Source organism: Marinomonas sp. AWM4_232, assembly GCF_056158325.1.
The window spans coordinates 1,055,001-1,112,671 of the sequence record NZ_JBSWTA010000001.1; the positions used below are offsets into that span (position 1 = coordinate 1,055,001).

At 46.3% G+C, this 57,671-nt stretch carries 55 protein-coding genes, 2 tRNA genes and 1 pseudogene (2 of these 58 cut by a window edge); 22 read left to right on the forward strand and 36 right to left on the reverse strand.

From position 1 onward, the window contains the following. The 7 genes from ACXAC1_RS04950 to radC form a co-directional block, all read right to left on the reverse strand. Nucleotides 1-422: the start of an ABC transporter permease gene (locus tag ACXAC1_RS04950; protein WP_475059461.1), read on the reverse strand. Its footprint begins 676 nt before the window's first position; 422 of the gene's 1,098 nt are visible here — the first part of the coding sequence; the start codon lies at nucleotides 420-422; the stop codon falls past the left edge of the window. Beyond that, nucleotides 419-1,972 carry an ABC transporter ATP-binding protein gene (locus ACXAC1_RS04955; protein ID WP_475059463.1) on the reverse strand — a complete coding sequence of 518 codons (1,554 nt, stop codon included), beginning with the start codon at nucleotides 1,970-1,972 and terminating at the stop codon, nucleotides 419-421. The genes ACXAC1_RS04950 and ACXAC1_RS04955 overlap by 4 nt, the downstream gene beginning before the upstream one ends. A gap of 80 nt (nucleotides 1,973-2,052) precedes the next feature. Then, entirely contained in the window at nucleotides 2,053-3,048 is a 996-nt protein-coding gene (locus tag ACXAC1_RS04960) for a BMP family lipoprotein (protein ID WP_475059465.1), read from the reverse strand. A 236-nt stretch (nucleotides 3,049-3,284) separates the two neighbouring features. Continuing rightward, nucleotides 3,285-4,103 carry a bifunctional DNA-formamidopyrimidine glycosylase/DNA-(apurinic or apyrimidinic site) lyase gene (gene mutM / locus ACXAC1_RS04965; protein WP_475059467.1) on the reverse strand — a complete coding sequence of 273 codons (819 nt, stop codon included), beginning with the start codon at nucleotides 4,101-4,103 and terminating at the stop codon, nucleotides 3,285-3,287. Nucleotides 4,104-4,323: 220 nt separating this feature from the next. Next, a complete protein-coding gene (gene rpmG, locus ACXAC1_RS04970; protein ID WP_011978459.1) occupies nucleotides 4,324-4,494 on the reverse strand; it encodes a 50S ribosomal protein L33 in 171 nt (56 codons plus the stop codon). 12 nt (nucleotides 4,495-4,506) lie between these two features. Then, nucleotides 4,507-4,743 (reverse strand): 50S ribosomal protein L28, encoded by a 237-nt coding sequence (gene rpmB / locus ACXAC1_RS04975; RefSeq protein ID WP_055463997.1) that lies wholly within the window; start codon nucleotides 4,741-4,743, stop codon nucleotides 4,507-4,509. 280 nt (nucleotides 4,744-5,023) lie between these two features. Continuing rightward, on the reverse strand, nucleotides 5,024-5,698 hold the full coding sequence (gene radC, locus ACXAC1_RS04980) for a RadC family protein (protein WP_475059470.1): 675 nt from the start codon (nucleotides 5,696-5,698) through the stop codon (nucleotides 5,024-5,026). A gap of 113 nt (nucleotides 5,699-5,811) precedes the next feature. On the opposite strand from radC, the gene coaBC reads away from it, so the two are divergent. The 4 genes from coaBC (at nucleotide 5,812) to slmA (ending at nucleotide 9,346) form a co-directional block, all read left to right on the forward strand. Continuing rightward, the gene (gene coaBC / locus ACXAC1_RS04985) at nucleotides 5,812-7,029 is read left to right on the forward strand and encodes a bifunctional phosphopantothenoylcysteine decarboxylase/phosphopantothenate--cysteine ligase CoaBC (RefSeq protein ID WP_475059472.1); all 1,218 of its coding nucleotides are present in this window, start codon (nucleotides 5,812-5,814) and stop codon (nucleotides 7,027-7,029) included. An 8-nt stretch (nucleotides 7,030-7,037) separates the two neighbouring features. Beyond that, nucleotides 7,038-7,496, forward strand: a complete 459-nt coding sequence (gene dut / locus ACXAC1_RS04990; protein ID WP_475059475.1) for a dUTP diphosphatase — start codon at nucleotides 7,038-7,040, stop codon at nucleotides 7,494-7,496. Nucleotides 7,497-7,808: 312 nt separating this feature from the next. Further along, nucleotides 7,809-8,717 (forward strand): acetylglutamate kinase, encoded by a 909-nt coding sequence (gene argB, locus ACXAC1_RS04995; protein ID WP_475059477.1) that lies wholly within the window; start codon nucleotides 7,809-7,811, stop codon nucleotides 8,715-8,717. A 32-nt stretch (nucleotides 8,718-8,749) separates the two neighbouring features. Beyond that, complete coding sequence (gene slmA / locus ACXAC1_RS05000; RefSeq protein ID WP_475059479.1) at nucleotides 8,750-9,346, forward strand: nucleoid occlusion factor SlmA; 597 nt, start codon at nucleotides 8,750-8,752, stop codon at nucleotides 9,344-9,346. A gap of 18 nt (nucleotides 9,347-9,364) precedes the next feature. On the opposite strand, the gene pyrE is transcribed toward slmA, so the two are convergent. Then, nucleotides 9,365-10,012 (reverse strand): orotate phosphoribosyltransferase, encoded by a 648-nt coding sequence (gene pyrE, locus ACXAC1_RS05005; RefSeq protein ID WP_199462039.1) that lies wholly within the window; start codon nucleotides 10,010-10,012, stop codon nucleotides 9,365-9,367. A 118-nt stretch (nucleotides 10,013-10,130) separates the two neighbouring features. Here pyrE and ACXAC1_RS05010 point away from each other — a divergent pair, with 118 nt between their 5' ends. After that, nucleotides 10,131-10,907 carry an exodeoxyribonuclease III gene (locus tag ACXAC1_RS05010; protein ID WP_133560862.1) on the forward strand — a complete coding sequence of 259 codons (777 nt, stop codon included), beginning with the start codon at nucleotides 10,131-10,133 and terminating at the stop codon, nucleotides 10,905-10,907. A gap of 89 nt (nucleotides 10,908-10,996) precedes the next feature. On the opposite strand, the gene ACXAC1_RS05015 is transcribed toward ACXAC1_RS05010, so the two are convergent. After that, nucleotides 10,997-11,917 (reverse strand): D-hexose-6-phosphate mutarotase, encoded by a 921-nt coding sequence (locus ACXAC1_RS05015; protein ID WP_475059481.1) that lies wholly within the window; start codon nucleotides 11,915-11,917, stop codon nucleotides 10,997-10,999. A gap of 252 nt (nucleotides 11,918-12,169) precedes the next feature. Between ACXAC1_RS05015 and ACXAC1_RS05020 the strand changes: the two are divergent. Both ACXAC1_RS05020 and rimK read left to right on the forward strand, forming a co-directional pair. After that, a pseudogene (locus ACXAC1_RS05020) lies at nucleotides 12,170-12,580 on the forward strand (ATP-dependent zinc protease family protein); the annotation flags it as partial. 69 nt (nucleotides 12,581-12,649) lie between these two features. Beyond that, nucleotides 12,650-13,561, forward strand: coding sequence for a 30S ribosomal protein S6--L-glutamate ligase (gene rimK, locus ACXAC1_RS05025; RefSeq protein WP_475063778.1), 912 nt, complete (start codon nucleotides 12,650-12,652; stop codon nucleotides 13,559-13,561). A gap of 63 nt (nucleotides 13,562-13,624) precedes the next feature. On the opposite strand, the gene ACXAC1_RS05030 is transcribed toward rimK, so the two are convergent. From ACXAC1_RS05030 to ACXAC1_RS05055, 6 genes are all read right to left on the reverse strand, one after another. After that, nucleotides 13,625-14,581, reverse strand: coding sequence for a GGDEF domain-containing protein (locus tag ACXAC1_RS05030; RefSeq protein WP_475059483.1), 957 nt, complete (start codon nucleotides 14,579-14,581; stop codon nucleotides 13,625-13,627). Nucleotide 14,582: 1 nt separating this feature from the next. Next, a complete protein-coding gene (locus ACXAC1_RS05035) occupies nucleotides 14,583-15,593 on the reverse strand; it encodes a response regulator (RefSeq protein WP_475059486.1) in 1,011 nt (336 codons plus the stop codon). Nucleotides 15,594-15,710: 117 nt separating this feature from the next. Beyond that, nucleotides 15,711-16,886: a GAK system CofD-like protein gene (locus tag ACXAC1_RS05040; protein WP_475059489.1), complete on the reverse strand. Its 1,176-nt coding sequence runs from the start codon at nucleotides 16,884-16,886 to the stop codon at nucleotides 15,711-15,713. Nucleotides 16,887-16,955: 69 nt separating this feature from the next. Further along, nucleotides 16,956-20,102, reverse strand: coding sequence for an ATP-binding protein (locus ACXAC1_RS05045; protein WP_475059491.1), 3,147 nt, complete (start codon nucleotides 20,100-20,102; stop codon nucleotides 16,956-16,958). A 215-nt stretch (nucleotides 20,103-20,317) separates the two neighbouring features. Next, a tRNA-Phe gene (locus ACXAC1_RS05050) sits at nucleotides 20,318-20,393 on the reverse strand. 66 nt (nucleotides 20,394-20,459) lie between these two features. After that, nucleotides 20,460-20,535: transfer RNA gene (locus tag ACXAC1_RS05055), tRNA-Phe, on the reverse strand. 117 nt (nucleotides 20,536-20,652) lie between these two features. On the opposite strand from ACXAC1_RS05055, the gene trmL reads away from it, so the two are divergent. Both trmL and ACXAC1_RS05065 read left to right on the forward strand, forming a co-directional pair. Further along, a complete protein-coding gene (gene trmL / locus ACXAC1_RS05060; RefSeq protein WP_475059493.1) occupies nucleotides 20,653-21,129 on the forward strand; it encodes a tRNA (uridine(34)/cytosine(34)/5-carboxymethylaminomethyluridine(34)-2'-O)-methyltransferase TrmL in 477 nt (158 codons plus the stop codon). A 116-nt stretch (nucleotides 21,130-21,245) separates the two neighbouring features. Then, a complete protein-coding gene (locus ACXAC1_RS05065; RefSeq protein WP_475059495.1) occupies nucleotides 21,246-22,262 on the forward strand; it encodes an ion channel in 1,017 nt (338 codons plus the stop codon). Between the two features lie 43 nt (nucleotides 22,263-22,305). Here ACXAC1_RS05065 and ACXAC1_RS05070 read toward each other — a convergent pair whose 3' ends face one another. The 11 genes from ACXAC1_RS05070 to ACXAC1_RS05120 form a co-directional block, all read right to left on the reverse strand. Further along, nucleotides 22,306-22,557, reverse strand: a complete 252-nt coding sequence (locus ACXAC1_RS05070) for a YfhL family 4Fe-4S dicluster ferredoxin (protein WP_133560887.1) — start codon at nucleotides 22,555-22,557, stop codon at nucleotides 22,306-22,308. A gap of 41 nt (nucleotides 22,558-22,598) precedes the next feature. Next, nucleotides 22,599-23,102, reverse strand: a complete 504-nt coding sequence (gene coaD / locus ACXAC1_RS05075) for a pantetheine-phosphate adenylyltransferase (protein WP_133560889.1) — start codon at nucleotides 23,100-23,102, stop codon at nucleotides 22,599-22,601. Nucleotides 23,103-23,229: 127 nt separating this feature from the next. Then, nucleotides 23,230-23,772, reverse strand: coding sequence for a YggT family protein (locus ACXAC1_RS05080; protein ID WP_475059497.1), 543 nt, complete (start codon nucleotides 23,770-23,772; stop codon nucleotides 23,230-23,232). An 18-nt stretch (nucleotides 23,773-23,790) separates the two neighbouring features. After that, entirely contained in the window at nucleotides 23,791-24,612 is an 822-nt protein-coding gene (proC, locus tag ACXAC1_RS05085; RefSeq protein ID WP_475059500.1) for a pyrroline-5-carboxylate reductase, read from the reverse strand. 46 nt (nucleotides 24,613-24,658) lie between these two features. Continuing rightward, nucleotides 24,659-25,348 (reverse strand): YggS family pyridoxal phosphate-dependent enzyme, encoded by a 690-nt coding sequence (locus tag ACXAC1_RS05090; RefSeq protein WP_475059502.1) that lies wholly within the window; start codon nucleotides 25,346-25,348, stop codon nucleotides 24,659-24,661. A 26-nt stretch (nucleotides 25,349-25,374) separates the two neighbouring features. Further along, the gene (locus ACXAC1_RS05095; RefSeq protein WP_475059504.1) at nucleotides 25,375-26,523 is read right to left on the reverse strand and encodes a GGDEF domain-containing protein; all 1,149 of its coding nucleotides are present in this window, start codon (nucleotides 26,521-26,523) and stop codon (nucleotides 25,375-25,377) included. Between the two features lie 66 nt (nucleotides 26,524-26,589). Then, complete coding sequence (locus ACXAC1_RS05100) at nucleotides 26,590-27,867, reverse strand: dihydroorotase (RefSeq protein WP_475059507.1); 1,278 nt, start codon at nucleotides 27,865-27,867, stop codon at nucleotides 26,590-26,592. A 1-nt stretch (nucleotide 27,868) separates the two neighbouring features. Beyond that, entirely contained in the window at nucleotides 27,869-28,867 is a 999-nt protein-coding gene (locus tag ACXAC1_RS05105; RefSeq protein ID WP_475059509.1) for an aspartate carbamoyltransferase catalytic subunit, read from the reverse strand. A 191-nt stretch (nucleotides 28,868-29,058) separates the two neighbouring features. After that, nucleotides 29,059-29,556, reverse strand: coding sequence for a bifunctional pyr operon transcriptional regulator/uracil phosphoribosyltransferase PyrR (gene pyrR / locus ACXAC1_RS05110; protein WP_228190006.1), 498 nt, complete (start codon nucleotides 29,554-29,556; stop codon nucleotides 29,059-29,061). 23 nt (nucleotides 29,557-29,579) lie between these two features. Further along, nucleotides 29,580-30,050: a Holliday junction resolvase RuvX gene (gene ruvX, locus ACXAC1_RS05115; RefSeq protein WP_228190007.1), complete on the reverse strand. Its 471-nt coding sequence runs from the start codon at nucleotides 30,048-30,050 to the stop codon at nucleotides 29,580-29,582. After that, the gene (locus ACXAC1_RS05120; RefSeq protein ID WP_475059511.1) at nucleotides 30,050-30,616 is read right to left on the reverse strand and encodes a YqgE/AlgH family protein; all 567 of its coding nucleotides are present in this window, start codon (nucleotides 30,614-30,616) and stop codon (nucleotides 30,050-30,052) included. The genes ruvX and ACXAC1_RS05120 overlap by 1 nt, the downstream gene beginning before the upstream one ends. Nucleotides 30,617-31,064: 448 nt before the next feature. Between ACXAC1_RS05120 and ACXAC1_RS05125 the strand changes: the two genes are divergently transcribed. Continuing rightward, nucleotides 31,065-31,904 carry an isopenicillin N synthase family dioxygenase gene (locus tag ACXAC1_RS05125; RefSeq protein ID WP_475059513.1) on the forward strand — a complete coding sequence of 280 codons (840 nt, stop codon included), beginning with the start codon at nucleotides 31,065-31,067 and terminating at the stop codon, nucleotides 31,902-31,904. 47 nt (nucleotides 31,905-31,951) lie between these two features. On the opposite strand, the gene ACXAC1_RS05130 is transcribed toward ACXAC1_RS05125, so the two are convergent. Continuing rightward, nucleotides 31,952-32,704: a TSUP family transporter gene (locus tag ACXAC1_RS05130; protein WP_475059515.1), complete on the reverse strand. Its 753-nt coding sequence runs from the start codon at nucleotides 32,702-32,704 to the stop codon at nucleotides 31,952-31,954. Nucleotides 32,705-32,867: 163 nt separating this feature from the next. On the opposite strand from ACXAC1_RS05130, the gene adhP reads away from it, so the two are divergent. Together adhP and ACXAC1_RS05140 are read left to right on the forward strand one after the other, a co-directional pair. Continuing rightward, nucleotides 32,868-33,881, forward strand: coding sequence for an alcohol dehydrogenase AdhP (gene adhP / locus ACXAC1_RS05135; RefSeq protein WP_475059518.1), 1,014 nt, complete (start codon nucleotides 32,868-32,870; stop codon nucleotides 33,879-33,881). Nucleotides 33,882-34,091: 210 nt separating this feature from the next. Next, entirely contained in the window at nucleotides 34,092-34,838 is a 747-nt protein-coding gene (locus ACXAC1_RS05140) for a transporter substrate-binding domain-containing protein (protein ID WP_475059520.1), read from the forward strand. Between the two features lie 9 nt (nucleotides 34,839-34,847). Here the strand turns inward: ACXAC1_RS05140 and ACXAC1_RS05145 are convergent, their stop codons facing one another. Together ACXAC1_RS05145 and ACXAC1_RS05150 are read right to left on the reverse strand one after the other, a co-directional pair. Beyond that, on the reverse strand, nucleotides 34,848-37,322 hold the full coding sequence (locus tag ACXAC1_RS05145) for a glycogen/starch/alpha-glucan phosphorylase (RefSeq protein ID WP_475059522.1): 2,475 nt from the start codon (nucleotides 37,320-37,322) through the stop codon (nucleotides 34,848-34,850). 187 nt (nucleotides 37,323-37,509) lie between these two features. Next, complete coding sequence (locus ACXAC1_RS05150; protein WP_475059524.1) at nucleotides 37,510-38,292, reverse strand: DODA-type extradiol aromatic ring-opening family dioxygenase; 783 nt, start codon at nucleotides 38,290-38,292, stop codon at nucleotides 37,510-37,512. Nucleotides 38,293-38,689: 397 nt separating this feature from the next. Between ACXAC1_RS05150 and ACXAC1_RS05155 the strand changes: the two genes are divergently transcribed. After that, nucleotides 38,690-40,192, forward strand: coding sequence for an alanine/glycine:cation symporter family protein (locus ACXAC1_RS05155; RefSeq protein WP_133560921.1), 1,503 nt, complete (start codon nucleotides 38,690-38,692; stop codon nucleotides 40,190-40,192). Between the two features lie 133 nt (nucleotides 40,193-40,325). Here ACXAC1_RS05155 and ACXAC1_RS05160 read toward each other — a convergent pair whose 3' ends face one another. Then, the gene (locus ACXAC1_RS05160) at nucleotides 40,326-41,300 is read right to left on the reverse strand and encodes a helix-turn-helix domain-containing protein (protein ID WP_475059526.1); all 975 of its coding nucleotides are present in this window, start codon (nucleotides 41,298-41,300) and stop codon (nucleotides 40,326-40,328) included. Between the two features lie 219 nt (nucleotides 41,301-41,519). Between ACXAC1_RS05160 and ACXAC1_RS05165 the strand changes: the two genes are divergently transcribed. Genes ACXAC1_RS05165 through eat form a run of 3 tightly spaced genes read left to right on the forward strand, consistent with a single transcriptional unit; the run spans nucleotide 41,520 to nucleotide 45,210 of the window. Further along, complete coding sequence (locus ACXAC1_RS05165) at nucleotides 41,520-42,935, forward strand: ethanolamine ammonia-lyase subunit EutB (protein WP_475059529.1); 1,416 nt, start codon at nucleotides 41,520-41,522, stop codon at nucleotides 42,933-42,935. Nucleotide 42,936: 1 nt separating this feature from the next. Beyond that, entirely contained in the window at nucleotides 42,937-43,788 is an 852-nt protein-coding gene (gene eutC, locus ACXAC1_RS05170) for an ethanolamine ammonia-lyase subunit EutC (protein ID WP_475059531.1), read from the forward strand. 27 nt (nucleotides 43,789-43,815) lie between these two features. Further along, complete coding sequence (gene eat, locus ACXAC1_RS05175) at nucleotides 43,816-45,210, forward strand: ethanolamine permease (protein ID WP_133560931.1); 1,395 nt, start codon at nucleotides 43,816-43,818, stop codon at nucleotides 45,208-45,210. Nucleotides 45,211-45,262: 52 nt separating this feature from the next. Here the strand turns inward: eat and ACXAC1_RS05180 are convergent, their stop codons facing one another. Beyond that, the gene (locus ACXAC1_RS05180) at nucleotides 45,263-46,264 is read right to left on the reverse strand and encodes a sterol desaturase family protein (protein ID WP_475059533.1); all 1,002 of its coding nucleotides are present in this window, start codon (nucleotides 46,262-46,264) and stop codon (nucleotides 45,263-45,265) included. Between the two features lie 8 nt (nucleotides 46,265-46,272). Then, on the reverse strand, nucleotides 46,273-47,643 hold the full coding sequence (locus tag ACXAC1_RS05185; RefSeq protein ID WP_475059535.1) for a DUF4856 domain-containing protein: 1,371 nt from the start codon (nucleotides 47,641-47,643) through the stop codon (nucleotides 46,273-46,275). Nucleotides 47,644-47,885: 242 nt separating this feature from the next. On the opposite strand from ACXAC1_RS05185, the gene ACXAC1_RS05190 reads away from it, so the two are divergent. The 5 genes from ACXAC1_RS05190 (at nucleotide 47,886) to ACXAC1_RS05210 (ending at nucleotide 53,417) form a co-directional block, all read left to right on the forward strand. Next, on the forward strand, nucleotides 47,886-48,875 hold the full coding sequence (locus ACXAC1_RS05190) for a tripartite tricarboxylate transporter substrate binding protein (protein WP_475059537.1): 990 nt from the start codon (nucleotides 47,886-47,888) through the stop codon (nucleotides 48,873-48,875). Nucleotides 48,876-48,932: 57 nt separating this feature from the next. Next, nucleotides 48,933-49,442, forward strand: a complete 510-nt coding sequence (locus tag ACXAC1_RS05195; protein WP_475059539.1) for a tripartite tricarboxylate transporter TctB family protein — start codon at nucleotides 48,933-48,935, stop codon at nucleotides 49,440-49,442. Nucleotides 49,443-49,444: 2 nt separating this feature from the next. Then, a complete protein-coding gene (locus ACXAC1_RS05200; RefSeq protein WP_475059541.1) occupies nucleotides 49,445-50,950 on the forward strand; it encodes a tripartite tricarboxylate transporter permease in 1,506 nt (501 codons plus the stop codon). Nucleotides 50,951-51,097: 147 nt separating this feature from the next. Beyond that, a complete protein-coding gene (locus ACXAC1_RS05205; RefSeq protein ID WP_211342148.1) occupies nucleotides 51,098-52,147 on the forward strand; it encodes a peptidase M42 in 1,050 nt (349 codons plus the stop codon). 274 nt (nucleotides 52,148-52,421) lie between these two features. Further along, a complete protein-coding gene (locus tag ACXAC1_RS05210; RefSeq protein ID WP_475059543.1) occupies nucleotides 52,422-53,417 on the forward strand; it encodes an OmpA family protein in 996 nt (331 codons plus the stop codon). A 62-nt stretch (nucleotides 53,418-53,479) separates the two neighbouring features. Here the strand turns inward: ACXAC1_RS05210 and ACXAC1_RS05215 are convergent, their stop codons facing one another. Continuing rightward, on the reverse strand, nucleotides 53,480-53,671 hold the full coding sequence (locus ACXAC1_RS05215) for a hypothetical protein (RefSeq protein ID WP_475059545.1): 192 nt from the start codon (nucleotides 53,669-53,671) through the stop codon (nucleotides 53,480-53,482). 117 nt (nucleotides 53,672-53,788) lie between these two features. Beyond that, a complete protein-coding gene (locus tag ACXAC1_RS05220; protein WP_475059548.1) occupies nucleotides 53,789-54,748 on the reverse strand; it encodes a TDT family transporter in 960 nt (319 codons plus the stop codon). 103 nt (nucleotides 54,749-54,851) lie between these two features. Here ACXAC1_RS05220 and ACXAC1_RS05225 point away from each other — a divergent pair, with 103 nt between their 5' ends. Beyond that, nucleotides 54,852-55,724: a LysR substrate-binding domain-containing protein gene (locus tag ACXAC1_RS05225; protein WP_475059550.1), complete on the forward strand. Its 873-nt coding sequence runs from the start codon at nucleotides 54,852-54,854 to the stop codon at nucleotides 55,722-55,724. A 70-nt stretch (nucleotides 55,725-55,794) separates the two neighbouring features. On the opposite strand, the gene ACXAC1_RS05230 is transcribed toward ACXAC1_RS05225, so the two are convergent. Continuing rightward, nucleotides 55,795-57,063 carry a malic enzyme-like NAD(P)-binding protein gene (locus ACXAC1_RS05230; RefSeq protein WP_133560953.1) on the reverse strand — a complete coding sequence of 423 codons (1,269 nt, stop codon included), beginning with the start codon at nucleotides 57,061-57,063 and terminating at the stop codon, nucleotides 55,795-55,797. 128 nt (nucleotides 57,064-57,191) lie between these two features. Then, nucleotides 57,192-57,671 carry the 3' portion of a thermonuclease family protein gene (locus ACXAC1_RS05235; RefSeq protein ID WP_133560955.1) on the reverse strand. It continues 288 nt past the right edge of the window, so the window shows 480 of its 768 coding nt (coding positions 289-768); its start codon lies beyond the right edge, outside the window — the gene reads right to left on this strand; it ends in the stop codon at nucleotides 57,192-57,194.

Here is a 57,671-nt window from a genome sequence, read left to right on the forward strand (position 1 = left end):
CTACCACGTCGAGCTTGAAGATAAGCAGGGATATAAGCCCAGGCCGCACCAAACAAAGCGCCACCAATGATCGCTAATGGAGCAATCACCAACAAAGGCAACGAGCTATCAAACCACAAACAAAGTAAACCAACCCCTAAACCACCGATATAGGCCTGACCTTCACCACCGATATTGAACAACCCAGCTTTAAAGGCTACCGACACAGCAAGGCCAGTGAAAATTAAGTTAGTCGCGTAATATAAGGTATATCCGATCCCTTCATCGTAACCAAAGGCGCCATATACTAGATAGCCAGCCGCTTCGATTGGGTCTTCTCCGATCGCAAGAAACACCAAACCAGAGACTAAAAACGCCAATAGAATATTTAACAGTGGTATTAGACCCACACTTACCCACGCAGGGACTTTCGCTTGACTCATGCCTGTGCTCCTTGTCCCTCATTCCACGCATTGGCCATCATTAGACCTAGCGTACGTTCATCTGCTTCGTTGGCTGAGACTTCACCTACAACCGCCCCATCAAACATCACAATAATTCGATCACTCAACGCCATAATTTCATCTAACTCTACCGACACTAGCAAAATCGCTTTGCCTGCATCCCGTAGTTTCACGATTTGCTCGTGAATATTTTCAATTGCACCAATGTCCACACCACGTGTGGGTTGTCCGATTAACAGTACATTAGGGTTCTGCTCAACTTCTCGGGCAATAACGATCTTCTGCTGATTACCACCAGAGAAGTTAGCCGTTTTCAAATGAGGATTCGGCGGTCGAACATCCCAAGCAGCCATGCGCTCATTACACTCTTCGAGCATCGCGCTACGATTCATCAATAGCGAACCGTTATAAGCCTCTGAGTCGTGATAGCCTAATACCGCTGCTTCGTAGGCCTCAAAGCCTGTCACCAAACCCATTTTGTGACGATCTTCTGGCACGTGAGCCATTTTAAGATCACGCATTTGCGCAGCATTCTTTGGCGCATTAGCAGTAATAGTCTGTCCCGCAAACTGGATTTCACCCGACGCCATCGGCGTGATACCAGAAAGCACATTTAAAAGTTCACTCTGACCATTACCTGAAACCCCTGCAATACCAAGGATCTCACCAGCTTTAAGATCAAGAGACACTTTTTTAAGGCGCTCAACGCCCTGCCCATCAAAGAATGAAAGATCTTTTGCCGACAAGACTGTTTGCTCAGGTTTGGCTTCGTCTTTATTTACCTTAAGACGAACCTTCTTACCCACCATCAATTCAGCCAATTCTTCCTTATCGGTTTTTGACGTTTCACGGTGTGCTACCATCTCACCTTGGCGCATCACTGAAACATTGTCCGTTGAGGCTAAAATCTCTCGTAGCTTGTGGGTAATCAGGATCACTGTCACCCCTTGCTCTTTGAGAGACTTAAGGATGCGGAATAGATGATCTGCTTCTTGCGGTGTTAACACACCCGTTGGCTCATCCAAGATGAGAATTTTTGCACCACGGTACAACGCCTTAAGGATTTCAACACGTTGCTGCAATCCCACTGGCAAATCTTCCACGATCGCATCAACATCAATATCCAGGCTATATTCTTGCTCCAAGCGCTTAAGCTCTTCGCGGGCTGCATCCATACCTTGTTTTAGAACTGCACCACCCTCGGCACCCAAAATAACATTTTCTAAAACAGAGAAGTTTTCCACTAGCATAAAGTGCTGGTGCACCATGCCAATGCCCACATTAATGGCATCTTGAGAATTTCGGATCGACACCTGCTGGCCATCAATAGAGATCGAGCCCGAATCGGCTTCATAAAAACCGTAGATAATGCTCATTAAGGTAGATTTGCCAGCGCCGTTCTCACCGATAATGCCGTGAATCGTGCCAGCAGGGACTTGCAAGTCGATATTCTTATTCGCTTGCACCGTACCGAATCGCTTCGAAATCCCTTCTAACTCAATCGAGTATGGATGTGTTTGTTGAGTCATATTTCTTTCTATGCAAAGTTTTGAGCAAAAAAAAGCAGCTGTTCACCATTTAAGATAGTGAACAGCTGCTTTATTTGCGATTAATAGTTACAAGTGCTGTCTGACATGTAGTCGTGCACGCTGATCTCACCGCTGATAATTTTCGCCTTAACATCATCCATTTTAGCTTTCATATCTGCAGTGATTAGACCTTTATTGTGCTCATCCAAAGCCCAATCTACGCCACCATCAGATAGACCTAGGACCTCTAGACCAGGCTTCCATTCGCCCGTGTTAGCTTCCTCAAACACTTTGTAAGCAGCAGAGTCTACACGCTTAACCATAGACGTTAGCATTGTACCAGGTTGAATATGGTTCTGATTCGAGTCAACACCGATCGCTAACTTACCTTCATCTTTAGCGGCTTGGTACACACCAATACCTGTACCACCTGCAGCAGCGAAGACGACATCAGCACCTTTAGAGAATTGGCTTTTCGCAAGTTCAGAACCTTTTGTTGGGTCATTAAATGCAGCGCCAGTAGAACCCGTCATGTTCTGAATAACAGTTGCATTTGGTGTGATAAATTTCGCACCTTGCTCATAGCCACAACCAAACTTACGAATTAGAGGAATATCCATACCACCGACGAAGCCAACGGTATCCGTCTTGGATGCCATGGCAGCCAATGCGCCAACAAGGAATGAGCCTTCGTGTTCTTTAAATACGATAGACTGCACGTTTGGCAGATCAATTACAGCATCAATGATTGTGAACTGCACATCAGGGAAATCCTGAGCGACCTTTTGTACCGCAGACATCATGGTGAAGCCCACTGCAACAATTGGCGAATAACCACGCTTCGCTAGACGGCGAAGGTTTTGCTCAACCTGAGCTTCGTTCTTTGGCTCAGACTCACGAATTTCAATACCAGTATCTTCCGTAAACTTTGTAATGCCGTTGTAAACACCCTCGTTAAACGACTTATCAAACTTACCCGCTTGATCATAAACCACAGCAGGTTTGATATCAGCAGCGTATGCAGAAGACACCGCCATGGCTAATGCAGTAGCCGACGCAAGAAAGACACCTTTCATTCTATTCCCCTTTGATTTTTATCATGGCAATTTAGGATTACCAAAGCCTAAAAACTGGCTAATCGGTCAAAAATAAACTGATTAAGCTTTGAGCGCAATAACGACGTGCACAATTGCACCATTATTCACTGTTTTTCATATAACACACGATGTTTTGCCCATAAATGTAGATGAAATCAACACAATCTGCCTAACAAGCTACCCATAACAACAATCAGCAATAAGTATGCCGACCGCTACTTTTGACAAGTTGAACAGTACACTGTGCTGCGCTGACCTTGACGAATTTCTTTAAGAGATGATTTGCAGGTCACACAAGGTTGATCGGCACGGCCATAAACCTTTAACTCTTGTTTGAAATAACCTGGCTTACCTTCGCCGCTGACAAAATCCTTTAATGTCGTACCGCCTTGCTCAATCGCTGCCGCCAATACCGTCTTAATGCATTCCACAAATACGGTTAAGCGCGCCTTGCTGATATTACCCGCTGCACGAGTAGGGCGAATACCTGCCATAAATAAGGCTTCATTGGCGTATATATTTCCGACACCCACCACGATTTTGCTGTCCATAATGAATTGCTTAATCGCTTGCTTACGCCCTTTTGCTTTTTCGTAGAGGTACTCCACATTAAAAGCATCAGTTAGGGGCTCTGGACCAAGATGTGAAATCAGCTCATGTAACTGCCAATCGCCCTCTTGCCAAAGCATGGCACCGAAGCGGCGCGGGTCGGTGTAACGCAACACTTTATTAAGCCCTGCGAAATGAATATCTACATGGTCGTGAAACATCGGAGGCGTTTCTGGCGCAACAAAGTACAAACTTCCCGACATGCCCAAGTGAATAATCAAAGTCCCTGCATCGGTTTGCACACCAATGTATTTCCCGCGGCGCGTAACGCTTCGAACCACTTGGCCGGGCAGTTTGATAGACACGTCATCAGGGATTGGCCAACGTAGTTTGGGCTGACGAATATCTATGTGTTCAATAGTTTGATTTAAAATATGCGGCGCTATGCCATTTTTGGTGGTTTCGACCTCAGGTAATTCCGGCATACATTCCTCAAAGAGCATTTGCTGTGTTATGTAAGTTCTTTTATCGCGAGTAGAATTCGCTCGTACGACTTCGTTCTTTCAGGGAATACTCCCCGTACGACCCGATTCTATCGGGGACAAAGCTTTTTCACCACTTAGCTTGCGCGTTCTACCTATCACATATTTCAGACACAAAAAAACCGACGCTAGGCCGGCTTTTTCGTTTACAAGAAAGCAAAAATTATTTGATTTTCGCTTCTTTGTACATCACGTGCTTACGAACAACAGGATCAAACTTTTTCATTTCCAGTTTGTCTGGAGTGTTACGCTTGTTCTTGTCAGTCGTGTAGAAGTGACCAGTACCTGCAGAAGATACCATGCGGATTAGATCGCGAGCGCCTTTAGAAGCCATGATTCAGATTCCTTATACTTTTTCGCCACGGGCACGCATTTCAGTAAGAACTGAATCGATGCCTTTTTTATCGATGATACGCATACCTTTAGAAGATACACGTAGACGAACGTAACGGCTTTCACTTTCTACCCAAAAACGGTGCCAGTGAAGGTTAGGAAGAAAGCGACGCTTAGTGTGACGCTTTGAGTGAGAAACGTTGTTACCTGTAATAGGACGCTTCCCAGTAACTTGACATACGCGAGACATAATTAAATACCTTATGCTATCCGAAGATTATTGGAAGTTTGCACTTCCTCAGGCGGAGCGTGGGTCACTCTGGAACACTTTGCAGTGAACGCGGGGGCCACAAAATCCCGTACCGAGGATATAGCGGCGCGAATTCTCCCACAGTCCCCTGCAAACAGCAAATGATTTGTTAAAAAATTGATCAATTGACTTAATCTGAGATAGCCACCCAGCATTCAAGTCACTGAATTAAAAAGCTCGTAAACCAAACAACAGGAAATCTATTTGCAGGCAATCTCGTTCAGAGCAACCCTCGCTCTGCCAAAGACAGAGGTCGAGCATCTCCTACGATAAAGTGGTCCAATAAACGCACATCAATGAGGTCGAGCGCCTTGCGGATGCGCTCGGTGATATTGATATCCGCTTGGCTGGGTTCGGATACACCCGATGGATGGTTGTGGGCCAGGATCACCGCTGCGGCATTATGGGTAAGCGCAGCCTTGACCACTTCTCTTGGATACACCGCGGCGCTGTCGATGGTGCCCATAAAGAGTTCTTGATAGCGGATCAGTCGATGCTGAGAATCGAGAAACAGCACTGCGAAAATTTCCCGAGGAGAATGGCGCAACTGAGTCGATAAATAAGTACGCACTGCTTCAGCACTATTAAAAACCGTATCGCGTGTGAGTTGCTCTTGCAGATGACGCTTAGACATTTCTAGGACGGCTTGCAGTTGAGTGTATTTGGCATCGCCTAAACCAAAGCCTTGGCAAAAGTCGTCCCTTGAAGCCGACAACAAAGCCCTTAAGCCACCAAATTGATGTAGCACTCTGCGTGCCAATTCCACGGCACTGATACCTTGAGTACCAGTTCTAAGAAAAATCGCCAGCAACTCTGCGTCACTTAAGGCATGCGCCCCTTGATGCATGAGTTTTTCTCGTGGGCGTTCGGCTTCTGGCCATTGTTTTATACTCATAATACTCACCTCCTTGTGGTACTCTTTGCGCATTCTAACTGCGAATACATGAGCACATCCTGTGCTTCATCATATTCAGCGAATATCTGCCACTTTGTGATAAGAAGCGAATTATGTCCAGTCTTGCGAACAAACAGATTCTCGTGGGGATTACCGGTGGTATCGCCGCCTATAAAACCATTGAGTTGATCCGCCTGCTCACCAAAGCCGGTGCCGACGTTCAAGTGGTGCTAACTGAAGGGGCAAAAGCCTTTGTCACGGAGATGACATTGCAAGCCGTCTCTGGACACCCTGTGCGCAGCACTTTGCTTGATCCATCAGCCGAGTTGGGCATGGGACATATTGAATTAGCGAAATGGGCAGATCTCATCATCATCGCCCCAGCCTCTGCTGACTTTATGGCTCGCTACGCACAAGGCATGGCCAATGATTTACTAACAACCTTATGTTTAGCAACGGAAGCACCTGTCGCATTAGCGCCCGCTATGAACCAAGCCATGTGGAAGCATCCCGCGACTCAGACCAATCTACAGACACTGATTTCACGCGATGTTGCCATCATAGGTCCAGCCTCTGGCGCACAAGCCTGTGGTGACGTAGGCGCGGGACGCATGGAAGAGCCAATTGATTTATTAAACGCTATCGAGCAACTTCTAGCCCCGACACAACAAGACTTGGCAGGTCAGCATTGGGTGATTACCGCTGGACCAACCATGGAAGCCATAGACCCAGTTCGTTACATCAGTAACCATAGTTCAGGAAAAATGGGCTACGCGCTGGCTGCCGTGGCACAGGCTCGTGGCGCTCACGTGACACTGGTAAGCGGCCCAACGCAACTAGACGCACCGCAAGGCGTACAACGAATTGCCATTAAAAGCGCGGAAGAAATGTTACGCGCTTGTCGTACTGCTACGGTAACGCCTGCCGACGTATTTATCGGCGCAGCAGCGGTCGCTGACTTTCGTATGAAAGAGGTAGCCCCTCAAAAAATGAAAAAGACTGGCGATAGCGATGAAATGCAATTAACTCTGGTCAAAAACCCAGATGTGATTGCCACCCTAAGCCAAGAAAAAGCCGCAAAATGTATGGTGGGCTTTGCCGCAGAAACCCAAGACGTACTCGCTTACGCAAAAAGTAAATTAGAACGCAAAGGTCTGGACTTGATCATCGCCAACGATGTGTCACGCACTGATATTGGTTTTAACAATGATGAAAACCAAGTGACCGTGCTGTCCAAAGACCAGCAATGGACACCGCCGAAAGAGGCGAAATCAGCTCTGGCCATTGAGCTTGTTGAGCTGATTACTCAATACCAATCCACACAGTCATGAGTAAACCAATGAAACACCCTATTCAACTTAAAGTCTTGAACCCAAAGATCGGCACTGAATTGCCATTACCAGCTTACGCGACCGAAGGCTCGGCAGGTCTAGACCTACGTGCCTGCCTAGACGAAGCAGTCGTTCTTGAACCAGGTCAAACGACTCTATTACCAACAGGTCTAGCGATTTACATTGAAGACCCAAGCCTTGCGGCAACCATTCTGCCTCGATCTGGTCTTGGCCATAAGCACGGTATCGTACTAGGTAACCTAGTAGGTCTGATCGACTCTGATTACCAAGGCGAACTAATGGTCTCTTGCTGGAACCGCGGCCAAACGACATTCACGATCGAACCGGGTGAGCGCGTTGCTCAACTTGTTCTGTTGCCTGTTGTACAAGCAGAGTTCAATATCGTTGAAGACTTCGTTGCCAGCGATCGCGGCAAAGGCGGCTTCGGCTCTACCGGCACCAAGTAATCCTTTGCACATGAAATAGTTGAGTTATTCTCAACTATTTCATTGCTCTTTTAGAAGCAGTTCACCCATCTCCCCTTTGGTAAATAAAGATCATTTTATTCGGTCAGAAATTCGTCAATTTTCTTCAATTTTTTATAGAGAGTCGACGCAGTTCACGTTATTATTTTCCACCATAAGTGGTCGCTTACACTCACTGTAATGTTTCTGGCACATAGTATGCTTAAACTCAGCTGAGTCTTAACTGCACCCTCCCACAACTTTTTTCGACTCTGTCAAAAAAGCTCTTTGAATAACAATAGGAGTGTTACCAACGTGGCTTATACACGCGAATCTGCATTAGATGTAGCTCAAGTATTGAGTGAATCGCTTCCTTACATCCAACGTTTTGCTGGCAAAACATTGGTCATCAAATACGGCGGTAATGCCATGACTGATGAAGCATTACAAGCAGGGTTCGCGCGCGATATCGTGTTAATGAAAGCTATCGGTATTAATCCAATTGTTGTTCACGGTGGTGGCCCACAGATTGGTGAAATGCTTACCAAGCTAAGCATCGAGTCTAAGTTCATAAATGGCATGCGTGTTACAGACACTGCAACAATGGACGTAGTAGAAATGGTACTGGGTGGTCAGGTAAACAAAGACATCGTGAACCTAATCAGCCGTGCTGGGGGCAAAGCAATCGGCCTAACGGGTAAAGACAGCGGTTTCATCAAAGCGAGAAAGCTGTTTGTAAAACACCAAGCAGAAGGCATGAGCGCACCAGAACAGGTCGACATCGGCCATGTGGGCGAAGTGGCGAGCATTGATACAAGCGTTTTGAAAGTTCTTGAAAACAGCGATTTGATTCCTGTTATCGCACCAATCGGTATTGATGATGAAGGCAACGCTTATAACATCAACGCGGATTTGGTAGCAGGTAAAGTAGCCGAAGCGGTTAACGCAGAAAAACTCATGCTACTAACGAACATCTCAGGCGTACAAGATAAGCAAGGTAACGTGCTAACTGGGTTAAGCACAGCACAAGTTGATAACCTTATTGCTGACGGCACTATCTACGGCGGCATGCTACCGAAGATCAGCTGTGCACTTTCTGCGGTAAACGCTGGCGTTACCAGCGCGCATATTATTGATGGGCGAGTACCTCACGCTACGCTACTTGAGATCTTCACCGATACCGGCGTGGGTACACTGATCACTAATCAAGAAAAAGACATTTAATTCGCCCATTTAAAGCGATAGGCCGTATTAATATGAGCACAAAAAAAAGCGATCGACGCACGGAAATATTACAGTCCTTAGCGGGCATGTTAGAAAGCAGCCCAGGGGCTCGTATTACGACTGCCGCTCTAGCAAAAGAAGTGGGGGTGTCAGAGGCAGCTCTGTATCGCCATTTCCCAAGCAAAGCGAAGATGTTTGAAGGTTTAATCGAATTTATCGAGGAAACCTTATTTACTCGCATTCATCGTATTGTGCAGGACGAAGAAGACGTCAATAAACGTTTAGAAGTGATTTTGTTCTTAGTATTGAGCTTTTCTGAGCAAAACCCAGGCATGTGTCGCCTGCTCACAGCAGATGCCTTGGCAGGAGAGACGGAGCGCTTGCGTGTTCGTATTGCGCAGCTATTTGATCGTATTGAGACTCAGCTTCGCCAAGTATTGCGTGAAGCCGATTTGAAGCAAAACTTACGTCCAGTGATGGGCACAAATGCTTGCGCCAACTATCTACTGGCCTTGCTGGAAGGTAAAATCCGTCAATACGTTCGTACTGAATACAAGACAAAGCCACTACAGAATTGGCAGGAGCAATGGCAAGCCATCGCTCCAACTCTGATGATTGGCCGCGCCTAGCGCGCAGCCAATCATTGATTAAACACCGTACTGATCGCGGTATGCTTTAACCGCGGCAAGGTGTTGAGCAAACTCAGGTGAGTCCTGCTCTTCCAAGTAAGTCATGATGTCATTCAGAGACACAATGCTCACAACAGGCATACTGAAGTCACGTTCTACTTCTTGGATAGCAGATAACTCGCCACGACCGCGCTCTTGGCGGTTCAGTGCAATAAGAACACCAGCAGGTTTTGCACCCGCGGAATTGATAATATCCATCACTTCACGGATCGCAGTGCCAGCAGTGATAACGTCGTCAATGATCATGATGTTGCCTTCAAGTGGTGCGCCCACAAGGGTACCACCTTCACCATGATCTTTTGCTTCTTTGCGGTTAAACACGTACGGTGTATCAATGTCATGATGATCATACAATGCAACCGCAGTGGTCGTCGCCAAAGGAATACCTTTGTAAGCAGGGCCAAATAAGACGTCGAACGAGACGCCTGCTTCGACTAATGCCGCAGCATAAAAGCGGCCAAGTTTTGCAAGCGCAAGACCTGAACTAAACAGGCCAGCGTTAAAGAAATACGGGCTTACACGCCCAGATTTAAGTGTGAACTCGCCAAAACGCAATACTTTTTGCTCTATGGCGAATTCAATAAATTCTCTTTGGTAAGGTTTCATGCCGACTCCAAGGGGGATAAAAAATTACAAACAAATTGCCTCTTGTCAGCAAAGTATGCTTTCCTGACAACCAATGGGCGCTAATATAACACACGGCTAGGAATTGTAGGGACCAGAAATGAAGGTCATCAGCCTTAATGTAAACGGTATAAAACAAGCAGCGGAGCGCGGCTTCTTTGAGTGGATGGTGCGCCAAAACCCCGACGTAGTATGTTTACAAGACATACAAGCGGATGAGCGCAGCCTAAACGACAGCGTATTTTTTCCACCAGAGTTTAACGCGTACTTCTTTGACTCACTTGATAACCCTGATGAAGCGGGTGTTGCTATTTATAGTAAAGCAATGCCTAAAGCCATTATGACAGGCATGGGGTTCCCCGAATGTGACTTCGAAGGTCGCTTTATCCAAGCAGACTTTGACAAGGTCAGCATCGGCTCCTTTTTAACCCCTCATGGCTCTAACCATGAAGAAGCACTCCAAGAGCATAAGTACCGCTTTATGGAAGGTTTTAAGAACCATTTAATTAAAACACGTCGCAAACGTCGTGAGTTTATATTCTGTGGTACAACCAATGTGGCAAGATCACCGATTGATGTCAGCAGCTGGTTCGTAAATCAGCGCAACTCTGGTTTCTTACCTGAAGAGCGTAAATGGATAAACGAGATCTTTAACGATCATGAGTACATTGACGCGTTCCGCCAAGTAAATAAGCAAGACAAGCAATATACCTGGTGGCCAGACTACGAACGTGCTTGGAAACTAGATGAAGGTGGCCGTTTGGACTACCAAATTGCAACGCCTGGTTTAAAGCACGTCATTCAAGGCGGCAGTGTCTATAAAGGACAACGCTTCTCTGACCATGCCCCGATAATTATGGAATACGACTTAGACTAAGTCGTCGCAGCCATACCTAATAGAAAAAGCCCTTACGATGATCTTCGCAAGGGCTTTTTGATATTTGGCAAAGGCACTAAAGAATGACGCTACGACTCGTCACTTAGCGGTTCAATTCGAACAGTGACTCGCAGTTGATGCATTTCACCGGCGGCAATCTTGTATGCATTATCCAAAGCATTCGCAGTCTCAACACAGACAAACTGACGATAGTCTTCATCTTCCATGTCCGTGCGAAGTTTTGCTAACGCTTCACCTGGGTTCCACAACACCGTTGATTGAGCACCTTCAGAGCTAATCACAAGCTTTCTCTGCAATACAGGGTCTTCCAGCACTATCTCTTGCGGTGCATCTAGATAAACGCGGTCCAGCTCCTCACAAGGCGAAACAGCCCCTAGTTGTTGCTTTTTCTGCCCATCGTCAAACTTATCAACATATTGAACACCGTCTAAACCTTGTACTTGTGCGGTCTTATTATCACCAACACGGAAGTAGGTATGCAGTGCTTCAGAAATCGGCATCGTTTTATCCGATAAATTTGCCGCTGAAAAGTTGACACTAAATCCTTCGCCTAAACGAAACACCTGTCGCAATTCAAAAGCGTGAGGCCACATCTCTTCTATGAGCGGATGATCCTCAGATGCCAAGCGGATCACAATTTTCGCGTCGCCGTTCTTAAATCGGCCGACTTCAACCAACTGCCAACGAAAGTATCGTGCCAAACCATGTGCAGGCAGATCATCGTCTTCAGTATTAGCACCAAACCACGGCCAACAGACAGGGACACCAAAATGACGACGCCCGAAGCGGGTTAATGCACCTTCGTTTTCCGATTGAAACAACACATCTTGCTGCCCCATCGGAATAAAACTGACCAAATGACCACCCCACAATGCGATGCGGGCACTAAAGCTAGGCTGATCGATGATGATCTCATCGCATTCTCTAAGGCTATTAGGACGGATTTCGCCACCTAATTCCTCTAGCTCTCGCATTAGCTGAGCATCCATTTATCGCTCCAAATTCTCTACTTCGATTTGCCCATATTAGACCTTCACACCCTGATTACAATAGTTTGACGTAATGCTGAACATTCAAATCACAAAATCGAACGGGATTTTCAAATAGTACTTACTTATTGGTCAACTTTACGCTATAACGCAAACTCAATTTATAAGGAATACAGCTGCGCAAAATCGCTGGTGTAGACTATCCTTGTCCCAATACGTTTTTCTCCCATGTATTAATGAGAATACTGCACTATGAGTGAGTTTTTTGACCAAAAGTCAGTTATTGGCAATGCCGAATGGTGTGCTTTTCCTTCGCTAAACATTCCTGCTATCAAAGCTCGAGTGGACTCTGGAGCGAAGACCTCATCACTTCACGCTGTGAACATCCAGCCATTTCAAAGAGCTGGACAGCAATGGGTCACCTTCGAAGTGCACCCTATCCAAGACAGCCGTAAAGTGGTGGTTTATTGTGAAGCAGAAGTCATTGATCAACGTGTCATTAAAAGCTCGAGTGGCGATCGTGAAAAACGCTATGTAATCTGCGTTCCCTTACAACTTGGTGAGCGTACCTGGGATGTTGAGCTTACGCTAACAGATCGTGACAGTATGGGCTTTAGAATGCTTTTAGGCCGAGAAGCCATGAATGGTCGTCTAATCGTTGACCCTCAGGTTAGCTGTATTTTCGGTGATCGACCACAAGAAACTCTAGCCAAATTATACGAGGCACCTGAAATTCGTGAAGGTGGCTTACGTATTGGCGTTTTGGCCAGCAACCCTGACCTATATAGCAACCGTCGTATCATTGAAGCCGGTGAGGCGATGGGCCATGAAATGCAGTTTTTGAATGTCCGTCACTGCTACATGAAACTGGATGCTACAACGCCTGAGATTCACTATCGTGGCGGCCGTATCCTAAACGACCTAGATGCGGTGATCCCTCGGATTCGCCCGAGCATGACATTTTACGCTTGTACGCTGCTGCGCCAATTTGAATCCCTGGGCATTTTTTGTCTTAACGATTCAACGGCCATTGCACAGTCACGAGATAAACTGCGCTCGCTCCAGCTATTACTGGAACATGGACTTGCGATTCCAACAACGGGATTCGCTAACTCACCATTAGACACAACAGATTTGATTAACATGGTTGGCGGCGCACCACTGATCGTGAAGTTACTAGAAGGTACACAAGGAAAAGGTGTTGTACTTGCTGAAACCAAAAAAGCGGCCGAGTCCGTTATCAACGCTTTTAAGAGTTTGAACGCCAATATCCTAGTGCAGGAGTTCATCAAAGAAGCCAGTGGCAAGGATCTGCGTTGCTTCGTTATTGATGGCAAAGTGGTTGCTTCCATTCAACGAGTAGCCGCTTCAGGTGAATTCCGCGCTAACATTCACCAAGGTGGTCGCGCTGAACTGGTAAAAATCACTGCGGAAGAGAAACGTATCGCCATCAAAGCCGCCAAGGCGATGAACCTAAAAGTCGCTGGGGTAGACCTAATTCGCTCTAACAACGGCCCGCTATTGCTTGAGGTAAACTCATCGCCAGGGCTGCAAGGTATCGAAACGGCAACCAATGAAGACATCGCTTCAATGATGATTGCCGCAATCGAGAAGCGCGTTTTAAATAAGCCTCGTAGCGCATAATTAAAAAGCTCTGCTGTTCTCACAGCAGAGCTTTATCTTTTTAGCAGATCAACTTGCCTTACATTACTCCGCAATCACCGTGCGATTTCGGCCCCCCTCTTTAGCTTGATACAAGGCTTTATCAGCGCTCTCAACCCATTCTCCGATAGATGAATGCTGTTTTCCGAGCTCGCAGCAACCTAAACTCACGGTAATTTTCAAATCACCTTTACTTGTCTTAAAGGTATTCCCTTCGACTTGTTTACGAATCTTTTCGCAGTAAGTAAAGGCACCTTCTTTATTGGTATTTAAAAGAAGTACGCAAAATTCTTCGCCGCCATAACGACCGACAAAGTCACCTTTACGAGACCCGGCCGATAATATTTTCCCCATTTCCTGCAAAACAGCATCGCCTGATAAATGACCATATTGATCATTAACCTTTTTGAAATAATCAATATCCGCCATCACTAGGCAATGGGGGCCACTGCCGTTCTTCTCAGCAGCATCAAATGTTAATTTAATCGCCTTATCTAAGCTCGCCCGGTTATTCAGATCCGTCAGCCCATCCGTTTTACTCATTTGATCTAGCCTGCGATTTGCAGCCGAAAGCGCCGCTTTATTTACTGCAACATCTGTTACGTCATAAGTGACAATACATAGATGATCTACTGAACCATTTGCATTATTAATAGGACGAATGACGACGTTTTGGAACATCGATTCCGCAATACTGGTTACAGCGCGATAAGGCTTAAACGGAAATAAATACGGGCGTTGTTCCCAAGAAATATAAATTGGCGTTCGTAGCGCCAAAACGGTATCAAGCTTTTGTTGTAACCACGAGGCGTTGATTGTTGGAAAGATATCAAATAGTGAACGATTACGAGCATTCGTGGAACTGATCCCAGAATGATTTTCCATAAAACCATTCCAGAGCTCAACTTGATATTTACTATCTAACACAACTAAGCCGACATCGATATGCTGTAACATATCAAATAGCCAATGCAGTTCTGTCATGTCGGTTTGCTGTGACATCTCACTCATCCTCAACTAAATAAGACAGAAGACCCTCTAGTACGGGAAGCGAGTCCTCCGTAAACAACAACATCAAATCACAGCTAATTTGGCAATTATCCACTTCATAGACAATTTCCACAGCCAAAGTACGTTTCCAACGTGCTTTGTTTACATTAATTAGATCTGCCACTTTAATATGCTGCCCAAGTACTACTGGGTGACTGTGACTAAAGTCGATATTCAGCTGCTCGCCTAACGCTTTGATAAAAGGCCCTATCAGAACAGAGGAAATATCCATTTGCAGTTCAATCTCTAGTTCCTGATCAATATCTTCCTGAACGTTCAATAATTTAGCCATATCAGGGAAACTGGAATCAGAAAAAATCAGTAGCGCTTCCATCGTAATGCCTGCGCCGACAAACCCTTGAGTGACAGCCGAACAGCGATCAGAATTCATAGCACCATAAGTGAGCGCCATCTGCAATTCGCTTACTTCTAAAATATTTACCTTAGGAACCGGTAGTTTTACGAATACATTTAACATATCCGCCAAAACACTCGCAGCGCGCCCCATGGCAACGTTGGACACCTCTTGCAAACATTGACTCAGACTGAAATCATCTGCAGCGTTTCCTTTAAGCACTAATCCAGTAGATTGCTTATCCCCAAATAAGGAGTGACTCTCTATAATATGAACTAGCTGATCTTCATTAACAGGTTTTTTTAGAAAATCGAGCGCTCCTAATTTCTTTACCCGCTGAACGGCCTGTGCCTGAACATCTCCAGAAACAACCAACACCTTCGGCGCATTTGACTGTTCCTGCAAAGCAGTTAATGTTTGATATCCGTCTAAGACGGGCATGTTTAAATCCAGAAATAACACATCAACCGTGTGCTCATGAATATAATCTAGTGCTTCTTGACCGTTCGTTGCAAAGGCCACTTCGACATCCCAATCCTTTGGGAGTACACGAGCAAGCTGCTTACGGGCAATACCTGAGTCATCGCAAATGAGTACTTTTTTGCTCATGAAAACCAAACCATTCTACTAAGGGTGAGCGAGTTACCGCTTATTTTTTCTACAACTTACACCAAGTTTAGCGCTTTAAACTCTATATTTATAGCCCAACTCTTTGTCTTAAAAGGCCTAAGCGAAAGATAAGAGCGCTTCAACAACCAAGTGCTCAGAGTAATAATGGGACTTTTCTTTAATCAAAGGGACTTTTATGATGGTAACCCCCCAACGAGTCAATTGACCCACATCCACTTCTCCGTAGTCATAGTCAACGTCCATCAACAACCAATTAAGTACAGGCGTTTCGATATTCTGTTCTGGATCACCGAGCAATAGCGATAAAAGATAGCGAACTCGCGCCATTAAACTCCATCCCAACTGCTCCGGATCAGAACCTAAATTTGGGAGATAAATTTTAGGATTTGGGTTGGTTTGAATCGCATCACTGACTCCATTTACCAATAAATTAGCTACTAGGCTTGTGAAAAAGCTGCCTGGCGGGTAACAAATTATATCAGCGTATTCAATGCTGTGACGCCTATCAGAAGGCAGGGCTACTTGAGCCGGCGAATAGCTCTCCAAACCATTGTTCAACCAAATTTCAGCAATAGGCTGCTTTAATTGGGTATATTCCTTTCCTGTAATTAAATGCTGACCTAAAACGACCTCGCCCGATACAAGGCGAACACCTAAATGGTAGGATTCGTCCACGATTGTAGTCACTTGCCCTAAGGTTTTAACTAGCCTAGAGAACAAAAAAATAATGGGGTCCAAAAGCTGCTGATGTGCCAAGCACCCCCCTGCAATAATCAAATTACCAACACTTGCCCCGCGTAAATCAAAACCTTCAGGTAAGCGCTTATGTATTCGAGCTAACTGCGTGGTAATAAGCGTTTTCATTGGTGGAAGCAAGGGCTGCACTAATCGATGCGTTCCTTCAGAAAGCTCCAAAAGCTCACTCTCAAGTTGTTTTGGACTATCACTTTGGGGAAGTCGATAGCTAAACAATTGAAACACGTCAGGTTGCCCTAGAACTGTTTCATCCGCCAATGCCATAATTCGACTTCTCAGATCCCCAACAGCCGGTATCGAAAAGGCTTCCCGCAATTTTGCAGAGCTTCCTCCTGAATCAAATGGCGTTACTAGATGGATCGATTGATGAGTGTAAGCCTTTAAAACTCGAGCCACTTTATTTAAAGCAGAACCACCACTAAAAAATAAAATAGATGGCGCCATCTCTGGCTGCGTTTGGTAACGATGGATACGAACCGTATCAGGTACGGTTAGTCGTCGCGAAACACTAGGCATTATTTTTTATCCACACAAAAAACACTTTCCCTTAACCAGTAGCTTAGACATCGTAAATGACTTCCCCAATTAACCATGATGTTTATTTCCCAACCATTTCATTACAACATCAGTTAAACGCTCTTTTGAAATTGGCTTAGCAACATGGTCATCCATGCCTGCTTCATAACAAATTTGATCGTCTCCCTTCATCGCATTGGCACTTAACGCAATGATCGGTACATCGCGAGGCGTCATAGATACGTCGTTAAGCTGACGAATATTTCGTGTTGCTTCGTAGCCATCCATTACTGGCATTTGGCAATCCATAAAAATAAGATCATACGTGCAGTTCTGGCATACTGTGACCGCCTGGGCTCCATCTTCAGCAACATCAACTTTAAAACCTAGTAAAGCAAGCATACCCTTTGCGACAATCTGATTCGTTAAATTATCTTCGACTAACAATACATGAGCGCCTGCGCCAATCGCGTCGCTGGGGTTCCGCATAGTGTGTTCCGCTAAAATCGGTTGCTCATGTAACATACCTTCCATAACAGCATATAGAGCACGTCTATGAATAGGTTTGTAAATTGTTGGAATACTAAACTCTTTGAACAGATCTAAAGAATGTCCTTGACTAAGCAAAATAATAGTTTGCTTGTAATATTCGCGCAGCTTTTCAACGACTTCATCACCTAGCATTTGATCGTCAACAACGAATAACGTTCCAGAGTCTATAATCGGTAAGTCTTCTAGAGTGCTTATAAAATAAGTCTGTATTCGTTTTTGGTTCAATACAGCCTTCAAATAAGAAAGGTCACTTTCTACATGACTCAACAGGTATGCTTTGTGATAGACCGATTCAACTTTGCAGCTCACCTCATCGGTTTTATGTTTAATAGGTACTTTCACTTCAAACCAGAAAGTCGATCCTTGGCCTACTTGACTGACGACATCAATTTTTCCATTCATTGCTTCCATCAATTCTTTACTGATCGCTAAACCAAGACCAGAGCCTCCATAACGTCGTGTTGTTGAAGCATCAGCCTGTTTAAAACGTTGGAACAGTCGCTGCTGCAAACTTTCCGAAATACCTATTCCAGTATCCTGTATGCTTATACGATAAGTTGCCTGATCTGCTTCAACTAGCACTTCCTCAGCTCTTAAACAAACACGTCCATTAAGCGGAGTGAACTTAATAGCGTTACCTAGCAAATTCAACATCACTTGGCGTATACGTAAGCGATCAGCGTAAACCAAGCGCTCGGGCAACAGTGTCTCCGGAGCTACAAAAGTAAGCGATTTTTCTTCTGCTTTAACACGCATTAAGCTCGCCGTATCTTCCAACAAGTCCTGCAGATCAAAATATTGATTTTCTAACTCAAGCTCACCAGCTTCTATCTTTGAAAGGTCAAGAATATCGTTCACCAAGTCTAATAAGGCCTCACCACTTTGTTGGGCAAGTTCGACCAACCTAAACTGTTCAGCTCTTAATGTTTGCTCCTTAAGTAATGAAAGGCCGCCCAACATACCATTTAAAGGCGTGCGAATTTCATGACTCATATTAGCTAAGAATTGACTTTTCGCTTGATTGGATTCTTGCGCAGCCAAGGTCGCCTGCTTAAGTTTTTCACCGGATTCACGAAGTGCTAAGTTAGCATTGGAAAGCTCTAAAGTTCGTTCCTCTACTTGTCGCTCAATCTGTGCTGCATGACTGAAGACTAAGCTCAAGACCCAACCTAATAGACCTGCAACAAGCAACCCTCCCACCAAAACAAAATGCGTGCCCCAAGGCTGCTCAATGAATTGTGAACGCGCAATGTGAATAAGCTCCCACTGATGGGCCCCTACCGGAATCATTGAACGATGAATCACGGGAAATAAATCATTTGAAATGCTTTCGCTAAGTTCTTCTGTCGCAAGTGTTGCATTCTGACCCGCAGCCAAAATATAAGAAGAGCTGTCAGCAGGACGATCCATTAAGTAGACTTCGACTCCGGGTATGGTGACTCGATCTAAAATGCGAGTAGACAAGTCTCCAATTTCAAACAGCCCCGTTGCCATCGCATATAAAACTCCTTGTTTGTATATCGGCAAGAATATTAAAACAGCTTTAGACCCCTGCACTAGAGTGATAGCAGGCGTTGGAAATGCAGAATTCAAACGTATTGCATTTTGAATCGCTTCCCTGCGCGTTCTTTCTGAATACACATCAAAACCTAACGCTTTGATATTAGTCTCTAACGGATATATCAGTCCTACAGAGACATATCTATCGCGCGGTGAAACCTTCTGTAAGTGCCCCTGGTCGTTACGCTCTTTCACTTTAAATGGCAATCCGTGCAAAGAGGACATACTCTCTTCATATGAAGAAAGCCTCATTGGATCCAATACATGATTAATAGACAAGGCTTTGATGGCCCTATCTTGACTCATGACACTTTCACTGAACTCCTGAAATTCTTGTGAACTTATTCCTGAGCTGCCACGAACATAACCCGATAAACTATACAAAATATCTACCGAGTTTTTGATTCTCTCGCTCAGTAACGTAGCACTCAAGTCAGCACTGGCGTTGAAGGACTGCTTTTGTTTGTTTATTTCAAAATTCGCAGTAGAGTACATTAATACAGCGGTGGCTAATAACACAATAAACAAGGCCAAAAGCACCCGAAAAGGGTGATCATAAAGCACAGCGAACTGCTTCCTGAATAGAACAGCAAGCCATGGCACTAAAACAATGACGCCAACAGAGTCGCCTAGCCACCAACCTAACCAGTTAAGTAATATCTGTTCATGCCCAATCACTTCATGAGTATAGAGAACTAACGTACCAACCGTTGCACTGATCAAGCATCCAACTGGTCCCGCCAAAGCTATAAAGCTAAGCACATGACGAACATTGGAGAACTCAAGCCTAGTACCAATCGCACGCCGGACGAGAAAATACGAAAATAACGTTTGAAATGCACTGCCTAGAGCAATTAGGACAGGAATAAGAATAGTGATTTGAGAAGTGTTTTCAAAGCTAATCAGACCATTAACAACGGCCGACCCGATAAAAACACCGACTACGGACCAATAACCAAATACCAAGCAAGCAGCGATAGCAAGACCAGATGCAGGCCAAATTACGGTGGAATAGCCAGGTGGAATAGCGAAAAACTGCCCCAGCCAACCAGCCAAAAAGTACCCAGTCGCCGTTAAGAGAATGATCTGCAAAATCCTAGACATCTACATGCTCACCTTTTCATGTGTTCGCCATCTAGCAGTGATATGACGCAACAGCAATGGTTTTGATACTTCATTAAATAGAAATATAGCAAAAGCAGGCAGCCAGAGATAACAAGTTTAAATAAAATGGAGTGAGAGAGTACTAGAGGATAAACTCTGAAGTACTTAGAAGCAGAAACAAAAAAGCCTCGCTATATGCGAGGCTTTAATATAAGTGGTGCCCAGAGGCGGAATCGAACCACCGACACGGGGATTTTCAATCCCCTGCTCTACCGACTGAGCTATCTGGGCTTTTAAAGCAAGATTTAAGGCACTTACTTTATATAAATCAGAAACTTATCTGATCTAATAAAAAAATGGTGCCCAGAGGCGGAATCGAACCACCGACACGGGGATTTTCAATCCCCTGCTCTACCGACTGAGCTATCTGGGCAAGTGCGGCGTATTATAAATAACTCACTCTGACCGTCAACTGTTTTTTAATTTTTTTGTTGATAAGTTAGGAAATTAGCTCTCTCTGGTATGATAGAAAAATTATAGGAGAGACAACATGCTACATATTGTTTTGTACCAACCAGAAATTCCACCTAATACCGGCAATGTCATTCGCCTATGTGCAAACACAGGCTACCAATTGCACTTGATTGAACCACTTGGCTTTGACCTAGATGAAAAGAAGGTTCGTCGTGCTGGATTAGACTATCACGAGCTTGCTCGCGTCAAACGCTATGCTGATTGGCAAACGTTTCTATCAGAGAACGAGGGACAGCTGGGCACTGTGTATGCGCTGACCACAAAAGGCAGCCAAACTCATTCAACGGCGTCCTTTGCGGCCAATGATGTTCTAGTGTTCGGCCCCGAAACACGAGGCTTACCCAATGACTTCATCGAAGCACTCCCTAACCAGCAGCGTCTACGTTTGCCCATGCAAGCAGGCTCCCGCAGTCTAAATTTGTCGAACACCGTTGCGGTTATGGTGTATGAATCTTGGCGTCAGCTGGGTTACGCCATGCCTGAGAGCATCTAAAACAGGGATAGGTTATGTTGCTAGGAAAGCTGGTCCATAAGAGAAATCGCTCGCGACAGCGCTATCGAAAACAAGTACACCTGCACGCCGTCAAAGACCTCAAACGGCGCTTTCTCATGCTCGCTGCAGTAGTAGCAGTGCACAGTGTTGCCATGGTGTACTTTGAAGACCTAGATTGGTGGCAGGCATTTTGGCTCACCATGACATCCGCCAGTACCACCGGTTATGGCGATATCTCAGCCGCCACCTTTTGGGGACAGCTAGCTACGATTGTGTTTATCTATGGTATGGGCATTACTCTGTTAGCCCAGATCGCCAGCGACTATGTCGAGATACGTTTAATTCGCAAAGAAATGAAAATCAAAGGACGTTTGGAGTGGAGCGATATGCAAGATCACATTCTCATCATCAATACCCCAACCACTAATACAGAGCGTTATTTAACACTACTTGTTCAACAAATTTGCAATACGCCGGGATTGGATGATGCTCCGATACAGATCCTTACTCCTAAGTTTCCGGAGGGACTACCAGAAACACTAAGAGCAAAGGGCGTTGTCCATCACACAGGAGACGCTACCACACCAGGAATGCTGGATAACGCAGGCGTCGCCAACGCAAAATACATCGTCGTACTCTCCCCTGATAGTCTAGATACACATAGTGACAGTTTGGTTTTTGATATATTACATAGGATTAAAGAAATTGGTACCAAAGCGTTTATCTTGGCCGAAGCCATTGACGATGCAAATCGTGAGCGCTTTCGTCAATCAGGCGCTAAAGCAGTCATTCGCCCAGTGCGAGCGTATCCGGAAATGCTTGTTCGTTCACTGGTTGCCCCTGGTACAGAACAGGTATTAGAAGACCTTTTCCGATACCAAGGTGATCATACCATTCGTATTAACGTTTCCCTTTACAACATAAGATGGGCTGACGTGGTGACAGAGCTCATTCAGAGAGACCTCGGTACAGCCATTGGTTTCGAGGATACGATGGGCAATATCGTCACGCACCCTAAATCCAGCGACCGCATCAGCTTAAACGCTCTAATACTCCTAATAGGGGAAGATCAAAAGGCACCGACAAAGGAAGATATTTTAAGAATTCTGGCTCAACACAGCCAAGCCAATTAGCAAAAAGCCAAGCATATGCTTGGCTTTTCTTTTTGATGTGGTGTTACAGCTGCCCCGTCAGTACGAGGTACTTCTCCATTAGCTGTTCTTCCGTCTCTTTAAAATTTGGGTCATGAGGAATGCAGTCAACTGGACAAACCTGCTGACATTGAGGCTCATCATAGTGACCAATACACTCTGTGCATTTAGCCGGATCGATGACATAAATCTCTTCACCTTGGCTAATCGCTTCGTTAGGACATTCTGGTTCACACACATCACAGTTGATGCATTCATCAGTAATAATCAGAGACATATTGCTCTCCTAAAAAACCACTGCCCGAAGGCAATATAAAATCAAGAACGTTTTGCAGCTGCTACTTGACGGTAGTGCTCAGTAAGTACGTGCTTCACCTTAGGGTGCACAAACATACCAAAATCTCCGTCAAGTGAAGCGATTTCACGTACCAAAGTAGATGAGATGTAAGAGTGCTTTTCTGAAGGCGTTAGAAACAAGCTCTCAACATCCGGCGCTATCACTCGGTTCATATTTGCCAACTGGAATTCATATTCGAAATCCGACACTGCACGTAAACCACGTACGACAACTTGACCATTAACCGAGCGAGTAAACTCAGTCAGCAAGTTATCGAAACCCAACACCTCAACATTATCGAGATGGCCTAGCACTTCCTCTGCTAACTGAATACGTACATCGTGAGCCAAGGCAGGTCGTTTCTTGGGGCTTGCTGCCACGGCAACAATGACCTTAGGAAACAGTTTCGCAGCACGTTCCACAAGATCTGCGTGACCATTTGTTATAGGGTCAAATGTGCCTGGATAAACTGCGATTGTACTCATAGCTCTAGTCCAATTTTTTAATATTAATTTGAAGAACCAGATGATTCTTAGCTAACCTTTCGGCTGCGCATCATATAAGAATCTTCCGCCCTTCTCAAATAAGCGACCTAAAAAGTCAGCTTTCGCATCAAATTACGAATGGTGCAACAAACTGCTTCAACACCGAAATTGCCAAGAAAATAAAAATTGGCGATAGATCAAAACCCCCAAGCGACGGGATAAAGCGATGACAAACGCGGTACAACGGCTCACATACCTGGCCTACCAATAAAGCACCAGGATGACCCGAACCTGGCGCCACCCAACTTAGAATGACAGAGATCAGCATAGCCCAAAAATACAAATCCAACAGATGATACGCCACACCTGCTAGGGTGTAGATCACATAATGGGTTGGCGTAAGCTGATAACCAACGATCGCCATAATAATGACTAAAATGACCGCCTGTACAGCCAAGGCCAATACAACCGAAGACGTGTCAATACGACCAATCGAAGGAATCACCTTACGTAGAGGCTTTAGTAATGGACTCGTAGCTTTTACCACACCCTGACTAATTGGGTTATAGAAGTCCGCTCGACTTAGCTGTAGAACTAGTCGCAATAACACAATAAATAAGTATAAATTTCCTAGTGTTTTCACCACTAAGATTAACGGATCACTCATCATTGTCTTTACCAATCCTCATTATTTGTTGGCAAATTCTTTACCGAGCTCTTTTGAGCGCTCTGCACAAGCATTCACCGCAGCCGTCATTAATGATTTAATACCTTGCTCTTCTAAGGTTTCTAACGCAGCTTGAGTGGTGCCGTTTGGAGACGTGATGTTTTTGCGTAGCTGAGCAATGTCCTCGTCAAGCTCGGTCACCATCGCTGCCGCCCCTTTCATAGCGTACGTAGACAGTTTACGACTCGTCGCTTCGTCCAAACCTTGCGCCATACCTGCTTCAACCATCACTTCTAGCATACGGAAAAAGTATGCCGGAGCACTACCTGAAAGCGCCGTCACAGTGTGCATTTGCGCTTCGTCTTCGATCCAAACATGACTACCAAAACTATCAAAAGCATCAGCAACCCAACGCTTTTGATCTTCGCTGGTATGCGCATTTGCAATCAGACCAGACATGCCAGCCCCTACCAAAGCAGGGGTATTTGGCATTGAACGCACCACTGCAACAGACTGCCCTAACCAATTCTCCAAGGCATCAATTTCAATACCTGCTGCGACCGACACAAACAATTGCTCAGGGCGAACAACCGCCGAAAACTCTTCTACCACGGATTGCAGCAAGTTGGGTTTAACACACAAAAAGACAACATCCGCGGCTGCAACCGCTTCTTTGTTATCTGCGTACATAGTCATACCAAATTGTTGCTCAAGGCGTGGATGATCCTCTACATTGGTCGAGCTGCCCACAATAGCGTCACCGGAGTAACCACTGGCACGCAAACCGCCAATGATCGCTGATGCCATGTTACCTACACCTACAAACGCAATCTTCAAACTCATTGTTCACCCTATTCATTAAAATTTATTGGAACGTCTGCCGTTCACCTTAAGTATATTGTCGTGCACCGAAAATCGCCGTGCCAACACGCACCATGGTGCTGCCCGATGCAATGGCTGCCGCCAAGTCCCCAGACATACCAATCGATAGTGTGTCCACCACCGGGTCGTTCTTTTGCAGTGTTAAAAACGCTTGTTGCAGCGGCGCATATACTTCTCGCTGCAGCGCCATATCCGTTTGCGGTGCTGGAATCGCCATCAATCCTCGCAATGAAAGGTTCGGTAAGCTTTTTACTAAAGCCACCATCTCCTCTAAATCGCTCAATGCGATGCCCGACTTAGAAGCCTCTCCGCTGATGTTAATTTGAATTAAAACATTCAATGGGGGCAACTCTGTAGGACGCTGTTCACTTAAACGTCGAGCAATTTTTTCTCGATCAATGGTATGTACCCAATCCATTGTCTCTGCAATCTGACGCGACTTATTTGATTGAATAGGACCAATAAAATGCCACTCGATATCGCTCAAGTGAGATAAAGCTTGATGCTTCTCAACAGCTTCCTGAACGTAATTCTCACCAAACAAACGCTGTCCAGCCTCGTACGCAGACTCCAAATCAGCAAGAGGTTTTGTTTTACTCACGGCAAGTAATCGCACATCAGAAGCTGAACGACCACATTGTGCGGCACAATCAGCTATATCGCGTTGAACTTGCGTTAAATTGTTAGCAATACTCACAAAAACTCCTAATACCGAACTCGTTCTTAATCGCCATACGCTTCATCTAAATCTTTTACAAATTTGCCGTAGTACTCTAAACGAAACCCAACGCTTTCTGTAACTGCGTTAGCCGCTGCGACTGAGGCAAAATACAACTTGTCGTGGTTTGCTTGCTCTGGGTACAGAGCCACGCCAATCTTAACACCACCGCTCAACACTGAAACTTGGTTTGGATCTGCTTTCAGCAACGCCCTTTGTACTTTTTGCGCGACAACAAGCCCATCATCCAATTGAGAAATTCGCATTGCCATCACAAATTCATGGTCTGATACGTTGGCCAATAGATCATTGTCTCGCAATGTTTCGCGTAATATGTCTGACAACAGCTTGAGCTCATCTTCTTCAGCCTCTTCATTCACTAGAACAGAAACAAAAGCTAAGCGCTGGAAATAACGTCTTGCATCGCGCAACATCATATCCAATGCTTTGGCAAAGGCATGCGGTTGCAGTAGCCCCGTAGTAGCATTGGTATGTTGCTGGAGAGTGTCGTCCGTTTGATAGCGAGCAACCATCACATTAATCCAATATAAAATAGAGTTTAATGTTTGATCTATCGCCCATGGATGTATATTAGATCTAATGTCGGCGTTATTAGCTGATGAAAAAAAGCAGAACGTAAGCCAATTCTTCTGATTGTCTTGAGCGCTCACCATGTCACAAGTTTCAAGCCCTAAATGAGCGAAGCTATCATGCCATCGAGCCCAATCAGCTCGAGCAGTAAGATTGCTTTCTCGGGCAAACGCACGAGAAGGGCTTGCCACAAATGTCGCAACGGACTGGGGAGGCTGACTAAGGTTCCCAAGTCCATCACTTACTTCAGGCCAATCTTGATAATTAACTATGCGCCACTGCGTTAATTCACGGTCACACCACAACACGCACAAACACATAGAACTAGAGAACAACTCTTTAACACTGCTTATTATCTTATCGACATAAGCAACAAAGCTCGCACTTTTCGCCACCAAGTCTATTATCTGACGATCAGTCTTGCGTAAGTCCAAGAGAAAGTCTCGCTGCGACAACAACTTGTGCTCTATTTCTTGCGAATGCGCGCCCTCTGTTTCTATTTCCATCGGCTCCGTTACCATTGACTCATAGATTAATATCCCACCACCAAATAACCATTGCACGGGACTTCGACGGTAACTCTACCATAATCGCGAGCCTAATCACGATACCTTGTGTCGAACACAGTTTTAGCCTAGGGAGTATACACGCTGACCGGAGATATAGGTTTGCAGCACACGGCCAATCATTTGCTCACTGCTGAAGCCAGAGTTTGATCCTTTGGATTTACGTGTACTTTGATCCCAGATCCACTTATCGGTGCTATCAAACACCACAAAGTCGGCGAAACTACCCACTGCAAGAGAGCCTGCTTCAAGGCCAAAGCAAGCCGCAGGACCTATAGTTAGAGCCGTCAGCAACTGACCAAGCTCTAAATCACCTTCGTCCATTAAGCGAAGCGCTAACGGTAATAATACTTCTACGTTAGCCATACCGGGTTCGGTTGCTGCAAACGGTGCGACTTTCGCCATTTTTTCATGGGGCTGGTGATCTGAACAAATGGCATTGATGACCCCCGTTTTAAGCCCTTCAATCAACGTCAATCGATCATTCTCGGAGCGAAGCGGGGGCAGCACATGGAACTGACCATCGAACTCTTTGAGCACTTCATCGGTCAATAACAAGTTATGCAGCGCCACATCACATGTCACATCCAAGCCCGATGCTTTCGCATCGGCGATCATTTCGACCGACTTCGCACAAGACAAGCGAGCAAAGTGCGCGCGAACGCCAGTTTTCTCGACCAATAGCAAATCACGCATCAAAGCGATGGTTTCTGCCGTTTCAGGGATGCCCGCGAGGCCATGCATCGTCGACATCATGCCCTCATGAGCACAACCACCTTCCGATAGACTGCTGTCATTCGGATGAAATACGACGAGTAAGTCATGAGTTGCTGCGTATTCCAATGCACGGGACAAGACACGATTACTTGCCAGGTCATGGCCATGGTTTGACAAAGCCACGCAACCCGCATCCGTTAACGCCACCATATTACTCAGTTGCTCACCTTGCAACTCTTGAGTCAACGCACCGATCGGAAACACATTCGCCATGCCCGCTTCGTCTGCTTTATCTTGGATCAATGCCGCTACCGCAGGCGTGTCAACAATAGGCTTTGTGTTAGGAGGGCATACCAATGTGGTCACACCACCCGATACTGCCGCACGCCCCTCTGAAGCAATCGTGCCCTTTTGCGAGTAACCAGGTTCACGCAACGCAACCGCGGTATCTACCAAACCAGGCAGTACCCATTTACCCGATACATCGAGCACTTCCGCGTCGTCAAAACCTGCTGGCGCCTCACCCATTGCAACAATGCGATGATCTTCGATAAACAGATCAATCACCGCGTCTAAATTCTGGCTCGGATCAATAACGCGACCATTACTTATACGAAGTTTCATACTAGCCCTCATCTCCCATAGCCTGTTGCTCTTGAACTTGGCCACTCATAGCCATCGACATAACAGCCATACGTACAGCGATGCCATTGGTCACCTGATCCAGAATTACCGCTCGGTCACCATCCGCTACTTCAGATGAAATTTCTACACCTCGGTTAATTGGCCCTGGGTGCATGACGATGGCATCTGGTTTGGCCCAAGATAAGCTTTCTTCTGTCAAACCATACAAGCGATAAAACTCGCTTTCGCTCGGCAATAATGCGCCAGCCATACGCTCTTTCTGCAAGCGCAACATAACCACAACGTCCACATCCTCCAAGCCTGCTTTCAGGTCATGGCAGATATTAGCGCCCATATCACGGAAAAACTCAGGTACTAAGGTTTTCGGTCCAACCAGACGAATGTCTTCAACACCTAAGGTTTTCAAGGCATGCAGTTCTGAACGCGCTACTCGGGAATGAAGGATATCGCCAACGATGGCAACTTTAAGGCCTTCAAATTGACCTTTGTGTCGACGAATGGTCAACATATCCAGCATCGCCTGCGTCGGGTGAGCATGACGGCCATCCCCTGCGTTGATGATGGCAACATTTGGCGAGCAATGCTCAGCAATGAAATGCGGCGCTCCACTGTCTTGGTGGCGCACAACGAACATATCACTTTGCATCGCTTCAAGGTTCTGCAAGGTATCCAATAAGGACTCACCTTTCGAGGTCGCTGAGGTAGCAATATTGAGGTTAATGACGTCAGCAGACAGACGTTTAGCAGCCAGCTCAAAGGTCGTTCGCGTACGAGTGGAATTTTCGAAGAATAGATTAACAACCGTTTTACCTCGTAGAAGAGGTACTTTCTTGACGGACTGTTCACCCATGGATAGGAAAGATTCTGCTCGGTCGAGAATCTCCGTTAAAATTTCTTTACTTAAGCCATCTAAGGTTAGAAAGTGCTTTAGTTGACCTTGTTCGTTTAACTGTAACGCCCGAGGGTCGGATCGCATCATAGTTTGCTTTCCTCAATCACTATGTATGATAGGAAAATGCCCGGCACAGACTAAGCTGCAACCGGGCATTCGTGGGCTAGATGGTCAATTTGGCAAGAATTATCGCCAAACATCACCTTATTAGCGAACCACTGTATCCAAGTCCTAATTGTCGTATGACTTGCCCAAAAAATAAAGCTTCCGCCTTACTTTTAATGGGTTTCAATCACAGAAACTGCCAATGGTGTAGGGCCTGACAGTTTTACACGTTGATTTGGCTTCAACGACAGCTGTTCCCCCACCACATCGGCGCGTATTGGCAGCTCTCTACTGTTTAAGTCAAACAAAATCGCCAAAGTGATGCTGGCGGGACGACCAAAGTCAAAAATCTCATTCATAGCGGCACGAATGGTGCGCCCAGACATCAATACATCGTCCACCAAAATAACATGACGATCTTCTAACGCTGGTAGCTGTGTGTGCCCAACTTTTGGGTTCAGACCAGCACGAGTGAAATCGTCTCGGTAAAAAGTAATATCCAATGTCGCCAACTCTTCATCCGTCGGTACGGCATCGAGAATTTCATTCGCTACCCAAACACCACCGGAGTGGATACCCACAACGATAGGGTTATCAATATGGTGCTGCTGACAGTATTGCGCCAGTTGCTGCTTCATGGAGGCCAGCGCTTTATCAAGATCCAACGTCATGTGTGATGCTTATCCTTGGTCAATCAATCGGAGCTGGCCGTCTGCTGCGCAAACCATGATTCCAAAATCATTTGTGCAGCCAACCCATCGACTGAGTTTTCTTTAAAGTTACGGTTGCCGCCTTGAGCAATCACTTGCCCTTTTGCCTCATAGGAGGACAGACGTTCATCCATCATATGGTATGGGCGGTTGTAACGTCCATGGAGACGTTTCGCAAATTTTCGTGCCCGTTGACACATCTCATTTTCGCTACCATCCATATTTAACGGCAAGCCGACCACAAAAGCATCCGGTTGCCATTCTTCAACTAGTGCACTAATCATATCCCAGTTAGGAATACCATCAGTGGCTTTAAGTGGCGCAAGCGGGCGGCCTTGCCCTGTCAGGCTTTGGCCAATGGCAACCCCAATACGGGTCGTACCAAAATCAAACCCCAATACCGCGATCGCAGTATTGGGGTTCGTTGACGTCTTTGATGTGGACGTTTCAGTCATCAAGCATGTCCTATATCCGGCGATAGTAAACTCATATCCAAGCCTAGGACCTTGGTTGCAGCAGTAAACTGCATGTCACTAGGCGTATTAAATAATACGTCTAAATCCGCCTCGCACACCAGCCAATCATTATTGGCAATTTCGCCTTCTAACTGCCCTTCATCCCAACCGGCGCACCCTAAGGTAATCAAAAATGATTCTGGGCCATCGCCCGAGGCAATGTGCTCCAACGTTTCTAACGAAGCAGAAAGACAGACGTCATCAGTTACTTTCAAGGTATTACCCCAGCACTTATCACTGCTGTGCAGGATAAAGCCTCGTTCTGATTCCACTGGGCCACCCACTAAGATCTGTTCTGAGGTTAAGGTTGGCAGCGACATTTGCATACCAAGATGCTCTGCTAATTCGCCAAAATCAACGCTTGATGGTCGGTTTATCACAACCCCCATAGCTCCGGACTCCGTGTGCTCACATATATAGACCACCGTGTGTTCAAAGTTTGGATCATTCAAGTGCGGCATAGAAATCAAAAAGTGATTCTTTAACGATTGGAATGTATTCGCCATAAACAACGCCCCCTTTAAAAATGACGCAAGAGCTCGCGCCTAAATCCTTCGATCAAATAAACGCTCTTTCTCTAACTCTGAAAATCGAAGGTCGTAATGCCAGTATAGGACAATCAATTCATTTGCCCACTGATTAGTTTCTTTTGTCTGAGTTATCCTTCATTTTATAAAAAATGCTGGTAAACTAATAAAATTCAACCAATTGGTTAAATAAAATCTTATTTTTCACCCACTGAGCACGAAAGTAGGACCGTCACTTGCACCACAAATCTCAACAAATCAGTTTAGAGACATGGCGTGATCAGTATCTCGAAGAAACCATCGATCTGCGTTATTTCTTCCATAATGGCTGGTCGTCCTAGGCCTTTCCTATATTTGCGTCAATTCACTTTTTAACTGACTAAGCTATGCTCTAGTCCATATTGAACACGTTCAAAGGAAATTCGTCATGATTTTAGAAGCTGTCGATTACCAAAGCCCAACTGCCGCTCAAGAATTCGTTAAATCCCTGCGTGAAACAGGGTTCGGTGTCCTTAAAAACCACCCTATTCGCCAGCAGTTGGTATCCGATATTTACCAAAACTGGCATGATTTTTTTAATAGCGAAGAAAAGCACAACTTTCGCTACAACGTCGGTACGCAAGATGGCTACTTTCCGCCCGATATCTCTGAAACCGCGAAGGGTCACAGCAAGAAAGACATCAAGGAATATTTCCACTATTACCCGTGGGGACAGTGTCCAACGATACACAAAGCTGAGCTGGCTCAGTACTATCAGGAGGCCAATCAGCTTGCCGAGCAACTATTAGGATGGATCGAGCAATACACGCCTAGTGATATAGCAAGTCACTACTCTCAACCGCTGTCCAGCATGATTGAAAAAAGCGATCAGACCTTATTGCGGGTTTTGCACTACCCACCATTGAAAGGTGATGAGGAGCTAGGTGCGATCCGCGCAGGTGCACACGAAGACATCAACTTGATCACTATTTTGCCAGCAGCGAATGAGCCTGGGCTTCAAGTACAGCTTAAAAATGGCGATTGGATCGACGTGCCCTGTGACTTCGGCAACCTGATCGTCAACATTGGCGACATGCTACAAGAAGCGTCTGCGGGATACTTTCCTTCTACTTCCCACAGGGTCATCAACCCAGAAGGTACCGATAAAACCAAAGCGAGAATTTCTCTACCACTATTTCTTCACCCAAGGCCCGATGTGAAATTATCTGAGCGTCATACGGCAGGCACATACCTGCATGAACGTTTAGTGGAACTTGGCGTTATCTAAACCCTACACAGAGATAAGACACAACCTAGTGTCTTATCTCTGGTTCACTAGAATACTGCTTTGACCAGCAAGATCCCCCCCGACAACACCAGCATCCCCATCGCCAACCGTTTTACTACATCCGCCTCCAACAGAGAGAGCAAAAAGCGTCTTGAGAAATAGGTGCCAACCAGCACCAGTGGCGTACCAATTAATGACGCGAACTGAACTTCTGTAGAGATAGATACGGTGAAAACAGACACACTTGCTCTAAACGATGCTAACAATAAAAACAAGCTAAGTAATGTTGACCTAATCACCGCCAACGGGACCGGCTGGCGATACATCAAATAGGAAATTGGTGGTCCCGCCGTTGAAAAAAGGCCGCTTAATAACCCAGCAAAGACACCACTCAACGCAAAATGCCAACTAGGAGAAGGCGTCTTGAGCGGATCGGGTTTTAACATTGAACTGACGCAAGCCAGGATCATCACGATGCCCAGCAACCCCTGTAGCGCATTCAATGCCGCTTGCCCTAAATGATCTAACCAATACAGGCCAAATGCTGCCATTGGAATAGCGGCGCTTAGAAACACCCACATAGAACGAAATTGCGCCTGCCGCCACACACCACCATATAAACCTGAAATGCCGTTTACCAAACTCAATATACTGACAACAAACGCTAGTTCAGGAATCGTCATCAATTCCAGCGCCCCACCGATTCCAAGCACGATCAAACCAAAGCCAAAACCTGTGGCAGTCTGGATATAGGTTCCAAGAGCTATCACCAGCAATAAAATCAACAATGAGATATCCAATACCGTTCTCCAACCTAGAGCATGAAACCTGCACATTTGGACTACGAGACAACACTTTAAGACTATCAATCAAGTATTACTCACAAGAACCGCCTATGTTAATTCACGCAGACGATAATCTTTCTTATTTTCTGCTATTCAAACAATAACAAGGGAGTTTGCCATGAAAGCAGCGGTTGCTAATACCTTCGGCTCAATTCTTAACATCGAAGATGTCCAGAAGCCTACTATTGAACCTCACCAAGTGCTGGTAAAAATTCACGCCTGTGGTGTCTGCCATACGGATTTGCATGCCTGTCATGGAGACTGGCCAGTAAAGCCCACATTACCTCTTATCCCAGGCCATGAAGGAGTGGGTGAAATCGTAGAAATTGGCTCCGCCGTATCCCACCTCGCACTGGGTGACCGAGTCGGTATCCCTTGGCTTTACAGTGCCTGCGGCCACTGTGAATACTGCCTAGCCGGGCAAGAAAGTCTATGTTTATCGCAGCAGAATGCTGGCTACTCTGTTGCAGGAGGTTATGCAGAATACTGCGCAGCACACGCCGATTATGTTATTAAAGTACCAGCCGGATTGGATTATGTCGATGCGGCACCATTGTTCTGTGCTGGCGTGACCACCTACAAAGCCCTCAAGGTATCTGATGCGAAACCTGGGCAATGGGTCGCAATCTTTGGTATTGGTGGCTTAGGACATTTAGCCGTGCAATATGCCGTCGCAATGGGGCTCCGAGTGGTGGCTGTTGACACTGGAGACGCTAAGCGTGAACTAGCAACCTCCTTGGGCGCGGAATATTTCTTTGACTTTATGACGGATAACGTCGTGGAAGACATCAAAGCGACCACTGGTGGTGTGCATGGCAGTGTCTGTACAGCGGTTAGTAAAGCAGGCTTCCGCCAAAGCTATGACGTCGTTCGTCGTGGTGGTAAGTGTGTATTAGTAGGCCTACCTCCAGAGGACATGCCGCTGCCTATTTTTGACACGGTATTAAACGGTGTCAGTGTAGTGGGCTCTATCGTAGGTACTCGAAAAGATCTTGAAGAGTGCCTAGAATTCGCGGCTCGCGGCAAAGTAAAAGCCATCATTACCGAGAAGAAACTGGATGACATTAACGCCATTTTCCAAGACATGGAGAAAGGGGAAATTACCGGGCGTATCGTGATGTCTCTAACTTAAAAAAGCCGACTTGCAGCGCTGCAAAATACAGCGCTGCCTTAGATCGACACATAAACCAAATTCATAACTCATATGCGGCTATTTTGTTCATAAAATCGCCGCTTCTTCTATTATCACTTCCTTATTTTGTGATACCTTAGCCCGTCTTTGAACATTGTTTGCATTTTTACCGCCAACACACGTCATGGATGGCTTAATTAAGGGGGTTTTGTGTTTTTTCAGCGAGCGCTGTGGTTTCTGCTGCTGTCCATTATTAGTTGCTTTTCAGGGCTATCATCGGCCCAAACGTTAACTCTTCCCGTTGAGGACTACCCACCTTACATAACGGTTGATGAATTCTCTAACAGCATTTCAGGCATGGACATTCGTGTTACTCAGGCGGCATTTGCCGCGGTTGGTATTCAAGCTTCATTTGAAACGGCACCATGGCCGGCTATTTTGCAAGGCATTAAATCGGGTGAGGTTGCTGGCACAGTCAGTTGTGCTCGTCGACCTGAACGTGCCCCGTACATGCTGTTTAGCAATGAAGTCAGCACCAGCAGTCGAGTGCTCATCAGCCGCCCATCGTTTGCAACAGACCACATTGAAAGCATTTATGATCTGAACTCTTTCCGCGTAATTTCAGTAGAACAGTGGGACATGGAACAACAGCTGACCGAGCTAAACATTGAACATTCAACAGTTCAAGGTATCTCAGAAGGTATAAAATCAGTCGTGTCTGGAGAAAGTGATGTCTTTTTAGTTTCACGCTACCCAGCGTTGCATCAAGCTAAAAAAGAGGGGATACAAAAGTCGATCAAAGTCAGCAGCCTTGTAGCTGAGCCCTTAGTACCTTTGCATGTATGCTTAAGCAAAAACTACCCACAAGCACGAGAGCTTGTGCAAGCCTTCAACCAAGGGCTACAAATCATTAAGCGTAATGGCACATTTCAAGCCATTCGAAATGAGTACCTTTAGCCGCTTGCCTTAAATTGGGCAAGCGGGTAGGTGCCAGATTTCGTCTGCGTATTCTTGGATCGTGCGATCCGATGAAAACTTCGCCATACGAGCAGTGTTCATAATAGCCATTCTCGCCCAGCGCGCCTTGTCTTGATACGCTTGCGCCACCAGTTCTTGGCACTCCACATAAGCACGGTAGTCAGCCAATACTTTAAAACGATCACCATGCTCTAGCAGTGCGGAGCGAATCTCATCAAATGCATGAGGTTCATTGGGGCTAAAGTAGCCAGAACACAACCAGTCAATCGCGTTTTTAAGCTCTTCATCTCCATGGTAATAGTCATATGGGTTGTATCCATGTCGGTCCAACGCCTGTACATCCTCTATTTTCAAGCCAAAGATAAAGATATTGTCGTCACCGACCTCTTCTTTGATCTCAACATTCGCTCCATCCAATGTGCCTATGGTTAACGCCCCATTCAATGCAAGCTTCATATTGCCTGTTCCGGACGCTTCTTTCCCTGCTGTTGAGATCTGTTCAGACAAGTCCGCAGCAGGGATGATTTTCGCAGCCAAAGAAACTCGGTAATTTGGCAAAAACACGACCTTCAACTTACCTTGAACTCGCGCATCATTATTAATGACATTCGCCACAGCGTTGATGGCATAGATGATCGCTTTCGCCAAACCATAACCAGGCGCCGCCTTCGCACCAAAGATAAATACCCGTGGCACGATATCGAGACTCGGATCATTTAGCAGACGATGATAAAGCGTCAGGATATTTAGCAGACTCAAGTGCTGACGCTTGTATTCATGCAAGCGTTTGATCTGCACATCAAACATGGCCGTTGGGTCTACCTCGACGCCACATTCTGCTTTGATCACGTCAGCCAAGCACTGCTTATTTTGATGTTTAACGGCCATGAAAGCTTGCTGAAATGCTTGATCCTCTGCGAGCCCCTCTAGCTTGCGCAAGCGCTCAAGATTCTTAGGCCAATCTTGCTCGACACCATACTGTTCAAATAACTGCGCAAGCCCAGGGTTACAGTTCAATAGCCAGCGACGCGGCGTAATGCCATTGGTTTTGTTAGTCAGCTTATCGGGATAGAACTCATTGAAACGAGCAAACAAATCGGTTCTCAAAAGCTCTGAGTGCAATGCCGCTACACCGTTCACTTTGTGACTGCCAACAACGGCTAAATGCGCCATACGCACCATTTTATGGTGGCCTTCTTGAATAATCGAAAGTTCGGTTTTGATGTCATCACGACCAGGCCAACGCTGTTCCACTTGCTCCATAAAACGATGGTTAATTTCGTAGATCAGCTGCAAATGACGCGGGAGAACCTTTTGAAATAAGCCCACACTCCATGTTTCGAGTGCTTCTGGCAGCAGCGTATGATTTGTGTAGGCAAAGATACGAGTAACCAATGACCAAGCATGATCCCAATGCAGACGCTTATCGTCCACGAGAACGCGCATTAACTCGACAACGGCTATGGCAGGGTGCGTGTCATTAAGCTGAATGGCGGCCTTTTCAGGTAGCTTATCCCAATCCGTACCATTACCGCGTTCAAAGCGTCGTAGAATATCCGCCAAAGAACAAGCCACAAAGAAATACTGCTGAACCAAACGCAGCTCTTTGCCATTTTCCGTTTTATCATTTGGATAAAGTACTTTGGAAATGGTTTCGCCAATGGCTTTTGAACGCACCGCTTCAACATAGTCACCCTTGTTGAACTCGTCTAGATCAAAGTCTTCGGTTGAGCGCGACGACCACAAGCGTAAGAAATTCACCGTTTTGGTGTCGTACCCTGCCACAGGAATATCATGGGGAATCCCCAACACATTCTTCGTATCAACCCACAGAGGGTGGTAATTGCCGAAATTGTCATAGGAAGCTTCCACACGCCCATAAAACTGTATCGTCTGGGCATACTCAGGACGTACCAACTCCCATGGTGTGCCATAGTTTATCCAAGTATCAGGGTGTTCAACTTGCTTACCCTCTTGGAAATCTTGTTTAAACAAGCCGAATTCGTAGTAAATACCATAACCGATGGCAGGCAAATCAAGGGTTGCCAGTGAATCTAAGAAACAGGCGGCTAAACGTCCCAAACCACCATTACCAAGCCCCATGTCTACTTCAACTTCACAGACCTCATCCCAAGATAAACCTAGCTCTTGGATGGCTTGCTGCGCTTCTTCAAATACTCGTACATTATGCACATTGTTAACCAGCATTCGACCCATCAGATATTCCATCGACAGGTAATACAATCGCCGTACGTTATCATCGTTGTGCTTAGTTTGAGTAGCCACCATGTCATCGATAATACGGTCACGTACCGCAAGCGACAGACATAGCCACCAGTCACGCTGACTGGCCTGCTCTGCGCGCAGCGCTAAGGTGTAGCGCATGTGGTATAAAATGCCCTGTTTCAGTTCAAGGCAAGAAGCGGTTTTCGTCGTGGATAGCTGATCAGATGGGCTTGGCATTGCTATCGTCCTCAATTTTGAAAGGTGATATGTGCATGGTATAGACACTATGTTGCAACGGCATTGCGGTGTCGGTCTAGCGCCAATTATGCACTTAACCATGAGTTTACAGTGCGCTCTCTGTTTACCCCCATTTATGCAAAAACAAAGCCGACTCCTAAAGCCGGCTTGGTGAACTGAATAACGTCTACCAAATGAAGTGACGAGCCTCGACGTCTAATGCTGTGAAGGGCACAGACGCTCCCTGTTTTTGCGCAATAGCATGACATACGATTAAAGGCACCAGGTGCTCCTCCCGAGGATGACAGAATCGCCCTCCTTCCACGGATGACCAGTTGGCCCAACGCTCTTGAGCATCTTGCACATCAGGGCTAGTCACTGTCTCGTCCAGCCATGCTTGAAAGGCTTGCACTGCTTGATTCATCTGGGGCGTTTTAGGAGCAAAAAATGCGCGCATGTTATGAAAACTGAAGCCAGAGCCAATCACCAGCGCATCCTCAGGTAAGCTATTCGCTAATCGCTCGCCAAACAGCCAGTGTTCACTTGGACTCAAAGAGCTGGTCAGTGATATTTGTAATACCGGAATATTGGCCTCAGGGTACATCAACATTAAGGGGATAAACATTCCATGATCAAACCCTCGCGTCTCATTCAAACGAACGGGCGTTCCTTGAGCCTGCATGCTGTGCGCAATCTCTTTGGCTAGTTGAGGCGCTCCAGGTGCAGGGTATTGCAACTGATAAGATGCTTCGGGAAAGCCATAATAATCATAAATCAACTCAGGCGTCGCGCCTGCCGTTATTTCAAAACCATTGGTTTCCCAGTGAGCACTAAGCATGATGATGACTGACGGTTGCTTGGGTAGTTGTTGCACCAAACCTTTCAATGTTGACACCAGTTCGTCATGACTAGGATCACCTAAAACCGGCATCGGGCCACCACCATGGGAAACGAACGCTACAGCAGACATATACCACTCCTTGAAGACAGCGCTTCAATCAAATAAGAATAGGTCTATGTTAGTACCATACAGAAACACAATAAATATTGAACGGAGCAATGATTTATTTCATTTATTGAAATAATAACACCTCTATCAGGCCACATTGTGATCAAAAAAAGCAAACCAAGAGTTGCTAAAAAAACACCAAGTAGCACCAAAAAATATCATCTAGCCAAATGTTAAATTATTATTAAGCATGATAGATTCCGAATTCATATTTGCACAAGTTGTGCTTAATACATCAAAAAGTTTACACATTGTCACGAACAATCACACCGTAAACTAGGCGATGGGTTTAGCTGGTATCCCAGCACCTAATAAAAATTAAAACGCTCAATGAGCGCACTACCACTGGAGAACTTCTATGCAAGAATTCATTGATTTCCTCAATGGAATCATCTGGAGCCCGGCACTTATCTATTTGTGTCTTGGTGCTGGTCTGTTCTATTCCATCCTGACGCGCTTTGCTCAGGTTCGTCACTTCAAAGAAATGTGGTCGTTGCTGTTTAACTCAACGCCATCTGAAAAAGGTATTTCTTCTTTCCAAGCCCTAGCAGTATCTCTTTCAGGTCGTGTGGGTACAGGTAACATCGCAGGGGTTGCAGCAGCGATCGGTTTTGGTGGTCCAGGTGCTGTATTCTGGATGTGGGTGGTTGCGTTCCTAGGCGCGAGTACAGCCTACGCTGAATCAACACTTGGTCAGATCTACAAAGTTAACGACAATGGCCAATACCGTGGTGGCCCAGCGTACTACTTTGAGAAAGGCCTAAGCATGAAGTGGTTGGGCGTATTGTTTGCCCTAGCATCTATCATCGCATGTGGCGTATTCCTTCCAGGTATCCAAGCTAACTCTGTTGGTAACGCGGTTGCTCAAGTATTTGGTCAAGGCGATATCATCAACACATCATTTGGCTCTGTCGGCACAACTAAACTTGTGGCGCTTGCTGTGATTTTAGTGGTACTGGCTTTCATCATCTTCGGTGGTATCAAGCGTATCGCGAACTTCACCCAGATCATCGTGCCATTTATGGCGATGGGCTACATCATCATGGCCTTGATCGTTGTATTCCTTAACGTTGATCAAGTGCCTGGCATTTTCTCAATGATCATCTCTGATGCCTTCACTGCTCAAGCTGGTTTTGGTGCAGCGATTGGTTGGGGTGTAAAACGTGGTGTTTACTCTAACGAAGCCGGCCAAGGTACTGGTCCTCACGCTGCCGCAGCGGCAGAGGTTGAGCACCCAGCACAACAAGGTCTAGTACAAGCGTTCTCTGTATACGTAGATACACTGTTCGTATGTACTGCCACAGCATTGATGATCCTGATCACACAACAGTACAACATCCAAGGCACACTGCCTGACGGTCAGTTCATTGTTCAGAACGTACCTGCTGATGTCATCATCGCCTCACCTGCGTTTACGCAAATGGCCTTGCAGAGCATCTTTGGTAGCTTCGGTTCAATCTTCGTTGGTGTTGCGCTGTTCTTCTTCGCTTTCACAACGATCCTAGCGTACTACTACATCGCTGAAACGAACGTGGCTTACCTACGTCGCGCGCTGAAAGTAAATGTACCGCTAACATTGGTTAAACTGTTGATCATGTTCATGGTTGCATACGGTACTGTAAACACTGCAGGTTACATCTGGAACCTTGGTGATGTGGGCGTAGGCTTGATGGCGTGGTTGAACATCGTGGGTATCATTGTGATCTTCTTCATGGCTCGTCCGACGATGAAAGCTCTGAAAGACTACGAAGACCAAAAAGCTGCAGGCGTTGAGGAATACACCTTCGACCCGAAAGCATTAGGCATTAAAGGTGCGGACTTCTGGGAAAAACGCCTAGAGAAAAAGCAAGCGAATAAATAATCGCGCTTTTTATCCACAGCTTTCATAGCTAAAAAGAAGGCCGCTTAGGAAATCTAAGCGGCCTTCTTTCATTTCTTACAGTAATAAACTGCGGCGGTATTTGTCGACCGATAGAGCTATTCAGCATTCACTTTCAGCTACGAAAGCTTCCTTGCTCCAATGTAGTTGAAGGACGCTCACCAAACAGCAAGCGATAATCTTTTGCGAACTGACTCATATGCCAAAAGCCCCAATTAGCAGCAATATCGGCAATGCTTGCATTACTTGATGCGTTTAAAAGGGCTCTACGTACACCATTTAAGCGTGATATACGTAGATACTGAATGGGGCTAATACTTAAGATACTTTCGAAAGCGTACTGCAAAGTACGACGACTGACGTTGGCGACTTGGCAAAGATCCGTTACGGTAAGAGGCGTATCTGGGTTGTCATTGATCCAGGCACGGGCAGCATCCACCACCATTTTTCGATGGTGGTAACTCTGCGTTTGCGCAGGAGCCGGTTGCTCAGTTTTCAACACTTCGAGCAAGGCTGTCATTAGCAAATCATGCGTTAATCGTTCTGGTATAGCGCGCATTCCAGAGCCCTGTAATGATCTACCCAGCACAAAACGCACATCATTTAACGTCTTCTCTGGCAGTGATAATCGACCATGAGCCGTCAATTCATCCCAGTTTAAGTCAACGCCATGAATACGCGCCATACGCGTCAAAGTCTCTAGCTGTACCACCATACCAAACAGCTCGTAGTCTTGTGGCGTGGTCAACTCAAACTCACAATCCCCAGGACGGCACATAATGTGTTCTGAACGAACGGATAATCCATTGATGCGTGATTCTTCTTGTTGAGCAAGCGGAATGCCCAACCAAACTGAATCCGGCCACACCACACATTTTTGCTGTAACGCTTGGCTGGTGCTTTCTTGGAAAACCTGCAAATCCGCAAACGGCAACTCCGCGATTTTGCCATAGAAACCACCGCGACTGGTTTGATCGTACTCTTGTTGCCAGTTAGTCAAATTGCCAGCATGAAGATCCGCGTCAAAGGCCTCTTTCAGCACAATTGAAGCGCCCTCTTTTGGTGCAATTACCGCATCAAGCCCAGTCATTGGTTTTCTCCGAATATCAAATTTGCGCAAAATCGAAATACGAATTTCTTGCAAAACATTGATTTATTTAATGTTTTTATTATTGCCAAAATTCGATAACGCTCTATCACTGACATTTTTAACGATGTAATAAGTGACGAATTTAAACGCAGCAATTCTCATGCCGAATAAACCTGCGTTATCAGATTGGTTCTTTACCTTAGACGCAAAGGCTTTCAAATGACAAACGCTTCTTCAAAATTTCGCTTTCGACACACCGTAGGTGAACGCACTTTCGGGTTTCAAAGCTTAACCGAGCTGATGGCCAAAGCAACGCCAGCACGCTCTGGCGATCGCCTCGCTGGCGTCGCAGCAGACACCGCTGAAGAGCGCGCCATTGCGCAAATGACATTAGCGGATGTACCACTGAAATTATTTCTAGAGGAAGTGGTCGTTCCTTATGAAGAAGATGAAATCACACGCTTAATCATTGACGAGCACGACAAGTCCGCTTTTGCTCCTATCTCACATTTAACCGTTGGCGGTTTTCGGGATTGGTTACTCAGTGACTTGGCCACGCCCACGACATTGCACGCTATTCGTGCTGGGGTCACACCAGAAATGGCCGCTGCCGTCAGCAAAATCATGCGCAACCAAGACCTAATACTGGTCGCTAAAAAGTGCCATGTTAAGACGGCGTTTCGCAACACAATTGGCTTACCCGGTCACTTATCCACCCGCTTACAACCCAACCATCCAACCGATGATCTAACTGGTATTGCAGCCAGCATTTTAGACGGCTTGATGTACGCCAACGGCGATGCCGTAATTGGTATTAACCCAGCGACGGACAACGTTGCTCAAGCCTCTCGTCTTATGAAAATGATGGATGACGTGATTCAACACTACGAGATTCCAACTCAATCCTGTGTTCTCACCCACGTTACTAATACCATTGAATGCATTGAGCAAGGCGCTCCGGTGGATTTGGTGTTCCAGTCTATCGGTGGCACACAAGCGACCAATGATAGCTTTGGCTTTAACTTGGCCACCCTTGCAGAGGCCCAAGATGCCACCTTGTCTTTGAAACGAGGCACAGTGGGCAACAATGTAATGTACTTTGAAACGGGACAGGGTAGCGCGCTTTCCGCCAACGCACATCACAATGTCGATCAGCAGACCTGTGAAGCACGTGCTTATGCGGTTGCACGCAAGTTCGACCCCTTGTTGGTCAATACAGTGGTTGGCTTCATTGGCCCAGAATACCTTTACGACGGCAAAGAAATCACTCGTGCTGGTCTAGAAGATCACTTCTGCGCCAAGTTGCTCGGTTTACCGATGGGCTGTGATGTGTGTTACACCAACCACGCCCAAGCCGACCAGAACGATATGGACAACTTGATGACGCTGTTGGCCGTATCAGGGTGCACTTTCATCATGGGCATCCCAGGCTCTGATGACATCATGCTCAACTATCAAACGACATCGTTTCACGATGCCATGTATGTGCGCCAAGCCTTAGGACTTAACCCGTCCCCTGAATTCGATCAGTGGCTAAAACATACCCGTATTTTCCAAGACGACCAATTCACCCTTAACCACAAGATACCCGGCGCCTTTGAGCATTCACTGAACCGTTTATTGGGAGGGGCCTAGTATGAAGCGCATCTTCCCTACTCATCCTATCGAAGAAGCCGTCGTTGAAAACCCATGGCACAAACTGCGCTCGTTCACCGATGCGCGTATCGGTCTAGGCCGTGCAGGGGTCAGCGTTCCCACCAAACACTTGTTGGCCTTCCAGCTAGCTCATGCTCAAGCGATTGATGCGGTGCATTCACCGCTCAATATTAACGGTCTGACCGCTAGCTTCGCTGAGCAAGATTGGTCGATGGAACACGCTCCTATTCGCTTACATAGCCAAGCGGAGAATCGCGCCACCTATTTGCAACGACCAGACTGGGGACGACGCTTACATCGTACGTCGATTGAACGCTTACAAGAGCACTCATCATCGCGCTCTGAGCCTTATGATTTAGCAATCGTAATCGTCGATGGTTTATCGGCTTTTGCAATCGAAGAAAACACAGTGCCCTTTTTAAATGAGCTGTTACCCCGCCTGCAAGGCGATGCAGCTCCCTGGTCGATTGCCCCGTTGTGCATTGTGGAGCAAGGGCGCGTGGCCATCGGTGATCCTATTGGAGAGATCCTGAATGCTCGCTGCGTCATTGTCCTGGTCGGCGAAAGACCAGGACTTAGCTCACCCGACAGCATGGGCTTGTATCTCACTTGGGCTCCCAAAGCGGGGTTAACTGACGCTTACCGTAACTGTATTTCAAATATTCGATTGGCAGGCCTAAACCACCATGATGCGGCCCGTAAAGCCTACTACCTGCTTAGCGAAGCGCGCACCAAAAAGCTTTCTGGCGTGCAGCTAAAAGATCGCACCGATGACTCGGTACTGGAACACGATAACGAACAACACAACTTTCTTGTATCACACCCCAAATAACGAACTAAAAACACAAGAGGAACACACATGGCTGATCAAATGGATCAAGAATATCTGGCGAAACGCCAGTTAAAACGAGGCACCGCGGGCTGGCTACTCTTAGCTGGCTTGGGGGTATCGTATGTTATTTCTGGTGACTTCGCCGGTTGGAACTTTGGTATTGGCGAAGCCGGCTGGGGTGGCTTTGCCATCGCAGCCGTTCTTATGGGCTTAATGTACCTAACATTGGTGCTGTCTTTGGCAGAAATGTCTGCCTCAATTCCTGCGGCCGGTGGCGGTTACAGTTTTGCACGTCAAGCTATGGGCCCAGTTGGTGGCTATATGACAGGCTTGGCGGTCTTAATTGAGTACGCACTGGCACCAGCAGCCATCGTAATCTTCATTGGCTCTGCCGTAGAAGAGCTACTAGGTTTCAACGGCCCCGTGGTCTACGCCTTATTCTACCTTGTGTTTATTGGCATTCACTTGGCAGGTGTCGGTGAAGCATTGAAAGTCATGATGGTCATTTCTGGCTTGGCAGTGGTCGCTATCCTTGGCACAGCAGTGGCTTTGATCGGCGATTTCGATGCTTCTCGTCTATTTGATATTGCACCAACTGACGCAGCTGGCGCATCCGAGTTTATGCCATTTGGTTGGTACGGTGTGTGGGCGGCATTGCCGTTTGCAATGTGGTTATTCCTTGCGGTAGAAGGGGTACCTTTGGCAGCAGAAGAAGCGAAAAACCCGGCGCAAGACGTACCTAAAGGCATCATTGGTGCCATGATCTTCTTGCTATTCACTGCGGTGCTAGTGGTGTTCTTGCTAGCTGGCGTGACGGGTGCAGAAGCCATTGGTAGCAGTGCTGTCCCTCTAGTAGACGCACTAAACGTTGCCGGTAAACCTGTTTTGGCAACGACGGTTAACGTCTTGGCTCTAGCGGGTCTTGTCGCGTCGTTCTTCTCAATTATTTACGGCTACAGCCGTCTAGTATTTGCTTTGTCTCGCGCAGGCTACTTGCCAAAGGGCTTATCTGTTACCAATGAACGCAAAGTGCCAGCGCGTGCCTTAATCGTACCAGGCGTATTTGGCTTCCTAGCGTCTTTAACGGGTGAAGGGGATCTAATGCTGGGCATGGCCGTGGTTGGTGCAACGGTATCGTACGCATTAATGGCATTGAGCCATATCCTGCTTCGCGTGAAACAACCTGACCTACCGCGTCCGTACAAAACACCTGGCGGTGTGATCACATCGGGGATCGCTTTAGTATTGTCTCTTGTGGCACTAACCGGAGTGTATGCCTACGATCCACGTGCCTTTATGTACACTTTGGCGCTATTTGTCATCGGTGCTGCGTACTTCTTCCTGTATAGCCGTAATCGTTTGGTGGCAAAAACACCAGAAGAAGAATTCAACATGTTGGCAGCGGCGGAAGCAGAGCTTTAATACCACCTTTCTAACACGCTAAATGTGAAGAAAACCAAGTTTAAAAAGCGTCTCACGGTTCCCTAATCGTGAGGCGCTTTTTTAGTTTTCGACAACGTTTAGACACACCATGACGGATAACATCCGCGCAATCCATCATGGGAATCCACCAATGCCCTATAACACCCGTTCGATCGATGGCGCGCCCCGTGCCAAATTTCAATGTCTGTTGATCACTTCCGGGCAACCAGGTTTTGAATAAGCGATCCCAAATCGCGAGCAACACACCGAAGTTACGATCATAATGCGCCACATCCGTAGAATGATGGATCTGATGCTGAGCCGGAGAGATCAACCACTTTTCTATGCGTGGACCATAGCTCAATACCACCATTGAATGACGCAGGTTAGCGCCCAGTACATTGAACAAGAATGTCGTCACTAACACACCGTAGATTTGCCACAAGGACACTTGGTTAGGAAACAGCACCAAGAACACGCTAACCAGAACACTTTGGACACAGAGAGAACGCATGAAGAACAGCACCCCTTCGACAGGGTGTGTACGAAAAACGGTGAATGGTGTGAGCACTAGAGCGCTATGATGCACCTGGTGGAAAGCCCAAAGCACAGGGATCTTATGTAAACACCAATGAGTAAAGAACCGAGAGAAATCGTCTGCTACTACATAACAGAACGTAAACAACACCATCACCCAAGTGGTCGACCAACCCAGGCCAAGGGGTATCAAACCTTGCTTTTGCCAATAGTAATATAAGCCACTGATCCACAAGGCGTGAGTCAACGTTTTAGGGATCAACAGTGCCAGTAACAGCCGATTGCATAGCCACAACCCGACATCGGTTCTGGAAGATCGACTCAACCAAACCTTAGGGGACACATAAGGCAGCAGACGTTGCCAGCCATGCTTACCATAGCGCCAATAGAACACGACGAAAGCGAACCCGACAGCACTTAGCAGATACCATAGGGAAACTCGTTTTCGAAGGTCCAATAAAGAAGAGCCTGCCGTAGCAAGCTCTTCCATAAGCCATGTTAAATAGCTTTCTAGCATAGACTATATTAGTCGTTTTCAGCGCTCTGTGCCGCAGCGTTCAATTGCTCTAGCACATCACTCATACCCGCTGTTTTGTCATTCAGCTTAGCTTTTAATGCGAAGCTTTGTGCCAACAGGTTTTGCACTTTAATCATGTTCAGCTTGTATTCTTGCATCGGACCCGCATTGGCTTGAACGAAGCCACCTTTACCGTCCAGAGCGACAACTTGTGCATCACCGAACAATACTGGGCTAAAGCCGATCAAACGATCTAAACCTGCTTGAGCATTACCTAGATCACGGCCAGCAGCTTCCAACGCTAGCGCAAAGCCTTTTAGCTCACCCCAGTGTTTCACGTAGTTGCGATACGCTTTAGAGACATCTCCATGGGCTTCTTCGATCACTGCGATTTTTTCTAGGTCTGCGTAAACACTGCCTGCGTACTTGAACGCAGCCTCAGCAATCACTTGCTGCCACGCTGTTGCGATCACCGCAGCGTACTCTTTTAGTTCAGTGCGTTGTGCATCGGTTAATGCCTTGCCTTTTGCATTACTGATCAACTGACGACCATCAACAAAGGCTTGCATAATAGTATGGAAGTAGTTGGTTCCTGCACTGGCATCCACACTGGCTGCATAGTAAGCGTGAGCAAAAGCCATTTCAGACTTCAGATCCACCACGCCATCACCGTTCGCGTCCGCTTTAGCGAAAACTTCAGGGGTTTGCTTCGTGATTTGCACCACTTCTTTCGCGCTTAAAGACAAGCTATTTGCAGGTGCGCCAAAGTAACCGAACGCTTCATCCCAAACGTGCTCTTTACCTGTGTAAGCTGTGCCTGGCTTGTAAGCTTCGTTGTTCGGATGCTGATCTGCTTCTAGCTTTTCTTCTAGGTAATGGTTCACGGCTTTGTTATAGAACACCGCACCCATGGCGAATTTTGAAATCAACTGTACGTAATCATAACCGTTGACTGGATCGTAACCCGCTTTTGTTTTTGCGGCCGCATCCACGAGTTGTTCTAACAGTTCTTGACCTGTTGGGTTACCTGGCCAGCCGGTGATTACACCGTCGTAAGCGCTTGATAGTAAGTCTTTACCAGAAGAAAGCTCATCGATTTTACTCTGCTTCACAGGGAAACCGTCTTTGCTAACCGGATCAATGATCACACGGCCTTCTTCTTTACCAGACAAGTAGGTGTTCATTTGAGCTTGATCACCTTTACCCGCTACCTTTTTCAAAGAGTTATGCAGTGCATGACGAGCAATTTGACCACCGTAAGAGACCGAGCTAGTTGCTGAGCCATCGTAGCCTTGCAGCGTTACACCAAACTCGTAGGATTGAGCAGCCACCGCACTTGTAGAGCAGGCAACCAACAGGCTAAGAAGTGTTTTTTTCATTATTCCATCCTTCGCAGGGTTATTTTAGTTGACAAAATCAAATTGTTTAGAAATCTCTAATATAAACAGAAATTTAACAATACTAAGAATTATTATCAATATCACGCCGAAACAAATGTAGGTATGTATAGCCAAACGCTGGATATATAAAAAAACAAACTTATAATTGCTACACTTTTTTATGGATAACAAGACCAACAGGTCGCTTCACTCCCCCTAACTAGCAGTGATTCGGAGCAATTATGAAAAAAATAATCCTCAGCACCCTTGCCGGCTTAGCGCTGTCTTCAACCGCTATGGCTGATTTCCCGAACAAAGACATCCAAGGCATTATCCAATGGGGTGCAGGTGGTTCAACTGATACTGTCATGCGTTCTGTGTCACCACATGCAGAAGAAGTCTTAGGAACTGACATCATTTTGACCAACCGTACCGGCGGTGTCGGTGCCATTGCCACTAAATACGTTAATGCCAAAAAAGCGGATGGTTACACCCTACTAATGGGTGCAGAAAACCCGCAAATGTACAAAGTCCTAGGCTTGGCTGACATTGATTACAGCGACATGATTCCTGTTAATGTTCTAGCACGCGGCATTCCAATGTTGGTCGCGCAAAACGATGCGCCGTTCAACACCATGCAAGAGATGATTGACTACATCAAAGCCAACCCAGGCAGTATTAAAGTAGGCTCTACTGGCCAAGGCGGTTTGGCTTCTATCGTTATGGCGATGATTGAATCCGAAGTGAAACTAGACGTCACTACGATCCCTTACAATGGTGACGGTCCAGCTCTGACAGCACTGCAAGGTGGCGCCATTGATGTGATGCCAGCGGTATTAGGAGCAGCGGTTCAACATATTAAAGCGGGCCGAATGAAAGCCATTGCACTGGTTGATAATCAACCAAGCCCTGTTTTACCTGAAGTAGGCCTCATTACTGAAGCTCTACCTGGTTTAGATAAATACCTACCGTACGGTCCTTTCTTTGGTGTCTTTGTAAAACAAGGCACGCCAGATGATGTGGTGGCTAAGCTGATCGATGCCTTTACTAAAGGCGCACAAGCAGAAGACTTCCAAACACTAATGAACAATCGCGGCTACGGCATCATGAACCTATCAGGCCAACCAGCTGTCGACTTCCTGGAAAACTACCGCTCTGTATCATCCTGGCTAGTACACGATGCAGGCTTCTCTAAGCGTTCTCCAGAAGAGTTCGGTATCCCACGTCCTTAATCAATGCATGTAACGGGGCATGTTGCAGAGCAACCTGCCCCAAGCTTCGGAGCTTCTATGTCTAGGCTGCCATCTCGCTATCCTGGCGAAAGGCTGTTCAGCTTTTTATTGGTCATTTTCAGTATTTTTCTGTTGTGGCGTTCCTACCTTATTTCTGGCTTTTCTGAACTCAGCTCACCAGGCGCTGTGCCAATCGGCGCATCAGCGATGATGGTCTTAGCATCATGCATTGCCTTTACTCAGAGCCTCAAAACACCTTTGAATCAAGAAGCCCGCTTCTTCTATCACTGTTTCCCTCCGGTTGTCGGTCTCGTGATGGCTTTGGTGTTAGTGTATGCCGTCGTACTTGAGCAACTTGGCTTTATTGCCACTTCGATCATCTTTTTGTGGGTCGCTTTAAAGGTCTTATCCCAACGCTCGGCATTGTGGTCACTTGGCCTAGCGTTACTCAGCCTTGTATTGATATACGTGGTCTTCCGCCTCATTTTTCAGATTGTGCTGCCAGAAGGCATTATTCCTGAGCGAGCGATCCTCGCAGCCATCTCACGCTTTTTCGGAGGAGAGTAATTATGGAAGCTTTAAATTACTTTGCTTTATCATGGCTCTCCCCAGAATTGTTAGCCCTTACTGCATTAGGCACTTTTTTAGGTATTTACGTCGGTGCAATCCCAGGCTTATCCGTTACCATGGCGGTATCGATCCTGATATCGTTCACCTTCTCTTGGGACGTCAATCATGCCTTATGTTTGATGGTCGGCATCTTCATGGGAGGGGTATACGGCGGCTCACGCACCGCCATTCTGCTCAACATTCCAGGAGCACCATCGGCCATTGCCACGGCACTAGATGGTTATCCACTTGCTAAGAAAGGTTTAGCGGGTGAGGCCATCGGTTTATCTACTGTGATGTCTGTTATCGGTGGCTTTGTCGGCATCTTCGTTCTGGCCATTGCAGCCCCAACCATCAGTGAATTTGCGATCACCTTCCAGCCTCGCGATTACTTATTGTTGGCGATTCTAGGGTTAACGTTAGTTGGTTCCCTTTCATCTGGTAGCCTAGCCAAAGGCTTGTTTGCTGGCGCTTTGGGTGTATTGGTCGGCACCGTTGGACTAGATCCTTTAACCGCAGAAGAGCGCTTTACTTTTGGCATTATTGAACTGTGGGACGGCATCAACGTGATCGCAGCAATGATTGGTTTGTTTGGTGTCTCTGAGGCGCTCCATCAGCTACACCATTTAGATAAAGCCATCGTCAAGCAAAAAATTTCTCGCATTATTCCACCTTGGGCCGATGTGCGTCGCTTCTTGCCACTTAGCATTCAGTCTTCTTTCATAGGCGTCATCATTGGTGCATTGCCTGGTACTGGTGGCGACATTGCGGCATTGATGGCGTACGACCAAGCTAAGCGCTCCACCAAAGAGCCTGAAGTACCCTTTGGGCAAGGCGCTAAAGAAGGCCTGATTGCGCCCGAAGCGGCCAATAACGCTGCCGTGGGTGGTGCTTATATCCCAATGTTAACGCTCGGGATACCTGGCGATGCCGTAACGGCCGTATTTATCGGCGCGCTCTTTATTCACGGTTTAAACCCGGGGCCTCTGCTGTTGATTGAACAACCGCATATGTTCTGGTTCACTGTGGGTAACTTAACCCTAGCCAATATTTTCGTACTGATCTTTGGTTTGACTGGCATTCGCATTTTCTCGAAATTGGTTGAATGCCCGAAAGGGGTATTGATACCTCTCATCTTGCTGTTATCAGTAGTGGGCGCTTATGCCATCAACAACTCAGTTGTTGATGTCTGGTGGATGTTGGCCTTTGGTGTCTTAGGCTACTTTATGCGTCTGTATAACTACCCTATTGGCCCCGTTATTCTAGGCGTTATTTTGAGCAAGCTAATGGACGAAAACTGGCGCCGCGCCATCTTGTCCGAGCGTGGCGATATGGGACAGTTCTTTGCGAACCTGTTCTCCAGCCCTCTTTCGAGTGTTTTGTTTGCTGCCATCGTATTCGCCTTGTTTACGCAAACTCCGCTTTGGACACGCTGGTTAAAGCCCAAACTATTCAGCAAAGCCTAGTCATACCCCTCCCTTATATCGATAACACGGTTTTCACCGTGTTATCGAATCAAAATGATCTGAAAACGCATGATAAACCGCTTCCATTCTGGAACAAAAAACCTATGATCGCATTTTTATAACACCACATTCATAGAGAGGTTGTGCGTGCTAAACGAAGAGTTTATTGATCTGCTAAAGGGCCTGATTCGCGCGCCATCCGTAGTTGGTGCTGAGCATTCTTTCTTTCGCGTTTTACAGCGTGAGCTAGAAGAACGTGGCGCTAAAGTAACATGGTACGAAGGGGTATTGGTTGCCCAAGGTAGTGACCCGTTTAGCACTATGTTTTCGGCGCACATTGATCGCCATGGTTTGGTATGTACTGGCCCTAATGAGTTTCAATATGCAGCCTTCGTTTCTGCGAACCGCACTGACTTACTCAACAACTCCGTCTCTGAACAGTTGATGACAAAGGTTACCGAGCGCTTCAACCAAGAACGTGTTTACGCATATGAAACATGGTCAGGCGGCTATCGTGGTAAAGGCGTCATCCGCAACGGCTACATTTGTGAGTTTCGTAACAACCTGATTTTCGAAGTGGATGGCCTAGAAGGCGTTGTCGCAGGCACTCCTGTCGCCTTTGAAGATACACTGTCGAAAAATGGCGACCGATTAGAAGGTCAGCTGGATAACGTACTGTGTGCTGCAGCACTGGTGCATATGTTCAGCTTGGGCTTTAAAGGCACTGCTTTCTTTACGGCACAAGAAGAAGCCGGTAAAAGCTGGCGCTACTTATTGGAGTGGTTCCGTCGCTTCGGTGGCACCACTAACCGCCTATTTGTGGTGGACACCAGTCCATTCCCAGACATTGAAAGTGCTAATGAACAACTGTTGGTACTACGTGAGAAAGATGCCAACGCATCGTTTAACCCTGAAAGTACTGCACTGCTTGAGAAACTGTGTCAGGACATAGGCTTTAGCTATTTGTTTAAAAACCGTTATGTTGAAGCGGAAAACGAAAAACTGGTTGCTAGCGGTCAATCCCCTAACTCGTTAGGAAGTACTGAACTTGGGCGGATTATCGCCGCATCCAATGGTTTAGTGGATGGTACAACATTACAGATTCCTACAACGGGGTACCACACCATGCATGAGTCAGCTTCTATTGCCTCTATCAATGCGTTTTTGACCATGCTGACAGCCATTGCGAACCTTTAATCTGTACACAATTGACGTTTTTGCCTCTTGTTCGTCCATTTTGCCGAGCAAGATGTGCAAAAGTCATGTAATTAACCACATCATTTATTAAGAAAACTAATGACTTACCGATAGAGAATTGTGTAAAGAAGCGTTCAACTGTCAGTTTCTTGTCAATATGATTCAAGATCATCACAACCTAGACACTTTTTACACTTTCTTATCTTATACACAAGCTCAAAACATATTGTACACTTAGGTTATTACCAAATGGCATTCCCCAAAGGAGAGAGACATGTCGACTATTTTTAAGAAGACCGCAATCGTTAGTAGTATTCTTGCCGCGACAACAGCAACACTTGCTCACGCAGACCAGCCAGCGGCAGGCTTCACTCTAACACCAAGCATTGGTTACTCTGCACCAGACAACAATCGTGATATCGAAGACGATCGCGCGTTTGGTCTGAGCTTTGGTTACCAGTTTGATAACCCTTGGGCGGTAGAGTTTACTTACCTTAACCTTGATAGTGAACTAGAAAACGGTCAAGACATCGATGCTGACCAATATCGTATTGATGGCCTTTACAGCTTCTTCAACGAGTCAAACTTAACACCTTACCTAGCAGCGGGTTTGGGGACCACTGATTACAGTAACAATCTTGATGGAGACGGCAATACTCAGCTAAACGCGGGTGGTGGCTTGAAGTATGCGTTCAACGAACACACATCTTTGCGCGCTGATTATCGCCTAGTTGATGATCTTGAAACAGATCACCTTGACCAAGTAGCTACAGTTGGTCTGATGTACTCTTTTGGTGGCAAAAAAGCTGAACCAGCTCCTGTTGTTGTAGAACCAACGCCAGTAGTAGAGCCTGAGCCAGCACCAGTTGTAGAGCCTGAACCAGCAGCACCAGTGAAAACTGTACTGCCATACGATATTCACTTTGCTTTCGACTCTTCTCACGTTGCTCAGTCTGAATACTCTGACCTTCAAAGTATTGCTGACTACCTAGCCAATAACCCAGAGCAAGTTGCTCAAATCCGTGGTTTCGCAGATGCTATTGGTACAGAAACATATAACAAAGAATTGTCCGAAAAGCGTGCTCAGGCAGTCGCTGATCGTCTAGTCCAAGAATTCGGTGTTGACGCTAGCCGTCTAGACACAGTTGGTTACGGTGAAGCATACCCAGTTGTGGAAAACGACACGAAAGCAAATCGTCAGATGAACCGTCGTGCAACTACTGTTTCTTTCTCTTCTCGTGAAGCGATGGAAAACGATATGCCTAAATAAGGTTTATCTCGTTACACAAAAAAACCAGACTTCGGTCTGGTTTTTTTATGTACGCTAAACAGTTAGTGACAGCTGCCCTTCTTAGCTTGCCCAGGTGGGCAAAACTTCCCCGAACCCTGAGAATCACTCCCTTTATGGTGGTCGCCACTTCGACTTGCTTCCACATCGACACCCGCAATTTCTCCAGCGACACGATGCACGGAACAACCAGACAGTACTAACACAGAACTGATTAATAGGATCATCATTTTCATAGATATTTCTCTCCTGCAAATAACTTAACCATAGATAACAAGTCGTTTGATTACCTCTTCTTTTACATCTCACAAACGAACTTTTCACGGATTAGACAGTTGCAGTAACATCTTGCCTCACATTTTATAAACCAAGCTCTTACCTAGATAGCACCATGTAAAGCGTGCTATGACATAAGCTACCATTAAACCAGCTATCACCAGTTCTATTGTTGCTAACCAATACAGCTGCTTTGCATACACAGATAACCAAACATGCTGAGAAAAGACCTCTGACGCTTTAAAAAGCGCCGTTGGGCTGATCACAAGAGGAAAAGTAAACGCAGCGTAACCTGGACTAAATGGCAATGCTAGTAAGTGCCATAAAGAAGCGTAGATCACACAGGTCATTAGCAACGCCACACCTAGCAAGATCATTACCAGTAAGAAAGAAGGTTGTTCCATGACTGTTAAATAGGCCGTCAGCGTCAAACTGGCTGGTGCCGCTAAGATCGCCAGTGTTGGTTTGGCTTGATCTGGTAACCCTTCACCAGTTATCAGGCGGTACAACATAAAAGGCAACATGACCGCATAACTACTTAAGCCAAACCAGACCACACCTTTAGCCAATGCTAGGTACTGCGTATCCGGCACGGTCAAAGCGGCAACGCTAAGTCCAATAGGTGGCACAAACCAACTTGGAACTAACTCTTTCAAAGAACGAGCACAAGCACGATGCCAGATAAAGGTAATTAAGAAAATAAGGTGCACCACGACAGCAGCACTCCATAATCCCAACGCAAAGGTTTTAGACCACGTATTCAGCGCCAAAGAAACCACCATAGCAGCCATCGCAAAGGTGGGAACCACACTACCAACTACAGGGTGGGACAAATCTCGCCAGAGACTCTTAGGGTGTAAAATGAATTTCGTTGTCAGTAGTACTAGCAACATGATGGCGAGACTCAGCAATCCCCAAGATAGCCACCATAGTTGCGGTACAACATGATGCAGTACGCCACTCAAGGAGGCTGTACCTAACGACAGACCTGCCAAGGGCGTTGGGGCGTTTAATAGAGCCTGTTTCACCGCATTCATAACATCTCTCCGAAGCAATTAAATAACCATAAAGCCATCTTAGCTGTGCTATATTGAATAGAAAATCTATATGTTTTAAACAGTCTATTTAGAAAATCAAAACATGAAACTGACCTTACACCAGCTCCGGACCTTTTCTGCCATCGCGCGCTTCGGCAATCTCAATCAAGCCAGCGAAGAACTATGCTTATCGAAAGGAGCTTTGTCACAGACACTGCAACAACTTGAGCAACACCTGGCGACAGAACTTTTTGATAGAGTCCAGCGCCGCTTGAAGCTTAATAGCCAGGGGAGCTTACTGCTGCCCTTAGCAGAGGAGATGCTTTCACGAGCACAAGAGATCGAGCAGCTATTTGGCTCTTATGATCATCAGCCAGAAGTGCTGAATATTGGCGCAAGCCAGACCATCGGTAACTACATGCTACCCACGTTACTGGCATCGCAACCCACCTTATGCCAAGCCAAAATCCAAATCGCAAACACCCAAACCCTATGCCAACAATTGCTGCGGTTTGAACTCGATATGGCACTAGTTGAAGGACAAAATACCCACGCAGAATTGCAAGCTACGCCGTGGCAACAGGATGAAATGATCCTAATTGCTGCGCCTAACCACCCTCTCTTAGATCAAGGTAATGTCAGCTTAGCGGATCTGGATGATCAGCCGTGGGTGCTTAGGGAGGCCTATTCAGGGAGCCGTGAGCAATTCGAACGACATATTCGCCCAGCGCTCACAAACGTAAATCAGGTCATGGAATTTAGCAGTCTTGAGTCGATTATGCTGGCCGTCGAGAACGGCTTAGGGCTGTCATTCATATCATTGATCGCCGCCCAAGCACGTTTAGAGTTAGGGCGTATTGCTAGATTGCCCTATCCAAACCATTTTTACCGCCAATTATCGATTGTTCAGCATCGTCATAAGTACGCTTCCAAAGGAATGAAAACGCTCACCGAGCACTTTCTTAACGCCACCTAAACTCGACGCAACAAAAAAGGCGATGGTCAATGACTCATCGCCTTTTGTATAGGTTTAAAGCGTTTCTAAATTACGCTTCGAAACGGTCTAGAGACTCTAGCGGGTAGAAGTCTGGGTATGGTAGAGACGCTACACCTGAATCCACTGCTGCTTTTGCAACCGCAGCCGATACTTCTGTTAGCAAACGCGCATCCATTGGCTTAGGTAGGATGTACTCTTTACCAAACTCAAGCGCCGCACCGCCGTAAGCCGTGATAACGTCTTGTGGTACTGGCTCTTTCGCAAGGTCTTTCAGAGCGTGAACCGCTGCCACTTTCATCTCTTCGTTGATCTTCGTTGCACGAACGTCCAACGCACCACGGAAGATGAATGGGAAGCCAAGTACGTTGTTTACTTGGTTCGGGTAGTCAGAACGGCCTGTTGCCATGATCAAATCAGAACGTGCCGCCAGTGCCGCTTCTGGGTTGATTTCAGGGTCAGGGTTAGAACATGCGAATACCACTGGGTTAGCGGCCATTTTTTTCAGCTGCTCAACCGATAGTAGATCAGGACCTGATACACCGATGAATACGTCTGCACCTTCGATCGCATCATCTAGTGTGCGAGCAGGTGTTTCGATAGCAAATGTTGCTTTGTACTCATTTAGGTCGTCACGACCAGAGTGAATCACACCTTTACGATCAAGAACGTAAATGTTTTCACGCTTCGCGCCACAAGCAATGATTAGGTTCATACATGCTGTCGCTGCAGCACCGGCACCTAGACATACGATTTTCGCATCTTCGATGGCTTTGCCTTGAAGTTCAAGCGCATTCAGAAGACCTGCAGCCGTTACGATTGCTGTACCGTGTTGGTCATCGTGGAATACAGGGATTGAACAGCGCTCGATTAGCTGACGCTCAATTTCAAAACACTCAGGTGCTTTGATGTCTTCTAGGTTGATACCACCGTAAGTGTTCGCAATACGCGCAACAGTATCGATGAAGGCTTCTGGGCTTTCTGCTTCGACTTCAACGTCTACTGAGTTAACACCTGCGAAACGCTTGAATAGAACACCTTTACCTTCCATTACTGGCTTAGAAGCCAATGGACCGATATTACCCAAGCCTAGTACTGCAGAACCATCAGAAATTACGGCAACTAGGTTACCTTTACCAGTGTAACGGTAAGCCGTTTCAGGATCTTTCGCGATTTCGCGGCAAGGTTCAGCAACGCCTGGGCTGTATGCCAAAGAAAGATCACGTGAAGTCGCTGTTGGCTTGCTGATAGTGATGTTTAGTTTGCCTGGTACAGGTTTCTCATGGTACTCAAGCGCCGCTTGTTTTAGATCTTCTGCCATTTTTGTTATTCCGTCTAATTAGTAGTGTTGTTCTTTGCTTTGCAGCATTTGGGTGACTTTCTGGTGTTAGTAATGCTTGTGGCATTCACCTAGAAGACACGCCTTATCGTTATAAATATAGTATGTCGTCATTGCGACGCCTCAATTCTACGTAAGTCTTGAGGATGTTTCACCGTTAAAACCACCGATTTAAAGCGATCTTTTTGGTGTTTTTTGCGTTGGTATTGCCAACCGCGTGCTTCGACAAGCTTTCCTTGAAGAAAGTACACGTCTTTTTTGTGCCAATATTGCTCCGCGTAGCGGGGAATATTGATCACTAAATCTTGTTCCGTTTCCAACCACCAGCCGCCGCGATTGTACGTGACAGAGGTGATTTTGGATTGCGTTAGAGCGAACCCGGAGTTAGGTTGCCACGGTTTCGGTGTCTGCCAAACACCTCGTTCCGCCTGTCTTGCGCTGTACTCAGCCTTATCCAGGCAATCTTGGTAAGCGACATTAGGCGGCACCGCAACACGATAACCAAGCCCTTCTGATAGTAACTGACTTGATATCGAGGCTCGATCTTTCGTAAATAAATAATACAGCTTACGACCATAACGATCTTCACT

Bases quoted from the DNA above. Each gene is read 5' to 3' on its own strand.
- ACXAC1_RS04955 (WP_475059463.1), bottom strand. From the start codon at position 1,972: ATGACTCAACAAACACATCCATACTCGATTGAGTTAGAAGGGATTTCG.
- ACXAC1_RS04960 (WP_475059465.1), bottom strand. From the start codon at position 3,048: ATGAAAGGTGTCTTTCTTGCGTCGGCTACTGCATTAGCCATGGCGGTG.
- mutM (WP_475059467.1), bottom strand. From the start codon at position 4,103: ATGCCGGAATTACCTGAGGTCGAAACCACCAAAAATGGCATAGCGCCG.
- rpmG (WP_011978459.1), bottom strand. From the start codon at position 4,494: ATGGCTTCTAAAGGCGCTCGCGATCTAATCCGCATGGTATCTTCTGCA.
- rpmB (WP_055463997.1), bottom strand. From the start codon at position 4,743: ATGTCTCGCGTATGTCAAGTTACTGGGAAGCGTCCTATTACAGGTAAC.
- radC (WP_475059470.1), bottom strand. From the start codon at position 5,698: ATGAGTATAAAACAATGGCCAGAAGCCGAACGCCCACGAGAAAAACTC.
- coaBC (WP_475059472.1), top strand. From the start codon at position 5,812: ATGTCCAGTCTTGCGAACAAACAGATTCTCGTGGGGATTACCGGTGGT.
- dut (WP_475059475.1), top strand. From the start codon at position 7,038: ATGAAACACCCTATTCAACTTAAAGTCTTGAACCCAAAGATCGGCACT.
- slmA (WP_475059479.1), top strand. From the start codon at position 8,750: ATGAGCACAAAAAAAAGCGATCGACGCACGGAAATATTACAGTCCTTA.
- pyrE (WP_199462039.1), bottom strand. From the start codon at position 10,012: ATGAAACCTTACCAAAGAGAATTTATTGAATTCGCCATAGAGCAAAAA.
- ACXAC1_RS05010 (WP_133560862.1), top strand. From the start codon at position 10,131: ATGAAGGTCATCAGCCTTAATGTAAACGGTATAAAACAAGCAGCGGAG.
- ACXAC1_RS05015 (WP_475059481.1), bottom strand. From the start codon at position 11,917: ATGGATGCTCAGCTAATGCGAGAGCTAGAGGAATTAGGTGGCGAAATC.
- ACXAC1_RS05030 (WP_475059483.1), bottom strand. From the start codon at position 14,581: ATGTCACAGCAAACCGACATGACAGAACTGCATTGGCTATTTGATATG.
- ACXAC1_RS05035 (WP_475059486.1), bottom strand. From the start codon at position 15,593: ATGAGCAAAAAAGTACTCATTTGCGATGACTCAGGTATTGCCCGTAAG.
- ACXAC1_RS05040 (WP_475059489.1), bottom strand. From the start codon at position 16,886: ATGCCTAGTGTTTCGCGACGACTAACCGTACCTGATACGGTTCGTATC.
- ACXAC1_RS05045 (WP_475059491.1), bottom strand. From the start codon at position 20,102: ATGTCTAGGATTTTGCAGATCATTCTCTTAACGGCGACTGGGTACTTT.
- trmL (WP_475059493.1), top strand. From the start codon at position 20,653: ATGCTACATATTGTTTTGTACCAACCAGAAATTCCACCTAATACCGGC.
- ACXAC1_RS05065 (WP_475059495.1), top strand. From the start codon at position 21,246: ATGCTCGCTGCAGTAGTAGCAGTGCACAGTGTTGCCATGGTGTACTTT.
- ACXAC1_RS05070 (WP_133560887.1), bottom strand. From the start codon at position 22,557: ATGTCTCTGATTATTACTGATGAATGCATCAACTGTGATGTGTGTGAA.
- coaD (WP_133560889.1), bottom strand. From the start codon at position 23,102: ATGAGTACAATCGCAGTTTATCCAGGCACATTTGACCCTATAACAAAT.
- ACXAC1_RS05080 (WP_475059497.1), bottom strand. From the start codon at position 23,772: ATGATGAGTGATCCGTTAATCTTAGTGGTGAAAACACTAGGAAATTTA.
- proC (WP_475059500.1), bottom strand. From the start codon at position 24,612: ATGAGTTTGAAGATTGCGTTTGTAGGTGTAGGTAACATGGCATCAGCG.
- ACXAC1_RS05100 (WP_475059507.1), bottom strand. From the start codon at position 27,867: ATGAAACTTCGTATAAGTAATGGTCGCGTTATTGATCCGAGCCAGAAT.
- ACXAC1_RS05105 (WP_475059509.1), bottom strand. From the start codon at position 28,867: ATGATGCGATCCGACCCTCGGGCGTTACAGTTAAACGAACAAGGTCAA.
- pyrR (WP_228190006.1), bottom strand. From the start codon at position 29,556: ATGACGTTGGATCTTGATAAAGCGCTGGCCTCCATGAAGCAGCAACTG.
- ruvX (WP_228190007.1), bottom strand. From the start codon at position 30,050: ATGACTGAAACGTCCACATCAAAGACGTCAACGAACCCCAATACTGCG.
- ACXAC1_RS05120 (WP_475059511.1), bottom strand. From the start codon at position 30,616: ATGGCGAATACATTCCAATCGTTAAAGAATCACTTTTTGATTTCTATG.
- ACXAC1_RS05125 (WP_475059513.1), top strand. From the start codon at position 31,065: ATGATTTTAGAAGCTGTCGATTACCAAAGCCCAACTGCCGCTCAAGAA.
- adhP (WP_475059518.1), top strand. From the start codon at position 32,868: ATGAAAGCAGCGGTTGCTAATACCTTCGGCTCAATTCTTAACATCGAA.
- ACXAC1_RS05145 (WP_475059522.1), bottom strand. From the start codon at position 37,322: ATGCCAAGCCCATCTGATCAGCTATCCACGACGAAAACCGCTTCTTGC.
- ACXAC1_RS05150 (WP_475059524.1), bottom strand. From the start codon at position 38,292: ATGTCTGCTGTAGCGTTCGTTTCCCATGGTGGTGGCCCGATGCCGGTT.
- ACXAC1_RS05155 (WP_133560921.1), top strand. From the start codon at position 38,690: ATGCAAGAATTCATTGATTTCCTCAATGGAATCATCTGGAGCCCGGCA.
- ACXAC1_RS05160 (WP_475059526.1), bottom strand. From the start codon at position 41,300: ATGACTGGGCTTGATGCGGTAATTGCACCAAAAGAGGGCGCTTCAATT.
- ACXAC1_RS05165 (WP_475059529.1), top strand. From the start codon at position 41,520: ATGACAAACGCTTCTTCAAAATTTCGCTTTCGACACACCGTAGGTGAA.
- eutC (WP_475059531.1), top strand. From the start codon at position 42,937: ATGAAGCGCATCTTCCCTACTCATCCTATCGAAGAAGCCGTCGTTGAA.
- eat (WP_133560931.1), top strand. From the start codon at position 43,816: ATGGCTGATCAAATGGATCAAGAATATCTGGCGAAACGCCAGTTAAAA.
- ACXAC1_RS05180 (WP_475059533.1), bottom strand. From the start codon at position 46,264: ATGCTAGAAAGCTATTTAACATGGCTTATGGAAGAGCTTGCTACGGCA.
- ACXAC1_RS05185 (WP_475059535.1), bottom strand. From the start codon at position 47,643: ATGAAAAAAACACTTCTTAGCCTGTTGGTTGCCTGCTCTACAAGTGCG.
- ACXAC1_RS05190 (WP_475059537.1), top strand. From the start codon at position 47,886: ATGAAAAAAATAATCCTCAGCACCCTTGCCGGCTTAGCGCTGTCTTCA.
- ACXAC1_RS05195 (WP_475059539.1), top strand. From the start codon at position 48,933: ATGTCTAGGCTGCCATCTCGCTATCCTGGCGAAAGGCTGTTCAGCTTT.
- ACXAC1_RS05200 (WP_475059541.1), top strand. From the start codon at position 49,445: ATGGAAGCTTTAAATTACTTTGCTTTATCATGGCTCTCCCCAGAATTG.
- ACXAC1_RS05210 (WP_475059543.1), top strand. From the start codon at position 52,422: ATGTCGACTATTTTTAAGAAGACCGCAATCGTTAGTAGTATTCTTGCC.
- ACXAC1_RS05215 (WP_475059545.1), bottom strand. From the start codon at position 53,671: ATGAAAATGATGATCCTATTAATCAGTTCTGTGTTAGTACTGTCTGGT.
- ACXAC1_RS05220 (WP_475059548.1), bottom strand. From the start codon at position 54,748: ATGAATGCGGTGAAACAGGCTCTATTAAACGCCCCAACGCCCTTGGCA.
- ACXAC1_RS05225 (WP_475059550.1), top strand. From the start codon at position 54,852: ATGAAACTGACCTTACACCAGCTCCGGACCTTTTCTGCCATCGCGCGC.
- ACXAC1_RS05230 (WP_133560953.1), bottom strand. From the start codon at position 57,063: ATGGCAGAAGATCTAAAACAAGCGGCGCTTGAGTACCATGAGAAACCT.